The organism is Paenibacillus sp. 01T424, assembly GCF_056398745.1.
This window is the reverse complement of the sequence record NZ_JBFTPZ010000020.1, coordinates 1-57,671: the sequence shown is the minus strand read 5'-3', so window position 1 is coordinate 57,671 and position 57,671 is coordinate 1. Positions and strand designations below refer to the sequence as shown.

Below are 57,671 nucleotides of genomic sequence, written 5' to 3'. Positions count from 1 at the left end.
CGATGGATGGTCCATTTGTTGCGAAGCGGGCGATTAAGGAACGTAAGATGTCCATAGCGTTCACGAAACTTTTTGAGCTGGTCAAAGCGGTAGGTACGTTGGATTCGGCATCGATCATAAATCATATTTGGAAACGAGGTCCACCTTCGTGACCATGTTTGTGTGTCAAGATTGTAGAACTGCGCGTGAATTTTGTTGTTAATATAATTGACGTCCATTGGCGTAAACACGAAGACGCTTAGTCCCAGCTTTCGTCCAGCGGAAGTCATTTTCTGATAGATGGAACGTTCCTCCAGATGTCCGGCTTCATTGAGATATAGAGTCAGGATGCCTAGGACGGGCTGTTTCATTCGTGGTTCCCCTTTCAAAGCGAAGCGTCGGTTTGCCTGTTGGCCCTCTATGCATGGAAACGGCTGTCATGCCTAAACGAAAACATAAAGCCATGCTTGCCGTATTGTCCGTTGCCACATTGCAAGTGAGTTTCCCTAAACGTTGAATCATGGCTTGAACGAGTGAACTGCCAATCCCGAGGCTTCGAGCTTCGGGATGGACGACGACCATGCACGCAGCCTCGCCGCCGTCCTCTGCAAAACCGAAGCCGACGACGCGGTTGCCCTGCTTAGCAACAGCAGCAACCGCGCCGCATGGACGGCTCACTTCATCTTGTAGTAATGAAGGATCAAGCTTTCGGAGCGCATGAATAGTCGAAACTGCAAGCCGCTTATCTCCGAAGCGAATGGCAAAGCCAATGAGTCTTTTTTGTTCCGCTAACCATGCTTCCGGTGTAAGCAGCTCTAGATCCACGTTATGCGCCTCCTGCTTTTTCTAATTTTGTTCTAGCTAAATAAGCTCCATAATGAAATACGCGCTCTAACGATTTTTGACGAATATGAGGCTCGTCGAATTTCATAGGCTTAGAATTAGCTTCGAAAAACCACATATTCCCTACGCTGTCGACGCCTAAATCCAACGACATTTCGCCGAGCTGCTGGCCTGAGGCGCGTTCAATCTGCTTAGCGATAAGAACGGCTGCATTTTTCGCTTTTATAAGCAGTTTACGCGCCTGCTCTTCATTAAATGAATTAATGAGCAGCTTCTCTGGGTCTTCAATCATACCGCCGCGAGGAACATGGGTCGTAATGCTGGATGCGCCTGCAATTCGGGCGCCTATTCCAGTAATATCCCATTGCCCTCGTTGGTTTTTTTGAACAAGCGCACGAAGGTCAAATCTTCGGTCCTGGAAGGAGGCGAGCTTGATGCCTTGTTGAGCGATATAGGCCTCATTGCCGCTTTGTTTCTGAATACGACTCCAAAGTTTATGAAGGGTGGAGCAATTGTAAGTCGTACTCTTTTTGTTTTCTTGAATTCTTAGCCGATAAGGAAGCTGCTTCTCAGCGTGAACCTTGATCGTCATTATGCCTTTACCTGCTTTTCCGCTTTCTGGCTTTAAATAAAGATAGGAATGTTTTCGCATCATGCGTTCCAGGCTCGTAACCGAAACGAGTTTTCGTGTTAATGGGATATAAGGTTTGGTCAGTTTTGATAAACGAAGCCATTCGAATAAATCCCATTTGTTGAAAAAAGCCGGATTAAACAGCGTGACTCGCGGATGCTTGCGGCAGGCGTTGATCTTTTGCCTTACAGCCGGTTGGATCTCATCTTCGCGCAGCGGAATTCGGTTGTAAATCACGTCGGGAAAGGGCAGCAATCTCTGCTGCCAGCTGTCCTCAGCTTCATTGAAGACATATCCCTTTAAGCTGCTTCTGGTCAGAAGCAGGTTTTTTACGGTGAGGACATAAACGATGAAACCCATCGATTGACCCGTTCTAATCAAATCGACAAAATTGCTTCGATTGCCGCGAAAGAGCTGAACATCATCATCGATCGTCAAAATCGCCAATACGGTTCGGCCGGCACGCTGCTCTCTAACGTCTGCATCATCGGGAAGTAAGCTATCCATCAGCTGGTACCTCCCTCATCTTTGAAGCGGCTGAGATACAAGCAATGCTCTAAGATGTAAGATAGCGAAGCGCGGCCCTCAGAGCGAAGCGCCGGATGCTTGAAGATTGATCGTCCAGGCTTGGCGTTCGCTTCGAACATCCATACTTCTCCATCCTTATCAATGCCGAGATCCAGTCCCAACTCACCAAGTCTATGAGGGTAGTTGCGTTCGATCGCTTCTGATAGTTTAATCGCAGCCAGCTTTGCTTTCTCAAGAACGGCATCTGCTTGCGTGCCGAATGTTTTGCCAAGCGCTTGCTCAGGCGTCATGAGCGAGCCGCCGTTTTTCACATGCGTAGTTACACTTCCTCGGCCTGCTTTTTTGGCTCCGATTCCAGCAGGAACCCACTCGTTGCTGCCGTTCTTATGCATGTGAAAGCGAAAATCGAGCGGGCAGCTGTCGATCTCAACTAAGCGAATGCCTTGCTGAACGACATAATGATTCAAGCTGCTGCCATGCTTCGCCTGAAGCATCCGCATTAAGCTGCTGAATTGCGTGAATCGAAGCAGCACATTTTGGCTGCCCTTGCGATAGCGGGCGAAATACCCGCGCTTCGGGTGATAGGTCAATCGGTAGATTCCTACTCCAAGGCTGCCTGCCGTAGGTTTGTAATATAGAAATTGATGTTTCTCCAGCATTTCCTTAATTTTTTCGGAAGATGGACCAGAAACCGATTCAGGCAAATGAGTCAGCGCTTCAGGATCATTATCAAGCAGCTTGTAGACATCGGCCTTGTTGAAGAAGCTCCAATTAAAAAATGGGATTTTGCGGCGCACGAAGCGTTCGCGCAGTGAATTAATGGATGCAGATGTCTCCGCTTTGCGGCTCGGAAGACGATTGTACACGACGTCCGGGAGCGGAACGATTTTGCGGTACCAGCCGCCCTGCGGGTTAAGGAAATAGCCATTGACCGTTTCTTGCTGCCAGTTGATGTCGCTTGGTGTAAAGCCGAAAAGGTAAGCTTTATGTTCACCTGTTTTAATGACTTGCTTGATAAATCCGGTACGCGGACCAAAAGGATTGCTCTCAGAGCGTGTCGAATTGTCGCTCAGTATGCCGACCAGCGGTCCGAGCTGAACCTCATTATCGCCTGAATTAAGCACGTAAACGTTGCCTGACTTCGGCACTTTAATCGATTGACGGATGGCAGTTGATAAATACAGATGATTGCCCGGCCGCTTCAATGGCTTGATTTCAGCTACGATTACCTCTTTGCCCAGCTTGAGGTGAACCGATTTTTTGCCTGAGAGCTTGAGATGTTTGAGCAGTGGGCTGGATAAATAGACAATTTTATTCGATTGCTGAGAGAAATGTACGTTACAAGTTGTCAAACTCATCGATGAACCTCCTGAACGTTGAAAGGCCGTAATTGGTTGTCAGAACTTGAATGATGACGACGGCCATTTGCGAATTCATTGGCTACAAAGGACGGTGATAGTCGCCTAGACAGCATTCGTGCATATAGAAGCGGTCTTTCAATGGAAAGCCGCTCGGCCTCATGATCGCTTATGATTCCAAAGGAAGAGCGGCCAGGCTTCGAGTTCGCTTCGAGCAGCCATATTCGGCCGCTCTGATCAATGCCATAATCTAAACCGAGCTCGGCAAATCTGCCGAATTTGCTTTCCAGTCGTTCTGCCGTTTGCTTGCTTATTGTATGGATCATCTCTAGCAAACGTTCGGATTTTGACTCGCCAAATTTGGCTGACAGCAGCTTTGCCGCCGGGACGGCGCCGCCCCCGCCATGAAGATTGGATGTTAAGGAGTCCGCTTGCCCTGTGCGCACAGCGGCTCCAGAGATCGACCATCTGCTCTTCTCATCCTTTTGAATGAGCACTCGTAAATCAAATGGTTTGTTGTCATTGCCGCTAAGCTCCAGATAGGGCTGAATCAAATAGGAGGTTCCACTTATGAAACGATGAATCCATCGCTCAAAAGCTAAATCCTCCTTAAAGGAGACCGAGAAGGGATGGTTTCTTCGGTTTCGACCTTTTATGAGCAGTGATTGCTCAAACGGGCAGCGCTTCACAAGGATGATGCCTCTGCCCTGCATCCCTGAGGAAGGCTTAAGAATGATGCCTCCTCGGAAACGATCGGCGAGCTCAAGAAGCTGCTGTGTCGTTTGCATGGGAAGAGTAAGCGGCAAATGCCTGCTCAGCATATGGTCTTCTTTGAGTGCTTCATACACATCGAGCTTCCCAGGAAGTTTTCCGTTTAGAAGCTGGTAAGGCTTAACTTGAGCAAGGGAACTGAGAATGCGGCGGCAGTTTATTCGCTGATTGGCTTCAGTAAAGAAACAGCGGTCATAGATGATGTCAGGAAATGGGACGGTCTGTTTAGAAAAATGCTCGTTCTCCAATCGATAGCCTACGAGAGACTCCGTATGCTGCTGAAAGTCTTCTGCTGTAAATACATAGACGTCCATGCCAAGCTGCTCGCCGGCAATGCTGAGCGCACGATAGAAGGAAGGCTCTGGCATTACCGGAATAGATGCATGCTCTGAGGCATTATCGTTGATTGAGGCCACGAGAATGGCAAGTTTGACCTTTCGATTCTGCATAGAAGCCTCCGTTAAAAGCCCGCTAAAAAACGGGAGTAATGAATCATCATGCGGACGGATGGACGAATTTTATTGTCATTTAGCGGTGTGTTATCATTTTTTGACGGTTTGGAATTGACTTCCAGCAGCCATACGCGGCCTGCCGTATCCATTGCAAGATCGATGCCGAGCTCACCGAAATGTGCTGGTATTTGCGCATCAACGCCGCGCGCGATATTTAGCGCTGCCTGTTGGAGCCGCTGCGCTGCTTCCTGCCTGCTAACCCCTGCCTGCAGATTTGATTTTGCAACAGCTTCTCCAACCGTGCTGAGCGTGCCGCCGCGCGCTAAGTTTGAGACAAAATGATGAGTTCCGGCTGTACGGGCTACAATGGATGTGATCGTCCATTTACCGCTCGAATTTTTTTGGACGAGTGCGCGGAAGTCGACTGGCCGCTTTTGGATTTCAATGAGCTGCAATCCCTGTTGAATTTGGTATCTCACGGTTTTCATCTTCGCGGAAATCGTCGAGAAGAGCTTAACCAAGCTCGTAAACTGCTGTCTTCGAGTACCAGCCGAAGTCGCATACATCACTTGATAATTGCTCGAATCAAGATGAGTGATCCGAATGATTCCTTTTCCTAAGCTACCGCGAACAGGTTTGAGAAAAACGCTGCTGTACCGAGAGCACATTGATTTCAGCATCGTATAGTTGCGCAGCAGATGCGACTCAGGCAAATAGCGAACCAAGCTTTCATCTTTCTTAAGCGCATCGAAAACCTCGGTTTTATCCAAAAACTTTTCATTGAAAACGGTAGTCTGATGGTGCTGTTTTACTTCTTTCATGAAATGTTGTACGCTGGGTCTGTTCTCCAATTTTCGTGAGGTAAGACGGTTATTAACGACGTCAGGAACGGGCATCGAGAGCTTCCGCCAGCCGTCGGAATAGATCCAGCCATCAATGTTGTCGATACTTGTGCCGATCTGATTAGGTGTGAAAAAATAAACGTACGCGCCTTGCGCTGTACAGGCTTCAACAAGCTCCCTGCAAAACATAGTAATGGAACCAAAGGGTTTATCCGGCATATGCGGATAATCTCGGCTAATGAGAACGCCGATTAAAGGCCCAAAAACGAGTGTGGCAGTGCTGGCTTTGTATTGCAGTCGGATCGATGTGCCATTTGTTAATCCCATCTGTCTGGCTAAACTTTGACTGATCCTCATTCCGTCGTACTTTGCGACAGGAATAACCTTGACATGCTGCCGAAAAGCACCAAACTTTACGAGAATGTGCTGGCCTTGAGGGATTTTCCACTGCTTTACTTGTGCTTCGCCAAGCATGAGCGTATCCTCCGGAAGCATACCGGAGCTGATCACCTGTACGGCTACTTTCGATTTGAGCATCATAAATCTCCTTCCAAGCAGGAGGATGACGATAAGAGGTTAGCGGCCTATAGGTGTTTTACACGAATTACTTCAGCATATGAGGACATCTATTCCTTTGTGAATCAGAAACGGTTCTGAAGCTTGTGTTGTTTTAGCATGCTTTTCCATCAAGGATTTGGTTCATGTATAGAATAAGGGGTATGATTGGACGTATTGAATACCAAATGAGAGCGATAAGAATGGGAGAGAGACGAATGAACATTTATGACAAAGCTTATGAATTAGCGAAGGCGCTTAAGGAAAGCGAAGAGGCATTGCTATTAAAGGCTGCGAAGCTGGAAGCAGAAGCTGATGCAGATGCAAAGGCAATGCTGGATGATTTTCGCGAGCGGCAAAACTTTTTACAGCAAAAAATGATGGCTGGTGAAGAGCCTTCTGCCGAAGATATGGAGAAGATGAGCAAGCTCTATGAAGTGATTACGCTTAATCCGTTGATAGGCAAATTGATGGATGCGGAGCGCCGGTTTGCCGTCGTGTTTGAGGATGTTAACCGCATTATGTCCGATGTGCTGAAGTCCATTGTAGACTAATAGGAGACATATACCCTGTCCCTCCTTCATAGAATGATTATGCGGACAAGAATATAAGCCGCTTATGACCGTATGAAGGAGTTGAAGGGAATGTTAGCTGGAAAAGGCCGTCATGTATTGTATTTGCTTATTGCGCTGGCGATGCTTGTATATGCGATTCCGCGTCTCGAGCTGAATGCGCCTTGGAGCTTGATGAGTGTATTCGGATTAGTATGGATTTTGTTCTCTTTAATCATCATAACGTCACATGTCAATGCGCTGGTTATGAATGATGAGAGACGGAAGGAGCTCGCGCGCATTAAGCGAGCGAAGGCGCTGTTATGGGAACAGAAGCTTGTTCAGAAGGCGACAACTGCCCGCAGAGCCCGAGGTTAGCATACAACAAAAAAAAGATCCGTCGGTATTATACCGTCGGATCTTTTTCTTGTTAATAAGCATATTTGACGAAACCTTCTTATTGGATTTCTTTAAATTGAACAAGCTGCTTAACGAATTTATATACCGCTTCCTGCTCCTTTAAGCTTAAGCCGTTCATTTGGTGGGCAACCTTCGTGGCATATCCTTCATCGTCAGTATCATCTGCAGCATCGGGGTTTGGAACAACGTTCACGATTCTCTCGAGCGGCGTTTGAAGGGCAAACGCGATTTTGCTTAGCACATCAATCGTTGGATTTTTTTCTCCCCGCTCAACCTGTCCCATATAGGAAGCATTTATATCAGCGCGAAGAGCAAGCTGTTCTTGACTAAGCCCTCTTTTTTTGCGCAGCAGTCGAATGTTCTCTCCTACAAGTCCTGCAATCCCACTCATTGATTCACCTCAGCCTAACGATAAAACTTTACTAGTCTATCAACAACATTCTATAGAGCATATTAAAAAGAGTGACTATAGTCATTGACTAATAGATGGTCTCTTTACTATAATTGTGTAAAAAAGTATCATTCTAATAATATCATTGCCTTTAAAGGATCAATTTACCATTTTAAATAAAAGTGGTAGGATATATAAGGGCAAAATCAGTGGACACGAGGAGGATGCAAAGTGGTTGACGAATTCGAATTTTTCAGAAAAGTTCGCGCATATTATAACAATGTTCCATTCCTTGTTCAGTTCACATACCGCTTGTCTCACCGTGTCGATAAGGCTTTGGCTGCACGTGGCTCATTCAGCTGTCGTGTTAACCCGCATACCCAAATCGTTGAATATGTGCTTGACTTAAAATCTGATCCTATTTCTCGGCCGCACAGCGAGCAAAGCTCTTTTTTGTTCTCTAGCATATACGATGAAATTCCATCACAAGTGATAGAAATGAATCAATTCCTTATCCAATCACTGCGATATCCGATTCCGATTGAATATGATTGGCAAGCGTTTATCATGTCAGGCGCTGAAGATGCCATCAACGTTCAAACGGTACAGCAGCTGTTCAAGAAATGGCGGTTTAAAGGCTTGGAGGGCCAGCTGATCGATGGCAGGCTGCGTACGAATCAAGTTCTGCTTCAATGGCAGCTCTAGATTAGGCCCGAATTGAGGGTGAGCATGACTTGTTCCTCGCTTTCTCCTATAATAGGGAGAAACAAAGGCAAGTGGACGGAGGATATAAGGTGGCTTCAATCGGACCAGGCAACGAGACTAACACGAAGCATGAACAAATATTGATTTATATACAAAGCTTGAAGATTGGAACGAAAATATCCGTACGCGCGATTGCCAAGGAATTAGGCGTCAGCGAAGGAACGGCTTATAAAGCTTTTAAAGAAGCGGAAAGCTCTGGCCTTGTCAGCACGAAGGAACGTATCGGAACGGTGCGAATTGATCGGAAACGGCGTGAAGCGCTGGACCAGCTTACATTTGGCGAGGTTGCCGAAATCGTGGAAGGCAAGCTGTTCGGCGGAGCAGCCGGCCTTGATAAAACGCTGCATAAGTTTGTCATTGGTGCAATGGAGCTGGATGCGATGCTGCGCTACATTGACGAGGGCAGCTTGCTAATAGTCGGCAACCGTATCGGGGCGCATCGCTGCGCGCTTGAGGAGGGAGCAGGCGTATTGATTACAGGCGGATTTGAGCCGAGCGCGGAAGTAATCAAGCTTGCTGACGAGCGCGTTCTCCCAATCATCTCATCGCGGCATGATACGTTTACAGTCGCCTCCATGATCAATCGTGCGATGTACGACCGGCTTATTAAGCGGAAGATCATGCTGATCGAAGACATCGTAACCTTCAGCAGACCCGCTGATGTGATGCGAATCGGGCAAACGGTTTTGGACTTCCATAAAATATCGCGGGAAACGGGTTATTCCAGATTTCCAGTAGTCGATGTAAGGGGCAAGGTTGTTGGCATGATGACGGCTAAGGATGCTGTGGGATCGCCTGAGGATAGCGCGGTAGATAAAGTGATGACAAAAAATCCGATTACAGCGGCACCCAATATAACGGTCACTTCGGCTGCTCATACGATGGCTGCGGAAGGTATTGATTTGTTGCCTATCGTTGACAGGCATCGCAAGCTGTTAGGCGTTGTGACGAGGCAAGAAGTGCTTGATGCGATGCGATTTGCTGGAAAGCAGCCGGAATCGGGAGAGACTTTCGAAGACTTAATGTGGACGGGCTTTATGGCTACAACAAATGTTAATGTCATTGGTCAGGACGAGCTGGGCATTGCTTATAAGGGAATCATTACACCGCAAATGTCAGGTGCGCTTGGGATGGTGTCGGAAGGACTTCTCTCTACGCTAATGACGCAAGCGGCTCGCAGAATGATTCGAGAAACGGCGAAGCGTGACTATTTGCTGGAGAGTATGACGACTTTTTTTGTAAGGCCGGTTCAAATTGACAGTGAGGTTACGATCATACCTAAAGCGCTTGAGATGAGTCGGAAGTTTACGAAGCTTGAAATCGAAGTGAAGGACAAACAAGGCTTGGCCGCCAAAGCGATGCTGACGGCCCAAATGATTGATCCGTATTAATTGCACATTTAATTTCTTGTCGAGCTGTACGCGCTGAGATTGCGAAGACCAGCAAATACATTAAATACGCCGATCACAAGGAATATAGCGCCAATTACGATGCGAAGCGTAGATTCTCCGGACAAGAACAACTGAACGAGAGCGATAAAAAGCAGCATGGCTCCCATGCTAATATTCATTCTAGCTGTGAAGAGGCCCCGGGTTCTCGCATCAGTGGAGCGGCGTGATTTAAAGCTGAATACAGCCGAAAGCACGAGTGTAATTAGGATGCCCGGCACAAGCAGCCATTGCATCAGTTGATCCATGGAAAAGCAACTCCTTTTAAGTTACGTATGTACAGCTTCGATCTTGTGAATAGACAGGCTCTATTGTATCACGAATCGCAGCTGTATGCTTAAGAAGGAGGCTTTGCATAATCACGCACCTTGATCCAGACATGCAGCACATTATCAACGACAAGAATAGTCTTAACCTCAATGGTATAGTCCTTGCTGTTCACATCCATATAGACCTTCTTCTCAAGGAGGTTGCGTGCGAATTTTGCGTCAGAGTCAATTTCATAAATGCTTTGCCCAAGGAAGACGCTCAAATCCCCTTTTATCCGCTTAATAATCAACGCCTCGGTAACTTGATCAAGATGGGGCCTTCCCGTATTTTGGCCGGCTTCTTTCTCTACACGGGGCAGGATGCTTTTTATAACGGTATGCTGATTCTTGAATTCATTTAAATGTTTTAAATCCGTTTCGTATTGCTCCAGCTTAACCTCCAGCTCACTCTTCAATGTGATTAAAGCCTCAAATTGCGCCAAATAAAGCGAATTGTACACAATTGCGCCAATGATCATCCCGAGTGTCAATACTCCTACCATTTGCAGTCCTCTCGTGAAACGGCTAAACGGCGGCACGCGCATCGCTTAGGTGGCTCCCTTGCAAATAAGCCGCACTAGCTCTGTGCCTAAATGTGCACCCAGAAAAGCGATAATAATAAAGCAGATTTGCTGGGCTGCCGGCGATAACTGACCATCCATAATGTTGCTTTCAATGACTCGAACGGGATCAATCGACCCCCCGATTGCTGCGACGATCGCCCATATTTTCAGTTTTATGGCTGTATCGAGCATTGTATGGGCTGGCGGCATCAGCATAAACACCGATCCCACTGCTGCAAGCGTAGATCCACCTAAAACAACGCCAAATGCGATAAAGAAATCAAGTCCTGCTTTGGACAAAAAATAGCTCACCCGTATCCCTCCAAAAATATAGTCTTGTAGATTAACACCGCATGCTTGTATGCTCTGCTACCATTCTATGGGCGTGTCCATCGCTATTATGATAAAATAGAATTATCTTATTTTTGGACGAAGCGGAAAGGAACCGATGCGATGAGCGGCCATAATGAACAATCTTTCGTGCATTTGCACGTCCACAGCGAATATAGCCTGCTCGACGGCGCCGCCAGAATTAAAGATTTGACAGCTAAAGCTGCGGACCTCGGCATGAAGGCACTTGCGCTCACCGATCATGGAGTCATGTACGGAGCTATTCCTTTTTACCGGGCATGCCGTGCACAAGGAATAAAACCGATTATTGGGTGCGAGCTATATATGACGACTGGTTCTCGCTTTGAGAAAGGGTCGCGCAAGGAAAATCCAATCTATCATTTGATTGTGCTTGCCAAAAACGAAGCGGGCTATCGAAACTTAATGAAGCTCTCCTCCATAGCACATTTAGAAGGTTTTCACTATAAACCCCGCGTTGATTTGGAGATGCTGCGTGAGTACTCTGAAGGGCTGATTTGTTTAAGCTCTTGTTTGGGGAGCGAGATCTCTCAGCATCTGCTGCATGACCGCTTGGAGCAAGCACGAAGCAGCGCTTTGCGTTATAAAGATATTTTCGGAGATGACTTTTATTTAGAGCTGCAGGATCATGGTCTTCTGGATCAGAAAAAAGTAGCTGTTGATATGATAAAGCTTGCAGAGGAAACAGGTATTAAGCTGGTCGCTACAAATGATGTGCATTACTTGCAGGCTGAGGACGCTGCTATGCAGGATGTGCTTATTTGCATCGGTACGGGCAAAACGACAGAGGATACTGATCGATTGCGCATGCTGACGGATCAGATGTATCTGAAGAGTGCGGACGAAATGGCGCTGCTGTACAGACATGTGCCTGAAGCGATTGCGAATACAGTTGAGATCGCGGATAAATGTGAGCTTGAACTGACGCTTGGACGCGCTGCGCTTCCTATTTTTAGGCCGGTACCATCGGGTATGAGCTCAGCCGATTACTTAATTACTTTATGCCGCGACGGATTAGTTGCTAGATATGGCGGAAATCCAGAGTGGGTTCAAGATACTGATTATAGACAAAAGGCGGAGCAGCGGCTCGAATATGAGCTGTCTGTCATCGAGAAGATGGGATTCAGCGACTATTTTCTGATCGTTTGGGATTTTATTCGCTTCGCTCATGATTCAGGCATTAGAACGGGACCTGGACGGGGCTCGTCCGCGGGTAGCCTTGTTGCGTATACGCTTCGAATAACGGATGTTGATCCGCTGAAATATAAGCTTTTGTTCGAGCGTTTTCTTAATCCTGAGCGAATTTCCATGCCCGATATTGATATTGACTTCAATGATGAACGGCGTGACGAGGTCATTGCTTACGTGGCAGCCAAATACGGCGAAGAGCATGTTGCTCAAATCATTACATTCGGAACGATGGCGGCCAAGGCAGCAGTTCGGGATGTAGGCAGAGCTATGAACGTTCCGTTTCAAGAGGTGGATCGAGCAGCTAAGCTTATTCCAAACCAACTGGGCATTACGATTGAGGAAGCGCTCCGCATGAGCAACGAGCTTCGCGAAGCAAGCGAGCGTCAGCCGAAGACGGCTGCTATGCTGAAGATGGCCTTGAAGGTTGAGGGCATGCCAAGGCATGCCTCCACTCATGCTGCGGGTGTTGTGATTTCACAAGAGCCGCTTACACACTATACGCCAATACAGACTGGAAGCGAGAGAATTCCGCTCACCCAATATTCAATGGAGCATTTAGAAGCTATTGGACTTCTAAAAATGGATTTTCTCGGCTTGCGTACACTCTCCATTCTAGAGCGTGCACTGCACGCCGTTAAGGAGCAGCACGGCAGAGTGATCGATTTCCACACCATTAGCGATAGTGATCCGGCAACGTATGCCATGCTGAGCCGCGGCGACACGACCGGAATTTTTCAGCTCGAGTCTGCTGGTGTGCGGCGAGTGCTGAAGGAAATGAAGCCAACGGAATTCGAGGATATCGTCTCCGTCCTTGCACTCTACCGTCCCGGCCCGATGGAGTTTATTCCTAAATACATTCAAGGCAAACACGGGCTCGTAACGGTTGAATATCCGCATCCGTCGCTAGAGCCTATTCTCTCTGACACTTACGGCATTATTGTTTATCAAGAGCAGATCATGCAAATTGCCTCCTTGATGGCTGGCTTTTCTCTTGGCGAAGCGGATTTGCTGCGCCGAGCAGTATCCAAGAAGAAGCGTGAGGTGCTCGACGAAGAGCGGGCTCACTTTGTGAAAGGAAGTCTTGCAAAAGGGTATTCAGAAACGGATGCCAATCATGTCTACGACATGATTGTTCGATTTGCCGATTATGGGTTCCCTCGGGCGCATGCAGCAGCATATGGAGTACTCGCCTTTCAGACAGCATGGCTTAAAGCTAACTATCCTGTGCCGTTTATGGCATCGATGCTCGCTTCAGTTACAGGAAATCAGCGGAAGACCGCTGAATACGTGGATGAATGCCGGCGAATGGGCATTGCTGTGCTGCCGCCTGACGTTAATGAAAGCAGCGTATCGTTTACACCTGTTGAGAAAGCGGTTCGATTCGGGCTGGCAGCTATTAAAAATGTGGGCACACAAGCCATTGAAGCGATTTTAAAAGAGCGAGAGGATCGGCTCTTTGATAGTCTTCTAGATCTTTGCCAACGTGTAGACCTGCGGGTTGTGAACAAGCGGGTGCTGGAGTCGCTCATTCAGGCGGGAGCTCTTGATTCGTTGCCAGGACATCGTGCTCAGCTACTAGCTGCATTGGAGGAGACGGTAGAGACAGCAATCAAATGGCGCAAAGACCGTGAAGAGCTGCAAATTGAAATGTTTGGTTTAGATGAGGTGCAGAACTGGGATGTCGAGCTGCCCGAAATCCGTCCGTACACGACAGGGCAACAGCTTGATTTTGAAAGGGACCTGCTGGGGCTTTATTTATCCGGCCATCCGCTGGATGCTGCCGAGCAGCAGCTGTCAGCGCTAGGTCTTGATCGGTTTGTTGAGCTGTCTGATGCAAAGGACGGGGCGATTGCTATTGTAGGCATTATGGTCGTATCCATCAAACCTTTCACGAATAAGAAAGGTCTGTCCATGGGTTTCCTCGAGCTTGAAGATCGCATAATGCGTGTGGAAGCTGTCGTATTTCCAACGATCTGGAAGCGAATCGAAAGCAAGCTCAAAAAGGGCGGCTTAGCCATTATACAAGCAACGGTTCAGCAGCAGGATGATGACTATAAGCTCATCGTTGAAGATTGTGTACCGATTGAACATGCGGAGATGGAGCTTGCGGATCACGTAGGACGGCTGCAGAAGCAGGCGAAGGCTCGCGCGGCAAGAACGGGCGGGAGCAGCTATACTTCTCAGGGCAGTACTCAGAAAACGCAAGGCCAAGCTAACCGAACGACGTCACCTAGCAATCGGCCAGCTTTCCAGACTAAGGCTGCTGATAATAGTAGCGTTAAACCTGGCCCTCAGTCGGGAAATAACCGCACGACACCTGCATCCGATGAGCGCAAGCCGCAGCGCGTATATATAAAAATTTTGGCTGAAAATGAACAGCCTGCTGTCCTTGAACAGCTGAAAAGTGTTTTGGCTGGTCATTCCGGACAGCTCGCTACCGTGTTATTTTATGTACAAGGACAAAAATCGATTGCTCTCAGCGATAGTTATCGCGTTAAACCATCTGCTGAGCTTATCTCAGCCGTTGAGCAGCTCTTGGGTGAAGGCTCGATCATCGTAAAATGACAACGACATAAACAAGTTGATGCGAAACCATCTGAATTCTATTTCTCGCTTCGGGTAAATCAGAAATTAAATGCTGATCTTATGCTTGAAAATATGCATGGCGAGAATAGGTTTGAGCTGAGCAAACCGTGGTCTGAAGTTATTTCGATAGTGAGATTATGCAAAAAAATAAGAAGAAAAATTATTCTTTTGCCATGAATATTTGGTATTGATGCAATAGGATTTCTACCCTCCTGCTTTATCTTGCAAGCAACGGCATTTCGTATGCACATCAGAGCCTATCTGTGCATATGTTTAGAGATACATGTGAAGATGGCTATGGGGCTCGGAGAGTGCGAGCGCCGCCTGAGGACAATGTCATCTGCTCACGCCTATGTTTCCAAGATAAACGTACAAGCAGTTACGGGAGGAATGAGTCCTATGACAGGAATCGAGAAATGGCTCTTAAAACGAGGGGTATCCATCGATGATGTAACAGAAATCGTTTATACGCTGCAGCGTCCCTATAATGGTGATTTGACGATGGAAGAGTGTGAGGAAAGCGTAAGGGCGGTACTTGGCAAACGAGAGGTTCAATATGTCATGTATACGGGTATGGCCCTTGATGAGTTAGCTGAGCGGAAGTTATTGCCAGAGCCTTTGCAATCGATTATGGAAAATGATGAGTCGCTTTACGGTGTGGATGAGACGCTTGCGCTCGGCATTACGAATGTTTACGGCATGATTGGATTGACGAGCTTCGGATATTTAGATAAAGTAAAACCCGGTATTATTCGTCAACTAAATATAAAAGGTGAACGAATTCATGTTTTTTTAGATGACCTGGTTGCTGGATTAGCCGCTGCCGCGTCTGCTCGAATTGCACATCAGGACCCGAAAGCGATCCAATATGATTTGCCGGATTCGCCTTAACTATGGTATCATTGTGAGATCATATGGCCTGTTACCGGGATAGCTGTGCTTAGTAAGTGAGCTTTGTGGAAGCAAAGTTTTCAGGAGGTACCATGATGTGGACGGTCATTTATATCGCACCAACAGCAAAAATTGCAGATAACATCAAGAAGCGGCTAACGGATGAAGGGTTTCTGGTGAAAATCCGCTCCGTCAATCTGTCCAAACAGCAATACGAGATACTAGTTCCGTCAGGCGAGTTGGAGGAAGTTCAAGAAGTATTCAACTCCATTATGCGGCCATTATGATGGACTGCTCTATACTATTGCGCCTTGAGAGGTGTCACACGTGCAAATAAAAGATTTATTTACTAAGAAAAAATATGCAACAATACCTTCGGAACCACGCAAGCGTGAAGTTCCTGAGGGCTTGATGAATAAGTGCTCCAAATGCGGCACGATTCAGTATAGCAAAGAGTTGGAAAAGAATTTGAAGGTATGCTCATCCTGCGGTTATCATTACCGTCTAAGCGCGTTGGAGCGTATTGCATTAACGCTTGATGATGGGCATCTGGTAGAATACGATGCCAATATGGAATCCATCGATCCTCTAAACTTCCCAGGTTACGCGAGCAAGCTAGAGCAGCAGAAGAGCAAGTCGAGTCTTCGCGAAGCTGTCGTAACAGGAGAAGGTACGATTGGTGGTTTTCCTGTCGTCGTAGCAGTCATGAGCTTTGATTTTTTCACTGGCAGTATGGGATCCGTAGTTGGAGAGAAAATTACAAGAGCGATCGAAGCGGCTCATGAGAAGAAACTGCCGCTTCTTATTTTCTCAACATCGGGCGGCGCCCGGATGCAGGAAAGTATTCTTAGCTTAATGCAAATGGCCAAAACGAGCGCGGCACTTTCAAAGTTTCAAGGTGCCGGGGGTTTGTTTATTTCGATTTTTACCGATCCTACTACGGGCGGGGTTTCGGCAAGCTTTGCGAGCTTGGGCGATTACAATTTGGCCGAGCCTGGCGCGTTGATCGGTTTTGCCGGACGAATTGTTATCGAACAAACGATTCGCCAGAAGCTGCCTGACGACTTCCAGACGGCTGAGTTTAACTTGCAGCATGGCCAATTGGATAAAGTCGTACACCGCAAAGATATGAAACCTACGTTAGCAAAGCTGCTTGATATGCATTGCGTAAGGGAGGAAACATCCTATGGCGGGTGAGCTGCCTTTTGAAAAACCGTTGAACGACTTGCGGCAGAAGGTAACTGAGCTTAAGACCTTAAGCGTGGAGAAGGGTATCGACTTCACGGAAGAAATTCGAGGTCTTGAGCTTAAGTGCAAGCAGCTGGAAGAAGAATTGTATAGTGAGCTGACTCCGGCTCAAAAGATGCATATGGCGCGTCATCATCAGCGTCCGACATCGTTAGACTTCATTCAAACGGTATTTACCGATTATATGGAGCTTCATGGAGATCGTCTGTTTGCAGATGATCTTGCCATCGTTGGTGGCCTTGCTAAGATAAACGGTGTTCCAGTTACTGTTATTGGACACCAACGCGGCAAGGATACTCGTGAGAATATTGCTCGTTTCTTCGGCAGTCCTCATCCTGAGGGCTTCCGCAAGGCGCTTCGTCTCATGGAGCAAGCGAACAAATTCAAGCGGCCAATCATCACGTTTATTGATACGAAGGGTGCTTATCCGGGCAAAACCGCCGAGGAGCGAGGTCAATCGGAAGCGATTGCGCGCAACCTGCGGGAAATGGCCGGCTTCGGCGTGCCTATTATTTGTATCGTTATTGGTGAAGGCGGCAGCGGGGGAGCACTCGCTTTAGGCGTCGGAAACCGTGTATTAATGTTGGAAAATGCGATTTATAGTGCAATCTCGCCAAATGGAGCGGCATCCATCTTATGGAAAGATGCTTCCAGGGCAGATCAAGCAGCTGAAGCCATGAAGATTACAGCCAAAGACTTGTTAGAATTTGGTGTAATTGAGGATATTGTTCCAGAGCCGCAGGGCGGCGCACATAAGGACTTGGCATTTCAAGCGGAGCAAATTAAGGAAAAGCTGTGGCAGCATTTACAAGAACTTATGAAAATGAGTGCTGAGCAGCTTATCGAAGATCGGTATAATAAATTCCGTAAAGTCGGTCAATTCAAGATCGTTGAAGAGCCCGGAGATGTGGCGGACGGAGCAGTTGCTGATACAAATATCGGTATAAAAGCGGACGCGGTGAATGTATCTCAGGAACAGGCGCCGGAAGCAACTCCGACCGTTCAATAGTGAATAATATGTAAAAATGATTATTTCACTGTACAAGCAGTGGGTTGTCATGTCAGTATAGTAAAGAATATCAGGCAGTATACGGAGGAAACTTAACATGCGTAAAACGAAAATTGTTTGTACTATCGGTCCATCCAGCGAATCACTGGAAAACACAAAAAAGCTAATCAATGCAGGTATGAACGTTGCCCGTCTTAACTTCTCACACGGAGATTTTGAAGAGCACGGCAACCGTATTAAAAACATCCGCATTGCAAATGCAGAACTTGGTACTTCGGTAGCGGTTTTGCTTGATACGAAAGGCCCTGAAATTCGTCTTGGTAAGCTTAAAGAAGAGCCGATTGAGCTTAATCAAGGTGAAATCGTTACGCTTACTACAGAAGAAATTTTGGGTGACCGCAACCGTGTTCCTATTACTTACAACAACCTTCCAAACGATGTAACAATTGGTTCAACTATCCTCATTGATGATGGCTTGATCGGATTGACAGTTGAAGAGGTTAAAGGCACTGAGATCGTTTGCCGTATCGTAAACAGCGGTCCAATTAAAAGCAAAAAAGGCGTTAACGTTCCTGGCGTGAAAATTTCATTGCCTGGTATTACTGAAAAGGATGCTAACGATATCGTATTTGGTATCGAGCAAGGCGTAGACTTCATCGCAGCATCTTTTGTTCGTAAAGCGAGCGACGTGCTTGAAATTCGTGAATTGCTTGAGCGTCATAATGCAGGTCACATTCAAATCATCTCCAAAATTGAGAACCAAGAAGGCGTAGACAACCTTGATGAAATTCTTGAGGTTTCTGACGGTCTTATGGTAGCGCGTGGCGACCTCGGCGTTGAAATTCCAGCTGAAGAAGTGCCGCTCGTTCAAAAAAATATGATCAAAAAAGGTAACCGTGTAGGTAAACCTGTCATTACAGCAACACAAATGCTTGATTCCATGCAGCGCAACCCGCGTCCAACTCGCGCAGAAGCGAGTGACGTTGCAAATGCGATTTTTGACGGTACAGATGCGATCATGCTTTCCGGCGAAACAGCTGCGGGAAGATATCCAACTGAATCCGTACAAACAATGGCTCGTATTGCTGAGCGTGCGGAAGCCGCTTTGGAATACCGTGAAATTTTCACAAAACAAGCCAATGCACAACAAGTATCCGTTACAGAAGCAATCAGCCAAGCTGTTGCTAACTCGGCTCTTGACCTTGGTGCAAAAGCGATCATCACATCGACGCAAAGCGGCTTTACAGCTCGCATGGTATCGAAGTACAAGCCTAAAGCTCCAATCATTGCTGTAACGACTGATGAGAAGGTATTGCGTCGTCTATCTCTCATTTGGGGCGTATTTGCAGTGCTTGGTCCAGATGCGGATACAACGGATGAAATGTTCGAAAATGCTGTAAAAGGCGGAATGAGCACTGGATTCCTAAGCTTGGGAGATACAGTTGTTATTACAGCTGGCGTTCCAGTTGGCCGTGCTGGCACTACAAACCTTATCAAAATCCACCACATTGGTGAGCTTTTGGCACAAGGACAAGGTATCGGCAGCCAAACAGCTATCGGTAAAATTGTAGTAGCTCGTACACCTGAGGAAGCTATTGCAAAAACAACTCAAGGTTCAATCTTGGTAACGATCTCCACAGATAAAGAATATATGCCTGCATTTGAAAAAGCTGGCGCAGTTATTACAGAGCAAGGCGGAATTACTAGCCATGCCGCTGTAGTTGGCCTGAATCTTGGAATCCCGGTTATTCTTGGTATTCAAAATGCAACTGAATTGCTTCAAGATGGCATGGAAGTTACCATCTATGGCGAAACAGGCGTTATCTATCACGGCCAATCAAAAGTACTGTAATAAAACAGTGCCTTTGTTAACAACAATATAGTACAAAAACAAAAAGCGATGGTGATCTCACCGTCGCTTTTTGCTAATCAATTCGTCAAAGCATATTCGATTTGATAAAAAATGGGGGGACATTTATGCTGTCAGCTTCCACTTGGGTTCTGCACCCGCTGCGCGTTCGTTATCAGGAAACCGATCAAATGGGTGTCGTTTTTCACGGGAATTATGTAACTTGGTTCGAAATTGGACGTACTGAATGGATAAGAAATGCTGGTTATGACTATAAAACGATTGAAGAGCATGGATTGCTGCTGCCGGTTATAGATTTGCAATGCCGCTATGTGCAACCCGCTCGCTATGACGATACTGTAGTCGTTTGTACTCGAATTGCGGATTGCAGCCCTCTGCGCGTATCCTTTGAATCACAGGTTAGAAAGGTATCACTGGATGATTTCCATGCGTCAGTAGTATCAGAAAGCGAATCACTGCCTGGAGGACTGCTCGTGGAGGGTGGAACCAAGCATGTGTGGGTCAACGAGTCATGGCAACCAGCGCGCTTAAACAAAGTCATGCCTGAATTGTATGAACTGCTGCGTTCGAAGTAAGTTTGCTGCGCAAACCAAGCTTATGCTTACGAAGTAAGTTTGCCGTACAAATTGCGATGATATTATGCTGCTTAGCAAACCAAGCTTATGCTTACGAAGTAAGTTTACTGCGTAAACTTTGGAGGAGGTCCAATCATGTATAAATGGCTGTTGGCAGTTTTAATTGTTGTTCCATTGGTTGAGCTTTGGGGAATTTTTCAAGTTAGCGGCTGGATCGGGGGCTGGAACACTTTTTTTATACTGATCCTCATGGGTTTGGCAGGCGCTTATTTGGCTCGAATGGAAGGGCGAAAAGTATGGGGCGAGGCTCAGCGTCAAATGCAAGCTGGACAAATTCCTGGCCAGTCGCTATTAGATGGATTATGTGTGCTAGCAGGAGGCATTTTGCTGCTGCTGCCAGGGTTCCTGTCTGACATCATAGGCATTACGCTGCTTATTCCATTTACAAGAACCTTTTATAGACTAATCATGCTGCGTGAGTTAGAGAAAAGAATACGAAACGGCAATTTTAAGATCGGAAGATTCTAATATTTACGTGACATTTACAAAAGGTTAACATGGCAATAATAGTCATGCTTCATAATGAGATAGATACAAGTCGTTTCTTGTCGTTATATTAGCATTCTTGATATGAGTCAAGAAGCGTATGTTAGAAAAGCAGGTTTATTTCGCAAAATTACTCAGGAGGCGTGAGAAATGACCAAGCTTTTGTCCAACTATGTAAATCGTGACTTAAGTTGGATCGAATTCAACCGAAGAGTTCTTCAAGAGGCGCAGGATCTCAGCAATCCGCTGCTTGAGAGAGCAAAGTTTTTGGCAATTGTCTCAAGCAATTTGGATGAATTTATGAGCGTGCGAGTCGCTGGCATCCAGATGCAGATGAGAGCCGGCTTATCCAAAACTGATTTTACGGGTTATACGCCCTCTGGACTTTGGAAGCGGCTGATTAAGCGAGCAACCCAAATGGTCCATGATCAATATCGTACATACAGAGAAGTGTTCCGAAGCCTCAGTCGTGAGGGCATTTTTATTCGTTCGCTGGATGAGCTTAATATAACGCAAACGAAAGCAGTCTCGGATTATTTTCATGAAATCGTATTTCCAGTACTTACACCGATGGCTGTCGATCAGAGCAGACCGTTCCCGCTTGTTCATACGAAAGAGCTGTATTTAGCAGTACTTCTAAGACAAGAGAGTGATCCGTCTGAAGAGGAGCCGTTATTTGCGATTGTCCAGGTACCTTCTATTTTACCGAGATTTGTACCTGTTCCTGGACGAATTAACAGCAAGAAAACGGAGTTTGTGCTTCTTGAGGATTTAATTGAAAAGTTCATCGATACGTTATTCAACGGCTATATTCCATTCTCAGTAAACCCGTTCCGCTTAACAAGGGATGCGGATATTACATTGAATGAAGAGGATGCCGAGGATCTGCTTGAGGAGATCGAAAAAGAGCTGCGTCGCCGCCGCTGGGGAATTCCTGTAAGGCTGGAGGTTTCCAAGGGGATGCACCCTTATGCGCTCGAAATGCTTACCGAAGAGCTGGAAATCGAAGATAATTTATTTGAAATAGATGGACCGCTTGATTTAAGCTTTTTGATGAAGTTTGCAGGAGCAGTACCGGGCAATGATAATTTGCGGTATGAGAAGCTTGAGCCAATTTATCCAAGAGAATTTGATCACACTGACGATATGTTTGAGGTCATCCGCCAGCGCGATGTTTTGATGTACCATCCATATGAATCATTTGACGCAGTTAATGACTTTGTCATGCAGGCTGCTTATGATCCCGACGTGCTAGCGATAAAAATGACGTTATACCGCGTGAGCGGCCAGTCTGCGCTAGTTCAAGCGCTTGCTAAGGCAGGCGAAGCTGGTAAGCAGGTAACGGTCGTTGTAGAGCTAAAGGCGAGGTTTGACGAGGAAAGGAACATCGCTTGGGCGCGTCAGCTGGAGAAGGCTGGTTGCCATGTCGTTTACGGCCTAGTTGGTCTGAAGACACATGCGAAAATCTTGTTAGTTGTAAGACGAGAGCATGGCACGCTGCGCCGCTACGTTCATGTAGGGACAGGGAATTATAATGACAGTACGGCAACATTATATACGGATATTGGACTTTTTACGTCACATCCAATAATCGGGGGCGATGCTTCGGCTTTGTTCAACGAGGTTACGGGTTATTCATCACCTTATGAGTGGAAAGCTTTTGGCGTTGCGCCTTCTGATTTGAAGGAAAAGCTTTATCGGTTAATCGATAGGGAAAGATTGAATGCAGCAGCCGGCAAGCCAGCTCGCATTATTGCCAAAATGAATTCTTTATCGAATCAAGAGATGATTGATAAGCTTTATGAAGCCTCTCAAGCGGGAGTGAAAATCGTATTAATCGTTCGCGGCGTTTGCTGCTTGCGGCCGGGTGTTCCTGGGCGCAGTGAAAATATTCAGGTAATAAGTATCGTCGACCGTTTTCTGGAGCATGCACGGATTATGTACTTCCATAATGGCGGGGAAGAAGAGGTATATTTGTCGAGCGCGGATTGGATGACTCGTAATCTTACAAGAAGGATCGAGCTTATGTGTCCCGTATTTGATCCAATTTTGAGACAAATATTGATCAAGATGCTTCAGCTTAATATCGATGATAATGTAAAAGCCCGTGAATTGCAGCCGAACGGTACTTATGAGCATCTTACTAGTGCTGATAAAGAGCCGTTCCGCAGTCAATTCGAGGCAAAGGTTATAGCGTCTTGGAAGGGACGTGCGTAGACGAAAAGTCGAGGCTCGGCGTGAATCCCCAAATTTTCTTGAATTCGCTGGCGAGCTCTTCCACTTCTCGGCGCTCAACTGCAAGCGTTCCTCGCGGCTGAACCGGGCGAAGCAGCAGCTGATAACCAGATAATTGGACATTTAGTTGAGCAATGGCTTGTGTTTCTCCGCGATCAAGCGCTGTTGACAGCTGCAGCAGTGAACCAAGCTTATAAATGACTTCAAGGTCGGATTCGTTAAGCAGTTCCTTATATTCGGAAATGTGCTGGCGAGCCCGGCCTTTGCTTTTGTAAGATGCGATAGCTGCTGTCATAATCATTTCGCGATGCGTTAGCCCATTCAACTGGGAATTAACAATAAGGTAGAAGGAATGCCTTGCATATTCGTAATAATCAATGGATGCACCGATTCGGAACAACTGTGACGCTGTGTCCAGCAGCACTCTCGATTGAGGTGTCAATGGATGAACATAGTTCAGGACATCATAAATCTCTAGAGAGATTCGGTTGACCTGCAGCACATGCTGCTTTGGTGCTTCTGGGTGCAGGGCACTTAAATTTGTTAGGCTATATTTGAGCACATCATCTAGTTTTGGACGATTTGGGAATCTGGTTGCATGGAACAAGCCATCGCGCAGTCCAGCACCGCAAATTCGGTAATAAGTTGCTTTGGTTGCACGGAATAATACGCGTAAAATAGCGACACCGGGTACAACTACATCAGCACGATCCTTGGACAAGCCCGGAAGTTTACGTCTTTTATCAAGCGGAAGCTTGCGCATTTGATGAAAGAGCTCATCAACGTGCTCGCTCGTAATCGGATAATTATGTGTTTGCGGAAAAGGGTATTTGTATGCGGCTTGATGCATTTTTCCTAATGCACGCACCGTTCCTCCGACACCGACGAGAGGCAGTCCTGCTGTTTCTCCAATCCAKGTCTCGTTTCGAGCCGCTTCTGCAACGATGGCTTCAAGCGCCTTCAGGTCTTCATCTTGGAGCGTACCTTTTGTGCCGAAACGTTTGTTGAAGCTTACGCAACCAAACGGAAAGGATACAGAATGAACGAGAACGCGGTTGCGAAATAATGAAAGCTCGGTGCTTCCACCGCCGATATCAATGAGAAGGCCGTCACGAATATTTAGTGAGTTAATCATGCCGAGAAAGCCGTACGAGGCTTCATCCTCACCGGTGAGCAATTCGATGGATAAGCCTGTGGCCGAATGAATACGAGCAAGGATTTCTGAACGATTATTTGCATTTCGAATAGCAGCCGTTGCGACTGCTCGAATATGGCTTGTATGATTATGTGTGCAAATCATGGTAAAATGATTCAGTGTGTCGATCAGATCATCGATCGCTGCACTTGGCAGACATCCGTTTTCATCAATACGTTCGCTTAGTCTGGCAGGCCGTTTACTGCTATCCGCCACACGATGAGCACCATTTGCTGTCTTCTCGTAAACGACGAGACGGACGGAGTTGGAGCCTATGTCAATAATTCCGATGCGTTGTCCTGTCATGTTGCGCCTCCAATACGGCAAAATTTGCTCTGTAAGTTCTCTTTTTGACATTTTACCACTTTATCCGTTTCTGTAAAAATAGTTTATGCTGCGGCTAAAATTGGAGCGAATAGGGAAAAATGCAGTTTGAGCATACGAAGTGAAGCGGAGAAATAATAAGCGAAAAAAATATTGATGACGCTGATAAAGCATTTTTATGTCTGTATTTGTTCACATAATTGCCGAAATCATTTATGATTAAAGGCGATGGTACAAAAACGACCCCTTTTTATTGTTTACGATAACCATGTTAAAGGAGAGAGAACGATGACAGCAACTAAAGGTCTGGAAGGAATTGTCGCAGCGACGTCCTCCATCAGCTCCATTATTGATGGCGTATTGACATACCGCGGTATTGATATTGATGATCTAGCGGAAAACGCTACTTTTGAAGAGGTTGCCTACCTGCTATGGTACGGTAAACTACCGAATCGTTCTGAGCTTGATGGACTGCAAAAGCAATTGGATCAATTTGCAGCGCTTCCAGAAGGCGTAATTGATCAAATTAAGCTTTATCCAAAAAATACAAATTCTATGGCTGCGCTTCGTACGGCAGTATCCAGCTTAGCATTGTACGATGAATCTGCAAACGATATGTCTCCTGAAGCGAATCAATTGAAAGCAATTAAATTGCAGGCGCAGCTGCCAACAATTATTGCTGCTTTTTCACGCATCCGCCTAGGACAAGAGCCTGTAGCTCCAAAGAAAGGCGTATCCATCGCCTATAATTTCTTGTATATGCTTACTGGCAGCGAGCCGGCTGAAGTTGCTGTTAAAGCACTTGATCAAGCGCTCGTTCTTCATGCTGACCACGAGTTGAATGCGTCGACATTTGCTGCTCGTGTAACCGTAGCAACGTTGTCGGACATTTATTCGGGCGTAACGTCCGCGATTGGCGCTTTGAAAGGCCCTCTTCATGGCGGTGCAAACGAAGCTGTAATGGTTATGCTTGAAGAAATCGGTTCTACTGCTAACGTTGAAAGCTTTATTAACAACGCGCTTGCAAACAAAGTGAAAATTATGGGCTTTGGTCACCGCGTTTACAAAAACGGCGATCCTCGCGCGAAGCATTTGCAAAAAATGTCCCGCGAGCTTGGCAAGCTGACAGGCAACATGGAGCTTTACGAAATGTCTGTTAAAATTGAAGAGCTCGTAACTGGACAAAAAGGCTTGAAGCCTAACGTGGACTTCTACTCAGCGTCTGTATATACAACGCTTGAAATTCCACGTGACTTGTTCACGCCTATTTTTGCAATCAGCCGGGTATCTGGTTGGAGCGCGCATATTCTTGAGCAATACCAAGATAACCGCTTGATCCGTCCGCGTGCCGACTATGTTGGTCCGGTTAATGCAAAGTACATTCCGATTGAACAGCGTTAATTCGTGATTTAAGTTACAATAGAGAGAGCGGATAAGCTCTACGCTCTCTGTTCTTTAAAAAAAGACATCATATTTCATTTATACTTGCTATAAAGCAGGTACAATTCTAAGGAGGATTTTATTCATGGCTAAGTTCGAAAAATTCGCGCTTCCAACTGAAGGCGAACAAATTACAATTGACAACGGTGTTCTTCAAGTACCTAACAACCCAATTATTCCTTTTATCGAAGGCGACGGCACTGGCCGCGACATTTGGAAAGCTTCGAAACGCGCACTTGATGCAGCGGTAGAAAAAGCTTATAACGGCGAGAAAAAAATCGCTTGGTACGAAGTATTTGCCGGCGAAAAAGCTTTCAACACATACGGCGAGTGGCTGCCTGCTGATACATTGACAGCAATCCGTGAATATATCGTTGCAATTAAAGGACCATTGACTACGCCTATCGGCGGCGGCATTCGTTCATTGAACGTTGCACTTCGTCAAGAACTTGATCTTTACACTTGCTTGCGTCCTGTTCGTTACTTCACTGGTGTACCTTCCCCAGTAAAACGTCCTGAGCTTGTTGACATGGTTATTTTCCGTGAAAATACAGAAGATATCTATGCGGGCATCGAGTACCAAGAAGGTTCTGCAGAAGTGAAGAAAGTAATCGAGTTCTTGCAAAACGAAATGGGAGCTAACAAAATCCGCTTCCCAGAAACTTCCGGTATCGGCATTAAGCCAGTATCGAAAGAAGGTTCGAAACGTCTTGTTCGCGCAGCGATCGAGTACGCAATCAAACACAGCAAAAAATCAGTTACACTTGTACACAAAGGCAACATCATGAAATACACAGAAGGCGCGTTCAAAAACTGGGGCTACGAAGTGGCTGAAGAAGAATTCGCTAACGAGACTTTCACATGGGGTCAATACGACCGCATTAAAGAAGCAGAAGGCACTGACGCAGCTAACAAAGCACAAAAAGATGCAGAAGCAGCTGGCAAGCTAATCGTTAAAGACGCAATTGCGGATATCGCATTGCAACAAGTACTTACTCGTCCGACTGACTTTGATGTTATCGCTACATTGAACTTGAACGGCGACTACTTGTCCGATGCTCTTGCAGCACAAGTTGGCGGTATCGGTATTGCTCCGGGCGCGAACATCAACTACTTGACTGGACACGCAATCTTCGAAGCTACTCACGGTACAGCTCCGAAATATGCTGACCTTGACGTAGTTAACCCAGGTTCCGTAATCCTTTCCGGCGTAATGCTTCTTGAGCACCTAGGCTGGCAAGAAGCGGCTGACCTTATCTATAAAGGTATGGAAGCTTCGATCAACAACAAAACAGTAACTTATGACTTCGCTCGCTTGATGGAAGGCGCAACAGAAGTAAAATGTTCCGCATTCGCAGACGAAATCATCAAAAACATGTAGTTTTATAAAAAGTAGGGGGGCAGATGCCCCCCTCATCTTTTATTCTATTGCTTTTCGCACGGAGGAATGGCGTCCCGCAGGGGAAAATTCCTAGCAGTTCGCAAAGGGAATGGCGTCCCGCAGGGGACACATTCTCTTCGCGAATAAGCGTAAAGCGTGTCCCAAAGGGACGAAAGCGATCCATGCTCAACAGTCGCTCAAGAGCGCCGATATCCCTCCTACGTTAGTCCAATTGGCAGGTGTCCAGAGGGCGCAGCGCCCCTTAGGTCCTCCCTTGGAAGGGAGGATTTAGGTGGGTTCGACATCTCTTGGGAGGTTGCAAGTGAAAACAGGGGGTCAAAGGGGTCTCCCCTTTAACTAAAGTTACAGGAGGTTTACACCAGATGGCGATTAAGCGTAAAAAAATTACTGTAGTAGGAGCTGGTTTCACTGGCGCTACTACTGCACTTATGCTAGCTCAAAAAGAACTAGGCGATGTTGTTCTTGTTGATATCGCACCGCTTGAAAACCCAACTAAAGGTAAAGCACTTGATATGCTTGAAGCGACACCGGTGCTTGGAGTAGATGCAAACATTATCGGTACTGCCAACTACGAAGATACAAAAGATTCTGATGTTGTGATCATCACTGCAGGCATCGCTCGTAAACCAGGTATGAGCCGTGACGACCTTGTTAGCACGAACGCTGGAATCGTAAGATCCGTTTGCGAAAACATTAAAGAAACTAGCCCTAACGCTTATGTTATTATTTTAAGCAACCCGGTGGATGCGATGACTTATGCAGCATTCCAAACGCTTGGATTTCCTAAAAACCGTGTAATCGGTCAATCAGGCGTCCTTGATACAGCTCGTTATTGCACATTTATTGCGCAAGAACTTAATGTATCCGTTGAAGATGTTCGCGGCTTTGTGCTTGGCGGGCATGGCGACGATATGGTCCCACTCGTTCGCTACTCAAATGTTGGTGGCATCCCCATTGAGAAGCTTATATCAGCAGAACGAATTGAAGCAATCGTACAACGCGCTCGCGTTGGCGGCGGCGAAATCGTAAACCTGCTCGGCAACGGCAGCGCGTATTATGCGCCTGCAGCTTCGCTGGTTCAAATGACAGAAGCCATCCTTAAAGACAAAAAACGTATTATTCCAGTTATCGCTTTGCTTGAAGGCGAATACGGTTATAATAACTTGTTCATGGGTGTGCCAACAATCATTGGCGGTGACGGCATTGAAAAGGTGCTTGAGCTTGATTTGACTGCTGAAGAGAAGGCTGCACTTGATAAATCTGCTCAATCCGTACGCAACGTTATCCAAGTAGTAACAGGCTAGCAAGCAAGCTCAATTGCTGCTTTTATAAATGAATGCGTTTGGGAGGACCCTGACAGAATGCTGCCAGGGTCCTCTTGTTTATTTTCAAGGTACAAAAGAAAAGGTTTACTATGGGAGGGGTACAGGTTGATCGAACAAGCAAGACAAGCCTTAAAACAGGTATATGGCTATAACTTTTTCCGTAAAGGACAGGAAGACATTATATCGGGGATTATGAATGGACGCGATACACTAGCTATTTTGCCGACCGGCGGCGGAAAATCGATTTGTTATCAAATTCCATCCATGCTTTTGCCGGGAACGTCTCTTGTTATTTCGCCGCTCATCTCGCTCATGAAGGATCAGGTTGATGCGCTGAGGCGAGTCGGGGTATCTGCAGCGTTTCTTAACAGCTCGCTAGGAGCAGCTGAATATCGAGATGTGATGCGAAACGCGATGATGGGAGAATATAAGCTGCTGTATGTTGCGCCTGAACGACTTGATGCGCCGATGTTCCAATCGTTATCTGAGACGCTCACTATACCGCTCATTGCGATAGACGAGGCTCACTGCGTATCGCAGTGGGGGCATGACTTCCGTCCCAGCTATCGTCAGCTGGCAGGCTGGATTGCTCGAATGAAAGATCGGCCGCTCGTTGCGGCGTTTACAGCTACAGCTACAAACGAGGTAGCGCTTGATATTTCAGAAATGCTCAAGCTGCGTGAACCTAGCATTTTTGTAACGGGATTTGCGAGACCGAATTTGTCTCTATCCGTCGTTACAGGCGTGGATAAGAAAAAGTTTCTTGAGAGCTTCATATCAGGGCGTAAGGATCAATCAGGCATTATCTATGCAGCAACTAGAAAAGAAGTAGAGAATGTATATGAGCAATTAACACGCAGAGGCATTCAAGCAGGCAAATACCACGGTGGGTTGTCGGATGCTGAGCGCGCTGACACGCAGGAGAAGTTTCGATTCGATGAGATTCGTGTAATGGTTGCAACGAACGCTTTTGGAATGGGCATAGATAAACCAAACGTTCGTTATGTGCTGCATTGGCAAATGACTAGCGATATTGAATCCTATTACCAAGAAGCTGGCCGTGCCGGCCGTGATGGAGAGGAGAGCGAATGCATTCTCTTGTTTGAACCGGCTGATATGCAGGTGCAACGCTTTCTGATCGAACAGGGCACTGGGGATTCAGATCGTAAATCGATTCAGCTATCTAAGCTCCATACCATGATGAACTATAGTCGGACACAGCGTTGTTTGCAGCAGTTTATCGTTGATTATTTCGGAGAGACGGATGTTGTGGCATGCGGGAAATGCAGCAGCTGTCTCGATAAGAGCGAGCCGGTTAACCGGACGGAGGAAGCGAAGATGGCGCTCTCCTGCGTAGGTCGAATGAGAGGGCGTTTCGGTGTAACGATGGCAGCCAAAGTACTAAAGGGATCGCGTGATAAACGGCTGCTTGAATTTGGGCTCGATCGTTTGACTACTTACGGTTTAATGCGGCATTTGCCCGAGAAAGAGATAGCGGATTGGCTTTATTGGCTCGTGGCTGAAGGATACTTAAAGCTTAGTGAAGGGCAATATCCAGTCGTCTCGCTAACTGCGAGCGCACTGCCGGTACTGGAAGGCCGCGAACCAATTATGCAAAGAGTTAGAGCAACGGTTCGGCAAGCAGCCTCTTCCGATTCAGCAGCTGCTTCACCTCTATTCGATGCGCTCAAGCAATGGCGCAAAGAAAAGGCAGCTACAGAGGGTGTGCCTCCATTTATGTTGTTCTTTGATGCAACGCTGCGAGAAATCGCAATGGCTCGTCCGCAAAACGAGAATCAATTGCTTAGCGTGAAGGGGATTGGTGCTGCGAAGGCGGAGAAATATGGAGAAGATCTGCTCTCGATTATTCATTCATTCGGAGGCGAAGGTCAAGCCGAAGGAATGATAATAACTGCGGCTAGAGAGCCGTCAGTCGTCAAGAAGGCAGCAACGAATGATGAGCAGCCAAGTCACTATGCTACGCTCGAGCTATTTCAAAGTGGGCTGGAACCTGATGAAATAGCGAAGGAACGCGGATTAACGAAAGTAACCGTTGAAGGACATATCATACGGTGTGCAGATGAAGGTGAAGAAATCGATTGGAGCAGAATCATTCCAGCAGAATATGAGCAATTGATCGTCCATGCCATTGGCGAGCAAGGAATCGATAAGCTGCGTCCCATAAAGGATGCGTTGCCTGAGGAAGTTACTTATTTTGCAATTCATGGGGTTATGAGTAAATACGGCTTTAAAGCTTAAAGCCAACCGAAAATCGATTAAAATGAGCTTTCTAATTAAAGTGTGAAAATTTAGGGAACGATTTCGGAGCTAATTCAACAAAAAAGGGTATAAAACCTCGGTTCAGGAGCATAGTCATTTGAAAAAAATCTCGTTTCTGATAAACTATTTATAGAATTAATTTTGGCAATTGCGAATCAATGAATGGATGATTACGCTTCACCAAAACAGGAGGAGTTAAAATGTTTAAAGTAATGTTATTTTTGCACGTGATTGGTGCAGTAGGTATGGGCTTCTATATCGTTCTTCCAATCATGCTAGGTAGAGCTACTAAGCTTGCCGGAGTTGGACAAGGCGGATTAGCTGACGGCCTGCGTTCGGCAAACCGAATTGCGCAATATTTTCTAGTTTTGCAGCTGCTAACAGGTGGATATTTGATGTCGCAAGCGGATTACAAGGTGGCATGGATGGTCATTATTATTTTGCTGTTCCTGGCAATTGCGGCACTAGGCGGAATTATTTCCAAGCCGCTTAAGCTTGTAGTAGCTTCCATTCAAGAAGGCAAAAGCGCAACTGCACACATTAACAAAGCACGCGTGATGAGCATCATCGTATTGGTGCTATATATCGCTATTATCTACTTCATGAAGTTTCCGATGATMTAAAGCTAATATGGATAACGCCGATTATATAACGCTATAGGGGGATTTTTACGTGTTAGAATCATCGCCGCAAATTGTTACGTTTGGCGAATCAATGGCTTTGTTTATGCCAGAGGAGCATAAGTCAATCGAACGCGCCGCTACGCTGGAACAAAGCTTTGGCGGAGCGGAAAGCAATGTCGCAATAGGACTTGCACGTCTAGGCTCCTCTGTTGGATGGTTTGGCGCTCTCGGCGACGATCCGTTTGGCAAAATTATTTTGAAGACGCTGCGGGGCGAGGGTGTAGACGTATCTCGTGCGCAGCTTAGCTCGGAAGCTCCTACGGGCATGATGTTTCGTGAGCATGTAGCAGGTAGAACAGCCGTTCATTATTTCAGAAAGCATTCGGCAGCTAGTCGGATGCTGCCTGAGCATCTTGACGAGAATTATATTCGCGGTGCTAAACTGCTTCATGTAACCGGTATCACAGCTGCACTTAGCGAGGATTGCCGCAAGACGGTTCGTCGCGCTATCGATATTGCGAAGGAAGCTGGGGTGCTTGTCAGCTTTGACCCGAACCTGCGGCTTAAGCTGTGGTCAATCGAAGAAGCTCGTGCAGCACTGCTGCCGCTTGCAGCAGATGCGGATTACTTTTTGCCAGGATGGGACGAGCTTAAGCTATTGTACGAAACAGACGATTATGAGCATATTAAAGGCCAGCTAAATCAATTAAAAGCGGTGTCGATCATTAAAGGCAGAGGCGACACGACGATTGTTCTAAACAAAGGGCAGGAAGAAAGCTTGCCTTTTTATCCGGCTGAGCAGGTTGTTGATACTGTAGGCGCGGGTGACGGCTTTTGCGCTGGTTTCTTGGCAGGAATTATGAAGGGCTTATCCCCTGTAGAAGCAGTACGCCTTGCAAGTATTAATGGATCATTAGTCGTTCAAATGCGTGGCGACTGGGAAGCTTTGCCGGAATGGAGTGTCGTCCAACAGCGGATGTCCGCCAAGGCTTGGGTGGAGCGCTGACAATGGCTGAATTGATCGGTAACAAGGGTCAGCGTCGCCGTGAAGCTATTCTGCAGCTTTTGAAGCAGCAGGGCAGGGTGACGATTTTGGAAATGGTTGAGCGCTTCGGCTGCTCTGAGGCGACGGCTCGAAGAGATCTTGAGCAAATGGAAGCTGATTATCCGGTTATTCGGACAATTGGCGGTGCGATGTACGATGGAATGAATTCAGTTAGGGATTTGCCTTTTGCGGAGAAGGAAGGTTTGTCGATTCTAGAGAAAGAGCATATCGCGGAATTAGCTGCTTCTTTAATTTTGGAAGGCGATGTGATTGGTCTCTCTGGCGGTACAACAAATTTCCTTATTGCTAAGATGATCAAATCGAGGCGAGGCATCACGGTAGTAACCAATGCGGTTAATATCGCGATGGAGCTGGCAGGCAGCGATATTCAGGTTGTCGTTACCGGCGGCATTATGCGCCATAACAGCTTTGAGCTGTGCGGTCCTCTAGGTGAGGGAATGGTCGCTCATTTGCATATCGGAAAGATGTTTATCGGTGTTGATGGTATATCTGCTGCTGGCGGCATCACGACCTACTCCGAGCAAGAAGCGCAAATTGCTAAAGCACTCATTAAGCGTTCACAAGCGGCATATGCCGTATTCGATCATACGAAGACAGATCGCACCTCGTTATTTTCCATTGCATCCTTATCCGAGCTGAAAGGCGTCATTACGGATGTTCCGCTCACTGATGAGCTTGCAGCTGAAATGAAGCAGCACGGTATTTCCGTATACGTGACGGATTAACAAATATTAAAAAGAGGTTCCGTGTTCAAAGGTTATCTAACCTTTGAGCACGGAACCTCTTGCTTTTTTTACGCTTGTTYAGCCTCGTATATGGAACGGCCTTGCGCCCAAGTCTGTTGAACCTGCATTTGCGAGTCAATCCATACAAGATCAGCTTGTTTGCCGCTCGTAATTGTACCTGTACGGTCGCTGATGCCAAGCTGTTTTGCTGCATTGCCACTAGCCAACCGACTAATTTCAGAAAGCGATAGGTTGGTATGCTCATGGATAAAGCGTACGGCACCAATCATCGTTAAACAGCTGCCTGCTAGGGCGTTGCCATCTTTTAATCTTGCTTCGCCGTTTTTTACGATGACGGCTAAGCCTCCGAGACTATATTCGCCTTCCGGCATGCCTGCTGCTGCCATCGCATCTGTGATCAGTATAACCTTATCTAAAGGTTTAGCAGCGAGCACCAAACGAATTGCAGCAGGATGCACGTGAATACCATCGGCTATGAGCTCGGCCACAATTCGGTCATCGGTCAATACAGCTCCTAGCGTTCCGGGCTCACGGTGATGCAGACCACGCATTGCATTATAGGTATGAACAGCCTGCGTAAGGCCAGCATCAGCAGCAGCGATCACTTCATCATAGACAGCATCCGTATGCCCGCAGGCTGTGACGATCCCTTGCTCAGCAAGCCAAGCGATGGTCTCAATCGCACCGCTTTTCTCAGGAGCCAGTGTAAGCTGACGGAGAAGATCGGGCCACTTGGCATGCCATTGCTGCATCCATTCCAGCTGAGGTGTTTTAATATAAGCTGGGTTTTGAGCGCCTGGCCATGCCTCGCTTATGAACGGGCCTTCCAAATGTACGCCATACAAGGCTGCGTAAGGCATTTCACTGCTGCGGTAATCTGCAACGGCATGCAATACGTCTTCAATTGCTTCCTTAGGAGCAGTCATCGTTGTAGCAAGCATGCCTGTCGTACCTTGTGAGGCATGGAATTTAGTAATGGTGTCAAAGCTTTCACGGCTGGCATCCATAAAATCCGCACCAAATCCACCGTGAACATGCACATCAATAAAACCAGGAAGCAGCCAGCCTCCCTTTCCGTCTATAGACAACTGTGCATCTGAAGCCTCATTTGCTGCCTCGTTGTCATCTTGGGCAATAATTTTTGCAATTTTCCCATCTTGTACAAAAACACTGCCGTTAACTATCCCATCTTCAAGCACGATATTTACGTTGTGGATGAACCAGTTTGCAGAGTTTAGGGTCATTTAACTTAACATCCTTCCCGCCTCGCGGTCTAGTAGAACAATGACGCGCGCATGAGTTTGCAGCAATGAAGCCGGTACGTTAGTCGTAATTGGACCAGTCAATGCTTCTTTTACAATTTCTGCTTTGTCAGCACCACGAACAGCCAGCACGATCGTATTAGCTTTTAAAATAGAGCCAACACCCATCGTAATTGCATACTCAGGTACTTCATCCATAGAATCGAAGAAACGAGCATTTGCTTCACGCGTTTCCTCTTTTAATTTAACAACGTGAGTGCCGCCAGAAAGATTAACATCAGGCTCATTGAATCCAATATGACCGTTGTGGCCTAGACCAAGCAATTGAATATCTACTGGTCTTGCTTCTAGCATTGCATCGTAAGCATTCGATTCCAGCTCAACATCCGAAGCCATGCCATTTGGCAAATGGATTTGGTTCTCGGGAATATCGATGTGCGAGAACAGATGCTGCTTCATGTAGTAGGCGTAGCTTTGGTCGTTATCAGGCTTGATTCCGACATATTCATCCAAATTGAACGTTGTCACATCTTTAAAGCTAACGTTGTTTTGTTTATGCAGTTCTACTATTTTGTCATAAATTCCGATGGGTGTCGATCCTGTTGCAAGGCCTAGTACTGCATCTGGTTTCTCTTTAACGATACCTACAAATAATTCCGCAGCATAAGCATCTAATTCCTGTTGTGTATCAAATATAATCATTTCCATGTTTAGTCCCCCTATAAGGCTTTTGTTAGTTATATTTTATATGAATTTCGACGGTTTAACAAGATAAAATGATTGTAAAATTCAAATAAATGATTGTAAAAATCATTTATCTACTGAGCTAGCCGTCGCTTCTAACTCATCGGTCAGGCTCATATTTTTAGGATTGGGGTTAGTCTCTTTATAATGCCACATTTATTAGAAGAACTATTCTAGACGCCAGAGCGCATGCATCAGAATGGACGGATCAGCTTATGTGTCAATGTCGTGGAGTTGAGAGCGTGAATCAAAAAAATGTGCTAAACTAGTACATAGTTACTACGCTGAAAAGGTTATGAAGTGTAAAGTGCAAGCAGGCCTAATGGATACATATATGTTCAGCTTATTGATGAGGAAATTCACAAGTTGAATACGCAGGAATAGAAGATAGAGAAGCGAAACGTGAGCGGCGCTGCTATAAAAGGCGTTGGCCGTTTAAGCTTGGGAGGAACAAGCATGTCAGTAGATCAGCAAGCAGCAACTGCAAAGCGTAAAGGAGAACATATACGTATTTGCTTGCAGGAGCAAGTAAACAGCGTTGGCATTGAAACGGGCTTGGGGCGGTACCGCTTTAAGCATAATGCACTGCCTGAGCTTTCCTTCGCTGAAGTAAGCCTAAATACAGATTGGTTCGGCAAAAAGCTTGGAGCCCCACTGCTCGTTAGCTCCATGACTGGAGGAACGGATGAAGCAGGGGCTATTAATCGTCGATTGGCGGTTGTGGCAGAAACGAGGGGCTGGGCGATTGGGCTAGGCTCCATGCGCGCCGCAATAGAAAACGAACAGCTCGCAGCTTCGTTCTCCATACGGAAAGATGCGCCTACCGTACCGGTTATTGCTAACATTGGTGCGGTTCAGTTGAATTATGGTTTTGGTGTAGAATCATGCCGCAGAGCTGTAGACATTGCTGAAGCGGATGCGTTAGTCCTGCATCTCAACAGCATGCAAGAGGTGTTTCAACCCGAAGGAGATACCGATTTCCGCAATTTATTGGTTTCGATTGAGCAGGTTTGCAGGTCGCTTAATGTACCGGTTGGAGTAAAAGAAGTGGGCTGGGGCATTGATGCGGAAACAGCAGCAGCGCTTGTGGGTGCAGGCGTTTCCTTTATTGACGCTGCTGGAGCGGGTGGAACTTCATGGAGCCAAGTCGAGAAGTTTCGCTCCACCGATGATCTAAGAAGGCAAGCTGCTGAAGCATTCGCGGATTGGGGCATACCGACTGCTGAGAGTGTGACAGAAATTCGCGCTGCGCTTCCCGAGGCTAATATTATTGCAAGCGGAGGTTTGCGTACGGGTGTTGATGCTGCGAAAGCAATTGCGCTAGGCGCAAATCTTGCTGGCTTTGGACGCGTATTGCTGCCGCAAGCGGCTAGCAGCAGCAAGGAAATTTCGCAGGAGCAATTGCTGCAGCAATTCGAACGCATTGAGTTTGAAATGCGTACGGCGATGTTTGGCATTGGCGTTGGTACGGTTAATGAGCTGCGTCAAACAAACCGATTGATCCTAAAATAATAGTTAAATATCATTCGAGGTGAGCCAGAAGCAACAAGCTTCTGGCTCACCTCTTTTGTTTTTGGTGCTAACCCTATTTGATAATGCCTGTTCCTTCAATTTTTATATTGGCATTTACGATAAATTTAACGTTAGGGTAGATGGACTGCCACTGCTGCCAAGCCTCCTTACCAGGATGGGTAGCTCGATAGCGCAGTCCGAAACCTATGGGATCTACATTTGCTTTTTGGATTTTTTTGAGAAGCGCGAGGCAAGATTCAGCATATTCCTTATTTAAATTTTGCTCAATGGGCTGCCACTGATCTTCATATATGCCTTTTGGCGCTTCCTCAAATACGACCCTGATCTTCACATCAAGCGTGATCGTGTCTTGGCCGTTTTGCTTACCGAGTCGGAAATTTGAGTGCATATCCGTAATCGCAACGACTAAATCCAAGCCTTCAAACATGCCATGCATCGAAGATTTGGTGAAATCTTCCGCGAGCTGATTGTAAAGCTGCGATTCAGCTGGAGACAATATAAGCTTGACCTTTGTTTTGTCCAGCAGCGCTGTTCGGTTGATGACGAAGCTCTTTTTACCATCCTTTGTAATAACAGGCATCAGCGGATCGAGTCCTTCCTCGGAAGCACGCCTAGCGAAGTCTGATAACGTTTCTACGTAAGTATAGGATGACTCGGTTCCGTCAGCTCCAAAGCTTAAAAAAAGCGTGTTGCCCGGATAACGCTCGGACACAGGCTTTATTTTCAGCAGTGATTCCGCGTCCGGTTTCCCGATAGCAATATCGGCGACACTTTGGATATCTCTTCTCCGCGACATCCATTGCAATATTTCCGTATAGTTTTGGCGGGCAATCTTCTCACCAATGAGAAACACTTTGCAATGCCCGAAATCCAGCTCCTTGTCGACGTAGGATTTCAACATTCGAATGCCTTCTGCGACGGTTTCTGTATCAATGGTCTCGATCTGCGTTTTCGATGCGCCAGGCTCGATCTTTGGAGACGGAACAGCAAGCAGCAGGGAAAGACGAAACGGTTTTTTCTCATTATCTGAAGCATCTATGCCAAGAGCGACCACGAAGAATCGTTTGTCGATATCCTTGAACCCGCAGCCGCCAAGCAAACCAAGAGAGAGGATTAACAAAAAGACTCGAAAGGTGATGCTCATACGGCTTTGGACCTCCTTTTGCTAAGCACGAACACCCAAACGACGATTAATATTTCCACGAAAAATCGGACAATGAGCCAATAGGTAGTAATGATCATGTTCATCTTTTCGTTCGTCAGCATGAGATATAGGATGGAGAGCAATGCAAAAATGCCGACGATGACATAGTTGGACATCGGTGTTTTGAGACTATCAAACTCCGGCCTATAGCTTGGAAAACAAGATTTCACAAACTCCATCGCCTGATGCCAGCCGGACATCGTATAAACGAGAGTTAGGTTCAAAAAAACGATTAGAAAAAGAAACAACACACGTTCAATAAAGCCGTATTGCATAAGCAGGGAATCAGCGGTCTGGCTCCATATGTAAATGTATTGGTTTACGCCTTCCGTTCCATGAAAACCAATGGGCACAAAAAATGTAATCAATAAAATAACAGCGCCGGCTATCGGATAGATAAAGCGGAATTTAAAACGGAAATTTGGTGGAAATAGCCGATTGAACAATGAAAGATTAATATAACCGGTAAAAATGAACGTAGAGGCTGCAATGCAGGTCAATGTAGGCATTTCCGTTATGTAGTTGGCTACGACATGAATCGCATCCCAATTAAGCTGATTGCTTCGTACGGCTTTAAACAATATAAAGATGATGATTGGAGCATTTACGATCATGCCGATTTCAACGATGAACATTACTGAGAGGGTTGAACGTGTGGCAGCATAACCGCAGGCAATGACGAGCATGGCTAGAATAATATTCGCATCCGCGTCTGGATTGAAAAAACGATTAATAAGAATGGCGTAGGCAACAACAACGATAGTCGTTGCAAACCACCACATAACTGAAAAAAATAACATGGAGACCGTAACGAGCCATTGCGGAGAATGTAGCTTTAATATCTCAGGCAATCCTTTTCCCGGATAACGAGCCATTGCACTTGTATACATATAGACGAGTATCGTACCAATAACAATCCCGACCACAATAGAAGATACGGCACCGGTATAGCGATATTGAATAAGGATATGTGGGACATACAGCAATAGATTAATGAAACTCACGAGTATAAAGTTGTAATAGAAATAACGGTTCATTTAATCTTCACCTGCCCCACATCGCCTTCTAACGGCCTTAGTTTTCCGAAAATACGCATATATGGCTTGCCAAAGCTTCTTAGGCTGCATAAATAAGTGATATAGATAAACAAACCAACGGCTACTCCAGTGATGCCAAAGAAAATAGAGATTCCGATTAGCGGATACTTTAAAAAACGGACAGCAAATGACAGCGAATTGACAGGAATAACGAAATTCGAAATAGCTACGACTGACGTTACGATAATCATAATGCTGCTTACGAGACCAGCTTGCTGAGCGGCTTGTCCTAGAATAAGTCCTCCAACGGTTGTAGCCGTGGAGCCGATGTACCTGGGCAAGCGAATGCTTGCCTCGATTAGTGTTTCGATCATAAAGAGCATAATAAATACTTCTATGAACGATGGATAAGGAACAGCAGAACGGCTGCCTGCAATGGAGAAAGCAAGCTGCACGCGAAACAGCTCTGGATTATAGGAGACAACGGAAATATAGAGAGCAGGCAAAGTGATTGTGAGCAAAGTTGAAGTGTAACGAAGGAAGATAAGAAAACGAGTCATCCAATAGGAGTCGTAATCATCCTCTACTGCGTGCATGAAATCAAAAAAAGTGGACGGCAAAATAAGAGCGAACATGTTTCCCTTTACGAGAATGATTATTTTCCCTTTGGAAATCGCACTGGTAATGCGGTCAGGACGTTCTGTAATAAGAATAGTTGGAAACAAATGCTTGCGATTGCCGACTAACAGCTTCTCAAGCTCACCAGCGGATTGAAGCATTTCCACGTTAATCGTTGTTAACTTTGTACGTACATTATCAAGTACGGTAGGATCTACACGTCTCTGATCAAATAAGGCGAACACGGGTGTTTGGGACAATGTTCCAATTGTATGCTCTTCTACCGAAAGATCGGGGGAAGGGTACATGCCGCGGATCAGATTGAGTGATATATTTATATTTTCGCTTAATGCGATCTGAGGGCCCTGAATAGCACTTTCCACTTGTGTTTGTGAATTCTCAATACAGATGACACGTTCAGCTTTGAATGAATAGACGACTTCATTTGCTTGAATCAGGACATGCCCGCGCAGAAGAAGACTTTGCCACATAGCGACATCTTCCAGTATTYCATAATCGGGATTTGTATCCAGCTGAGCTTGAAACGAATATTCCTCTTTTATAAAAGGGACGATAATGAAATCGCTTATTTTTTTCTCTTCGCATAACGGTTCGATATAGGCGACTTCGATACTCATTTCGCTATTTTTCAAATTTTCCAATTTGATATCGATGGCTTCTGCAAATAATAAACGAATACGTTCATTCATGCCGGTTCCTCCCTTCAAATGATGCTGAGTTGCAAAAAGATCTGGATAAGCTTCCATAGTTTGCACGTATAATTTGAAAACTATCCTTATTTGATTCGATTTTGCCAGTAAGTTGGAATTCAAGTACAATAAAGTGATCATCATTCGCAAGCAATTCGCATGACCATGATGAAGGAGAGCATTAATATGAAACCATGGTACGAACAGAGCTTCGGCTCCGATTATATGCTTGTCTACAAACATCGCGATTGGGAAAATGCAAATAAAGAAGCTTCCAAAATGATCGCTTGGCTAGAGCTGGCGGAAGGTTCTCATGTACTTGATATAGGCTGTGGAATGGGAAGGCATTCACTCGCTTTAGCAAATCTTGGCTACACCGTTACAGGTATGGATTTATCGACTGCATTGCTTGATGAAGCTCATCGTCATGATGAAGATGGACTTGTTGAATGGGTTAAAGGGGATATGCGGGAGCTGCCGTTTGAGGCGGAGCGTTTTGACGCGACTGTCAATTTATTTACCTCATTTGGCTATTTCACAGCAGAGGAAGATAATGTGAGCGTGCTTCGGCATATTCGGAGAGTGCTGCGTACAGACGGTTGTTTTTTAATCGATTTCCTTAATCCTATTTATGTGGCTCAAACCTTGGTGCCCCGATCGGAACGTATCGATGAGGAGACAGGTCTGCTTATACAAGAGGCAAGATCCATTGCAAATGGTTGGGTGCAGAAGGGCATTTCAATCTTCAATCCGGAAAAAGAAGAGAAGCCAAGACAGTATTTAGAACAGGTAAGGCTGTACAACCTAGACTGGTTCGAAAACAATCTAGATGCTTGCAGTCTTAGGATAGACAAGCTGTACGGCAATTACGATGGTTCGAAATACGATCCAGAGGCTTCTCCGCGAATGATTATGACAGGGAGAGCTAAAAGATGATATTTGAAAACAAGGATTCAAGCAGCATGCCGTCTTCAAATGAACAGGAGTCTTTACATACGGTTTCGTGGCAGGAAGGATGGCTGCAGGTAAAGGTCCCGGTTCCCTTTTCCCTCAAGTGGGTTAATAGCTATCTTATACCCGAAGAACAGGGATATACGCTCATTGATCCGGGACTGCGAACGGACGAAGCCATTCAGGTATGGGATAAAGTCTTGCAGCATCATAACCTGGAGTGGAGCAATGTTACAAGAATCATTTTGACGCATCAGCATCCCGATCATTATGGCCTCGCTGGTTATGTGCAAGAGAGAAGCGGGGCGCCTGTATTTATTTCACGCAGGGCACATGACTATGCGATTAGGCTGTGGGGAGAAAAAAGTGAGTTCGGCGAGCAGCTGCAGGCTCTATATGCGAAGCATGGTATGCCGATTCAGCATAGAGAGGCTATTGCGCAAAATCTTGAAACCTTTGTGGAGATGGTATCCCCTCAACCAGAGGTAACCTATATCGAAGCGGGAGATCAAATCATAATTGGCGGAATGAGCTGGCTTCTAATTGACGCGCCTGGTCATGCAAATGGTCAGCTATGTTTCTATCAGAAAGAACGCAAATGGATGGTATGCGGAGATCAGGTGATGCCTCATATTACCCCGAATGTGAGCATAGTGCCCGGTGAGGATGGCGATCCATTGGAAGCATTTCTGGGCAGCTTGCAGGAGCTTGCTCATTATGAGGTTCAATTGGCTTTTCCAGGACATCGGGATCCTTTTACCGATTTCCATGGCAGGATATTGGAGCTGCAGCAGCATCATATACGGAGGTTAGACAAAATGGTTCGGATGCTCGAAGAAGAGCCCCGCACTGCCTATGGCATGTGCGAGGCTCTATTCGGCAATCGTCTGAACGGGAATGCGCATCAGCTGAGATTTGCAATGTCGGAGACACTTGCGCATTTGGTATATTTGGAGCGTCAAGCTCGAATCTTTTTTACTGAAAAAGATGGCTTTTATAATTATTTTGCGATCACCGCTTAACGATCACGGAATTCCTGCGGGGTAATGCCGTATCGATCTTTGAACACCTTTATGAAATAACTCGTTTTCAAATAACCGACTTTAGCTGCTATCTCGTAAATTTTGTCTGTTGTCGTGCGAAGCATATGCGCTGCCGTCTCCATTTTCAATCTGGATAAGTAGTCGCTTATGCCTTCGCCGGTTTCCAGCTTATATATTTTTGACAAGTAGGACGGATTCAGAAATACATGGGAAGCAATCGATTGCAGTGAAGCGTCTTCTAAATGGCTTGAAACATATTCTTGAACCTTCTGAATCGTACTGGAACGAGAATGCTGTACTTTGCTAGTCATATGGCTTCTATAGTTATCAAGTATGCCAGACGTCCAAGTGCGAAGCTGCTTAATCGTATGAAAGTGGGGACCGCTAAGCAGTTGATTGAACTCAGATCCCATAATGTCGGACATCCACAGCTTGTTTTTATGAATGGAGAAACTTAACGAGCTTGCAATCATGAAATAGGTTTCCAAAATATGCTCATGCGACTCGCCCCATTTAAGCTCCAGCTCCTCAAACGCAAGATTTAGTTTCTCCTCGATCGCGTCCCATTGTCCTGCCTCAAGCAAATGAATAAGCAGCGGCGGATTGTATAAATGAGAGAGGGAATTCGCTTCTCCTTGCTGTGATTCCTCTGTCAGTGTGAGGAGAAATCCGCGTTCACTGCCAATGCGCTGTCTAAAGTTGATAAGAGAGAAATCATAGGTTTCACGAAGCTCAAGCGGAAATACATCCTGCTTCGTAATGACTAACGATACGGTCCCCTTTAAATACAATTTCACATAATGCTGAAGCTGTGCTGCTTTTTGCTCAATGAGATGCAGCATGGAAGCTTGCTCTTGGCGTTGATTTTCTTTGCCCATAATGAGAAATACAAAGTAGCCATGCTCGTCCTTCGTATGCCATAACCTATATTCCTCTGTAAATATTTCCTCCGCGATGTTGCACACGGCGTATTCAAGCAGCGAGCTGTCACGTTCGCTTTGCTCATAGAAGTAGTCCTCCATCCGCATTAGCATCATACAATATGGCTCTTTTGGATGAAAAGCGAGGTTCAGAATGTCGAGCTTTTCTTTTAATTTTTCGTCGCTGTAGGCCTGTCCCTTCAGAAGTGAGAGCAGAAGATGATTTCGTAAAATAGGGACATTTTCTTTCAAAGAGGTTAGCGCGCTTTGATGCGAGCTGACCTCCTTCCAATGCTCTTCCAGCTGGGAAGCTGCTTTCCGAACGGCTTGCAGCAGCTCTTCGTCTTCAGCAGGCTTGAGCAAATAGTCGCTTGCTTGGAACTGAAGTGCTTTTTGGGCATACTCAAAATCATTATAGCCGGACAATAAAATACATTTCACATTGCTCCATGATGCTTTGATTTGCTCGATTAAATCAAGGCCGGAGAGGCCGGGCATATGAATATCTGTAATGACGATATCAATAGGCGTAGCCTGCATAATTTCAAGTGCTTCCCGCCCAGAGTGTGCCTGATAGACGGAATCAATGCCAACTGAGCTCCATGGTAAATTACTGGCTAAATCCTCTACGAGATCAGGCTGGTCATCGACAATTAAAAGTTGATACATGGTGAACAGCTCCTATTCATTCATCTAGTTGGCATAGTTTTCATGCGGCCAAGACAGGTACACAGCAACGCCGCCTTCTTCGCGAATTCGGAAGCTGATTGATGCCTCAGAACCAAATTGGAACAGCATCCGCTGCCTAATATTCCACAGCGCGCAGCCGCTCGTATCATCAGGCGGATTGATAATTTTTTTCTCCAGCTTTCGAAGGGCTTCGTCCGTCATCCCCATCCCGTTATCTTCTACAATAATCGTGTGATAGCGATCATTGCTTTCACCGGAAATGGTGATGAGCCCATCACCGTCAAATCGTTCAATCCCGTGCAGCACCGCGTTTTCAACGACAGGCTGCAGGAGCAGACGCGGAATCTGAGCACCAAGCATCGAATCAGGCACCTCGATGCGATAGGACAGGTGCTGGATATGAAATTGTTGAATTTCCAAATAGCTCTCAACAAGCTGCAGCTCTTCCCTCAGCGTTGCGGTCAGCTTCTCGACCCTTGTCGTATAGCGATAATAGGTAGACAAGTGCATGGCAAGCCGCATGACAGATTCCTTTTTATCCAGCCTAGCGAGGCTGCGTATGAGCGCGAAACAATTGTATAAAAAATGCGGATTAATCTGGGATTGCAGCTGCTTTACATTGGCTTCACGCCTGCGAAGCTCCTCCACATAAACCTTCTGAATAAGCTGTTCCGTATTCGCAGCCATATCGTTAAATCTTTGAAATAAATAAGTAAATTCATTTTTGGGGTTTACCGTTATTCTTGCGGAATAGTTGCCTTCCTGCAGCCGTTTCACACTCCGAATAAGCAAACCGATTGGGCGCTGTACATTTCGATAAAGCAAATAACCTGCGAGCAAGCTCATAATGAGCAGCAAACCGACGGAGCCGTAAAATAAATTTTGGCTTTTGACGATAGGTTTCAAAACATTTGCAAGCGGTACGTAGTCAATCAAATACCAATCCAACGTTTTTACATGCGCAGAGGTGACGAGAAAATCATCCCCATTTATCGTCATAATTTGATTGGACGCTTCTGGGACGGTCATTTTTTTGAGCAGCGCTTGAATGCTCTTGGTCATTTCTTTATCGGCCGTTTTATTTTTTATCATGCGCCCATCGGAATGGACAAGAAACGGATCGCCTTTGCCTGCCAGCTTGAACGTATCCAAATCTTTAATGAGATGCTCCTCTGGAAAAGAAATCTCAACGATGATACCGGCTTTCTCTATATCTGTGATTTTGCTTTTTGGCTTGACGATATGGCGTACGAAACGATTTTGCTTTATGTTTTGAATCGTCATTTCCTCGTACTTCCAGGTCGGGGTCAATATTTTTTTGATCGATTCGAGATCATACGAGAGATACGTATTTGTTGAGACGAGCTGCTTGCTTGCCGGCGCTGTAATGCTGTATTGCGTATCCCAGCGCTGTGCGACATTGAGCAGGCGAAGCCTCTCGAGAATGCGCAGCTTCTCATCGTTTCGCTGGTATGTGCTTTCAATTAAATGTAAATTTTGCAGCTGCTGGATATGGATATCTTCGCTGAGCAGAAAGCCAAGCGTCGAAAGCGTTGTTACGCTTTTATCAACCTCGCTCGCTAGAAATGTAATGTCCTTCTGCTTCAACGATTTCATTTCTTCCGTGATAACTCCGATGCTTGTCCGTATAGAAAGCGTATACAAAATAATGATCGGGATAAGCAAAAGGACGATCAATGTAATCATTTTGGCAAATGTGTTTTCTCTTAAACGCATGCTGGAGTCCTCTCTTTTTATGAAAATAATGATACATAAGTAAACAAAATGGCATGCTTCCAAAGATCGTGGTCTATAGAACAGGAGAGACTGCTGGTAAAATTAATCATACAGGAGAGATGAAAAAACTCAAATCAAATTTTGTTTGGAAAGGGGCAGAACAGTGGAAAGTGCGCTAAACAAACCGCTGCAGCAAGAACCAGAACAAAGACAACAAAAGGATAAAAGAGCGAGAGAACTATTTAGCCGTACTTGGCCCTTGCATCTCATGCTGCTTCCGGCGGCTATTGTTACCTTTATATTTGCTTATGTACCAATGAGCGGGTTAATTATGGCCTTTCAGGATTTTAAACCTTATAACGGCATGTTTCATTCGAAGCTTGTTGGACTGGAGCACTTCCGCTTTATGTTTGAGTATCCAGACAGCAAACAGGTCATTTGGAACACGTTAATCATTTCGGGCTTAAAGATCGTTTTTGGCTTAATCGTGCCGTTCACGTTCGCGATTCTGCTTAATGAGGTTCGAAAAATGCTGTTCAAGCGAGTGGTACAAACTTTGGTGTACTTGCCGCATTTTATATCATGGGTAATTTTAGGTGCGATCCTTACTGACATGCTGGGCAGTAAAGGAATCGTGAATCAGATGCTCAACAGTCTCGGCATAGATTCCGTATTTTGGCTTGGGAACGGGGATTGGTTCCGTTTTACCGTTATCGTAAGCGATATTTGGCAAAACTTCGGTTTTAACACCATCGTGTTTCTTGCGGCATTGGCGGGTGTAAATCCTTCATTGTACGAAGCGGCTGAGGTGGATGGCGCCACGCGCTGGAAGCAGACGCTGCACATCACGGTTCCGTCGATGATTCCAATCGCAGTTGTCGTAGGCACGTTGTCCCTCGGCAATATTTTGAACGGGGGCTTCGATCAAATTTTCAATCTATACAATTCGCTTGTATACGATAAGGGAGACATTATCGATACGTTCGTCTATCGGACAGCGATATTGAATGGTCAATACAGCTTTGGAACAGCTGTTGGTTTGTTTAAATCACTAATCGGTTTGATCATGATCGTCTTCTCTTACCGAATGGCATACAAATACGCAGGTTATCGAATTTTCTAGGAAAGAGAGGGGCGAGAAAAAGCATGTATCACAAAACAACAGGTTATAAAGCTTTTTCAGTATTTAACTATATTTTGCTCGCGATCATTTGTATTTCTTGTATTATTCCGCTCGTTCATATTCTAGCTGTAAGCTTAAGCGCCAGCTCGCCAGCCAACGCGAATCTGGTCAAGCTATGGCCGATCGGCTTCAACTTTGAAGCCTATTCCAAAACGCTGAATAACGATAATTTTCACAATGCTCTTTTTGTAGGTTTTAAGCGTACGGCGCTCGGCACGCTCGTCGGCATGACTTTGATGATTCTAGCGGGTTATGCATTATCCAAAGATGGACGGACATTTAAGAGCCGTTCGGTCTATACGTGGTATTTTCTCTTTACGATGTTGTTCAGTGGTGGTATTGTTCCTTCGTACATGCTTATTCGCAACTTGGATTTAATGAACTCGATTTGGGCGCTTATTCTGCCAGGGGCGATCAACGTATTTAATATGGTGCTTCTAATGAACTTTTTCCGGGCAGTACCGAAGGAGCTGGAGGAAGCTTCGCTCATGGATGGAGCAGGACAGTTCCGAACGCTTTGGAGTATATTTTTACCCATTTCAATGCCGGCTTTAGCTACGATTTCATTGTTTACCATGGTTACACATTGGAATTCATGGTTTGATGGATTGTTATATATTACAGATTATAGAAAATATCCATTAGCAACCTTTTTGCAAACGATCATTGTACAGCAGGATTTTAATAAAATAAATCCCGATGTCAACGAGCTTAAGCATATCTCGCAGCGTACCGTTAAATCCGCGCAAATCTTCATTGGTACGTTGCCGATACTGCTTGTATACCCCTTTTTACAGCGATATTTCGTGAAAGGCATCATCATGGGGGCTGTCAAAGAATAGTGCAAGAAAAAGGCATCAATAACAAAATTATGGTCTTTCGGAGCTGTAAAGCGAGCTGTATATTGGTAACAAGCGATATTACAAATATCGTTAATAATAACAAAAATTAACTTACGGGGGTAAAGGCATGAAGAAGTCGCTTTCGGTCTTATTGGTACTATCATTTATGCTCGCAATCGCAGCTTGTTCTGGAAACAACACGAACAAGGGGACTAACAGTCCGTCAGCAACAAACAAAGCGAGCAACGAACCAGCCAAGGTTGAAGAAGGAAGCACTGAAGGCTTTGCGGATGGCAAGTATACGACACCAATTACGTTAACGACAGTTTGGGGTCTTAACCAAAATGGTTCAATCTTCAAAGAAGGCGAGTCCATTGAGGATAATGTTCATACTCGTCTTATCAAAGAAAGACTTGGCATTGACATTAAATACAACTGGGTTGTAACGAATACGAATGATGCATACAAAACAAAGCTTCGCCTTATGCTGTCATCAGGTGAGGAAATGCCGGATGTTGTCACTTACCGCGGAGATATGGAAACGGTTAATATGTTGATCGACTCCGGTCAATTTATGCCGGTAGGCGATTTGGTCGACAAATACGCGAACGATACTTACAAAGCAGGCCTTGATCTTGATCCAACCATCTGGCTGCCAATTAGCCGGGGCGCTGACAAAATGGCCTTGCCTATTCTAGATTATGCCTACAACGCTGATCATGTCATGTGGATTCGTGAGGATTGGCTGACAAAGCTTAACCTTAAGGCTCCAACAACGCTTGCAGAAATGGAAACGGTTATGGAAGCATTCGTTAAGAATGATCCAGATGGAGACAGCAAAGCAGATACAATTGGCCTTGCAACGGGCTTCAAAAATGGCTTCGCTAACTGGATGACTGATATCGGCTTCGTGTTTGGTGCTTATGGCACAATGCCTGGTCAATGGAATCAAGCAGCGGATGGATCTTTGGCACATGGTTCGATCAATCCAGCAGCTAAAGATGCATTAACAAAATTAAAAGAATGGTTAGACAAAGGCTACATTTCACAAGATTCAGCATTGCTTGATGAATCAACGGGCTCGGAATTGTTTACTAAAGGCGAAGCGGGAATTATTTTTGGACCAAACTGGCTTCCAGCATGGCCTTTCCCAGATCTTCTGAACAACGTTCCTGGCGCAAAATATAAAGCGTATCCAATTCCTGCTGGTCCAGACGGCAAAATTGGTTCCGCAGGCGGCAACCCGCCAGCAAACGGTTATGTATTCGTAAACAAAAAAGCTAAAAATCCTGAAGCTATTTTACACTACTATAACTGGTTCTTCGATAATATGGCTAACCCGCAGCCGGGCAGCGAATTCGAGAAGGGCTTCGCAGAAGGTTATGATTATGCAACACTTCCAGACGGCTCTATTACTGCGGATATTGCAAAATACCCAGACCTATTCCCTGGTTTGAAGGATCAAACAGCACCACCGCTCTACTACACGCTCACTTTTGAAGGCGCTCGTATTCCTACTCTTTATGCAGAAACGCATGTTAAGCTTGCTGGCGGCGCAGAGCCGGTAACGCCATACGAGAAACAAGAGTTTAATACACGTCTAAAAGAGAATACAGATGCGATGAAAGTGGTTATGGACCAAAATTCGATCCGCATGAAAAACTACTACATGGGTCCTTTGACGGAAACGATGCAAAGTAAAAACGAGCTTCTGAACAAGCTGCTTAATGAAACGTTCAGCAAAATCGTATATGGGCAACAACCGGTAGATTCGTTCGACACGATGGTTGAAAACTGGAAAAAATCAGGCGGCGAACAAATTACAAAAGAAGTTAACGATTGGTACAACAGCGTAAAATAAGGAGTTATTTTCAGCTGAGGCATCATGTAAAAGTTTAATAGATAGAGAAAACAGTCTGTCACGTTGCAGTTTATCATTTAGCTGTAAGGGGCAGGCTGTTTCCTTGACAAGACAAGTAAGCGTTATCATTTTATTTCATAATCCGGAAAGGATGTAGGAGAAGCATGAATAAACGGTTTATCTCCATAATATTGGTGTTCATGATGCTCACAAGCAGCTTGCCAGCTGTCAGTGCGGCGACAGCCACAGATGAGAAGGGAACGGCGCATTGGGGCGAGAAAGTGCTGGAAAAATGGATTTCTAAGGGGATGCTTAGCGGATATCCGGATGGGAGCTTGCAGCCTGATCGTCAAGTGACGAGAGCTGAATTTACAAAGCTGGTTCATACGATCTTTCAGTTTGAAGCTAAAGGCTCGAATACCTTTACAGATGTAGCCGCTGACGCTTGGTACAGCAAGCAGGTTGCTGCTGCGTTGGAAGCTGGAGTGATTACCGGTTACCCGGATGGCAGCTTTAAGCCTGACGCGCCACTTACGAGGCAGGAGGCTGCGAAAATAACAGCTGAACTGTTTAAGCAGGCTGCGGTAGATGGGAATCAGCTATCTAGCTTTACGGATTATAATCAAGTACAAGCTTATGCAAAAGCACCGTTAGAGCAACTGCTGGCAGGAGGATACATAACGGGTTATCCGGATCAAACCATTCGGCCGAAAAAACCGATTACTCGTGCAGAGGCCATCACATTGCTTGACCGAATTGCTGGTGAAATCATTAATGCAGCTGGCACCTATGAAAATTTGAAAATAGCCGGAAATGCTGTCGTAAATACAGCGGGAGTAAAGATCAACAAAACTGCTATCGATAAGGATTTGTTCTTAACGCAGGGAATTGGCGAAGGCGATGTCTATTTAACGGATGTGGATGTGAAAGGAACGGTCTACATCAATGGGGGCGGAATCAACAGCATTCATTTTATAAATTCGAAGCTGAATAAGCTTATTGTGAATAAACCTGCTGGAAAAGTACGCGTCGAACTCACAGGCTCTTCGCAGGTGCAGCAGCTTATTGTGGAAACGGGATCTGATATACAAATTGATGCTGGAGCAAGCAGTCAATTACTTACGATTTCGGATACAGCTGAAGGAACGACAATTCAGGTAAATGGTACTGTAAATCAAATGGTTAATACAGGTTCAAGCACGACATTAAATGGAAATAGCTTAGGCAAAAGCAGTGATGTCACTGTTCAGAACGGAATTGTAAAAACAGGACAACCGTCTGGCTCAGGTCAAAGCGGTGGTGGCGGTCAAACGACTCCGCAACCAACTCCAACAGCAGCACCGACAAACTCACCGACACCTTCACCTACGACAGAACCGACGGCGACACCAACAACAGCACCTGTGGATGAATGGGAGCTTGTATGGAATGATGAATTTGATGGAAGTGGCGACAACGTTGATACAAATGGCGTTAACCTCGACAAATGGGCTTATCAGTTAGGCACGGGCTCTCAATATGGCCTTGATGGCTGGGGGAACAATGAAGAACAGTATTATCGCTCCGAAAATATTAAGGTGGCGGACGGGAAATTAACGATCACCGCTGACGATGATGGTTTTGGCGGAAAGAAATATACATCAGGCAGACTATATACAGAGCCTACCTTTAATAAAACGTATGGAAAATTTGAAGCTCGCATGAAGCTGCCGGTAGGTAACGGCATTTGGCCTGCCTTCTGGATGATGCCGAAGGATAGCGAGTATGGGGTTTGGGCTTCATCTGGAGAACTCGATATTATGGAAGCGCGCGGCCGCTTACCGGAAAAAGTCGGCGGAGCCATTCATTACGGTAAAAACTGGCCGGCAAACAAGTCAAAAAGTGCAGATTACATTTTTGGAGAAGAAACGGATATTACCGACTATCACACTTACGGTGTAGAGTGGGAGCCTGGTGAAATTCGTTGGTATGTTGACGGACAATTATTCCAGAAGCTTAATAATTGGGATAGCTGGGGAGCAGATCAACCTGCAAAATATGCGTTTCCCGCTCCGTTTGATAAGCCGTTTTACATGATTTTGAACTTGGCCGTTGGCGGTAATTTTGACGGTGGGATAACACCCGACTCATCACTGCTGCCAGTGAAAATGGAAGTCGACTATGTTCGTGTCTATGAGCTAACTGGCAGACCGTATAAGACGCCTGTAGAGCCTAGCGTCGACTCAGAGCCATATCCAGATCAATATAAAGAACCGATTGCAGGTAATTTTATTCATGATAATAGCTACAGCAAGCCGTTCACAACCATTGCTGAGGCGAATCAAGCTTTAGATACGAATTATTGGAATTTTGTACATGTAAGCACATTCCAAGGTAACGGCTCGATTTCTGTTGAAGCTTTAAATGGTGTAAATTATGCCAAGGCGGATATTACGAGCAGCGGGAATGCCATACATGCGGTTCAACTCATTCAGAATGTAACGCTTGGTAAAGGCAGATGGTATAAGCTTACTTTTGACGCTAAATCGAATGCAAATCGAAATGCGACCGTCAAATTTGGCGGCGGGGAAACACGCGGCTGGACGACTTACTCCGATATTATGGATGTAAAGCTGACAAACAATATCCAATCCTATGAAATGATATTCCAAATGGGTGCCGAGACGGATACGCTGGCTAGACTCGAATTCAACCTTGGACTAAGCACGAATCCGGTCTGGATCGGCAATGTGAAGGTTGAAGAAACCGCCTCCCCAGATCCGTTTCATGATAACGACCCTAAAGAGCCGTTGAACGGCAATCATGTGTATAACGGCAGCTTCGACCTAGGTCGAATCGATCGTCTGACTTATTGGAATTTCAATAAGGCTGGAGGCAACGCTGCAGCATCGGTGAATGCTGAAACTAGAGAACTTAAAATATCGAATCTTGATGGCGAAACAGAGCCTAAGTCGATCTCGCTTACGCAGTCGGGTATCAATCTACTGAAAGAAAACGATTATAAGGTAACATTTAAGGCTAGAGCAGCTACTGCACGCACCATTCAGATTGGTGTGTACAAATCAGATGGTACGGCCTATGCCGCTCCAGAGACGATCTCGCTTGCATCCGAGATGAAGGAGTATACATTTCAGTTTGCGATGGAGCAGTCCAACGATAGTAATGGACAGTTGGTATTTTTATTAGGCGGCCATCAGGCTGACATTTATTTAGACGATATTAAGATGATTCGATTGACTAACAACAACACGGGCGAATTGGCGCTGGCAGATCAATTTCCGGTGAAAAATGGCGACTTCTCGAGTGGCAAGGTGAGTTGGAGCGAGCATGTGCAGGGACGTTATGACGGATGGGGCTCAAGCGCGGACTTTAACGCTCAGAACGAAGAGATGAAGATTGCGATTGCGAGCGAAGGTGTTAATCCTTGGGACGTCATGCTGATGCAAAATAATATTAATCTATTTAAAGGCAAAACGTATATGGTAACGTTAGATGCAAGTTCATCCAAAAACCGTGAAATGGAAATTGTTATTGAAGTAGGCAGCACGCGTTATTTGTCCAAAAAGGTGCAATTGACGCAGACGAAACAAACGTTCAGCTACGAGCTGCTTGTTCAGAGCGACATTACGCCGACGTTTAAGCTGCTGCTAGGTAAACTGGACGGTGCAACTGTGATAGGCGAGCATGATGTATTTGTTGACAACATACATGTGGAGCAGCAGGATGCACGAAGTAAAGCCTTCTTGGTCAAAAATGGATATTTTGATGCAGGAATGCAGGATTGGAGCACACATATTCAGGGCATTTATGATGGCCCCTCGAGAGCAGCCATTACAGATGACAATGGTGCGGTGAAAGTCGCGATAGCGAACGCTGGCTTGAATGCGTGGGATATTGTTTTGCAGCAGGGCTCATTGGCGCTAGTTAAAGGCAAAACGTATGTCGTTACCTTTTTGGCCAGAGCAACTTCGCCGCGAACCATTGAAGCGGTTGTTGAGAACAGCGCATATAATCGTTTCTTAAATGAAAAGCTGCAGCTTGATACGGTTACTAAAAAGTACAGCTACGAGTTCACTATGGCAAAGGATGACAACGCAACCTATAAACTGCTTTTTGGAGTGCAGCCTGATGCTCCTTCTGCGGCACATGACGTATTTATCGACAATGTGCATCTTGAACTGAAAGGAGCTAAGGAAGCAGCAGGCGAGAAGGCTCGCAGCTCAAATGATATTATGCTGCTGCTTCCTCCAGTAATTTCAAAAGATGTATCCGATAATGAATTGGGTCAAAATATCGACATTACCTTTAATGATAATGAGGCTTGGAGAAATGCGATAACTGATGTATTTGTCGATGAATCTAAGCTTCCTAAAGAAGCGTATCAGCTTGCCTCAGGAAAGCTAACAATCGATAAGAACCAATTCAGTGCAGTTAAATCATACACCATCATGATTAGGTCAACTGGTTATGAGCTTACTCAAGTGATCCAAAGTATTCAAGAGAAAAACATATGGAGTCTCGTATGGAATGATGAGTTTGACAGCGTAGGAGATAATCTGGATACAAACGGTGTCGATCTTGACAAGTGGGCGTATCAGCTTGGCAACGGCAGTGAGTATGGCGTAGGCGACTGGGGCAATAACGAGCTGCAGTTTTATAAGAAAGAAAATATAAAGATCGAGAATGGCCAAATGATTATCAAAGCCAAAAAAGAGAATTTTGGCGGTAAACAATATACGTCAGGCCGGCTTTGGACCAGTCCAACCTTCAGCAAAGCTTATGGCAAATTCGAAGCGCGGATTAAGCTCCCTGCGGGTCAAGGCTTATGGCCGGCGTTTTGGATGATGCCGAAGGACAGTGAATACGGCGGATGGGCTTCCTCAGGTGAAATTGACATTATGGAAGCTAGAGGACGAGTGCCAGGTGAAGTTGATGGTACCATTCATTTTGGCAAAAATGCTCCTAATAACAAAATTACCGGTGCGCAGTATGAATTTCCCCAAGGTGAGGACATCACGGGTTACCATACTTATTCTTTAGAGTGGGAACCAGGTGAGCTGCGCTGGTATGTGGATGGGAATTTGTTTCAAACGCTTAATGATTGGAATAGCTGGGGAGCAGATCAACCCGAAAAATATGCTTTTCCAGCACCATTTGATAAGGAGTTTTACATTATTCTCAATCTAGCTGTAGGAGGCAATTATGACGGCGGGTTGAAGCCTGATCCTTCCTTGTTGTCAGCTCAGATGGAGATTGACTATGTGCGTGCTTATGAGCTTACTGGCAGACCTTACTGGCAGACCTTACAAGGTGCCTGTTGAACCGATGCTTGTAAAGGATTCGTTCCCGCAAAATGGGAAAGCGGCTGTAGATGGCAATTTCATTTATGATCCTGCTTATACTCATGGCGTTAAGAACATCACAGTAGAAAATCCGGTAATAGATATGAATTACTGGAATTTCCTTCATGGGGCTGAATTTGGCGGAGCGGGTGAGGTTTCGGTTGATCCGATTGACGGGTCACCATTTGCCAAAGTAGACATTTCGAATGGCGGGAATGTGCCATATTCCTTGCAGCTTGTCCAGTATGTAACGCTTGTTAAAGGCCAGGCCTACAAAATTAGCTTTGATGCAAAGGCATCAGCGCCGCGCAGCATGAGCTTGAAGTTTGGCGGCGATGCGAACAGCGGCTGGGGAATTTATTCCGACAACTTTGAAGCATCCTTGAAGGATCAGGTCGGGAATTATGAGTATCGCTTCCTCATGTCAGACAAAACAAATGCTGCTGCGAGGTTGGAATTCAATTTAGGTCAAAACGTAAATGATGTGTGGATCGGAAATGTTCATTTAGAGGAAATCGATGAGTTAATTGAACCAAGTGCTGCAAAAGCTCCACTGAATAACGGCAATCACATTTACAATGGAGGTTTTGATCTAGGGACGATGGATCGTCTGCTCTATTGGAACACAAAAATAACGGATTCGGCTGCTGCTGACATCAGTGTAGATCCATTATTGCGCAGGTTAAACGTTAATATTTCTGATGGTGGTACTAATGCTTCGTCTATAAAACTAACCCAACAGGGCATTAATCTGCTGCAAAAGGATTCGTATGAGCTGACTTTTGATGCAGAAGCTTCGGCCGCTCGGACCATTACCGTACAGCTTAAGAGAAAAGACGGATCAACGATTTATTCAGGTCCACACGCGATTCAGCTAGATACATCGAATAGTTCGCATAAGCTCTCATTTACGATGCCTCCTAACGTAACAGACGAGGAAGCGCAGCTTGAGTTTTTGTTAGGCGGCAGCAACGCTGGGGTTCAGCTGGATAACATTAAGCTTATTCGCACAACAAATTTGAATGTTGATTTTACAGGCGTCGATTTGTTTCCGCTTAAGAATGGAGATTTCTCCAATGGGCTAAGCGGCTGGGAGCCGTTTACGCAAGGAGGTACAGCAGCATTCACGGAATCGAATGGAGCTGCAAAAATAGCGGTAACAAACGTAGGAGGGGAAGCCTGGAACGTGATGTTTAACCAGTCGAACCTTAAGCTTTCCAAGGGGATGACGTATTTGCTCTCTTTTGATGCGAGTTCGACGGTAGCACGGGACATTGAAGCGGCTCTCGAAAATGCTGGTTATACACGGCGTTTTTATACGGGACCTTTGATGCTGACGCCTTCGATGCAGCATTTTGAATTTACATTTAAGATGATGACCGATGATAATGTCGCTCTTAAATTTTTACTTGGCAAAACTCCAAAAAGTGCAGCTGCACCGCATGACATTTTCTTTGATAATGTTGTGCTGGAGRTGAAGGATGCGCCAATGCTGCGCCCGCCAACCTTAATACCAGATAAAACGGATAACCTAGTAGGGAGCGCGGTAGAAATCCGTTTTGTAGATAACGAAGCCTGGAGAACGGCGATTAGTGCAATTGAAGTGAATGGAGCTGTATTTGCTGGTGCAAATTATACCCTTCAGCCTGGCAGCATCATGATTGATCCATCTGTTTTTGCAAGCGATCAATTATATACGATTAATGTCAAATCGACGGGCTTTGCGGATACAAGTGTTAATCAATTAATGCTTGCAGCAGATGGAAACCTTGTACTAAACGGTGGAATGACGAATGGGTCAGCTAACTGGGTGCATTGGTTTGGTGATGGGGGAGATTCGAAATATACACCTAAAGATGGTGTTGCCCAAATCGACATCTATTACCATGGGGGCATGCACCCAGAATGGAATGTTCCTGTAGGCTGGTCCACACAGTTTAACCAAAGCGGAATCAAGCTAGAGGCAGGCAAATCCTATGAGCTTTCCTTTAACGCATGGTCAACGGTAAATCGTCCGATAGCAGTGGAGCTGGGTGGATACAACAACACTGAAAGCGTACATTTTAATCTGACTAGTGATTCAGCTGCCGCTTATAAGAAAAGTTTGCGACCAAATAGCAACGTGGATATGACTCTTAAGTTTTTGCTTGGCAACGTCGTAAATGGTGCTTTTGTTACGCCTGATGGCGAGCATACGATTTACATTGATAATGTCGCTATTCGTGAAGTAGCAGCACCACCGGTATTAGTGGCCGATTCGACTGAAAACAAAGTCGGACAGACAATTGAGCTGACATTTGCAGACTCTCCTGCTTGGCGTGCCGCAATTACGCAGCTTACGATTGACGGTGCAGCTGTCCAGAGCAGCAGCTATACGGTTGAGGCAGGAAAAATCAAGCTTAATGCAGATTTATTTACAAGTGTCAAAACGTATCTCATCACCGTTGCCGCAGCAGGATACGGCATCAGCGAGGTGCAGCAGCAGGTGAAGACGGCTGCCGCAAACATTGCTCTTCATAAAGCTGCTGCTGCATCATCAGGCAATCAACCAGCAGCTAACGCTGTAGATGGAGCGGGCAATACGAGATGGGAGTCGGAGTCATCAGATCCTCAGTGGATTTCTATTGATTTTGGCGCAGTCTATAAGCTGGAAAGTGCTGTCCTGAGC

Annotated in this window: 46 protein-coding genes (1 of these 46 running past the window's edge); 28 read left to right on the top strand and 18 right to left on the bottom strand. The window is 45.7% G+C overall.

Annotated elements, in window-relative coordinates; translation table 11 throughout:
* The 6 genes in view from AC1DPK_RS16580 to AC1DPK_RS16555 are tightly spaced (at most 11 nt apart) and all read right to left on the bottom strand, a layout consistent with a single transcriptional unit that may run on beyond the window.
* A protein-coding gene (locus AC1DPK_RS16580; protein WP_441875601.1) for a YheC/YheD family endospore coat-associated protein crosses the window boundary here: on the bottom strand, positions 1–350 show its 5' end (the start). 826 nt of this gene lie to the left of the window's left edge; 350 of the gene's 1,176 nt are visible here — the first part of the coding sequence; the start codon lies at positions 348–350; its stop codon lies beyond the left edge, outside the window.
* Complete coding sequence (locus tag AC1DPK_RS16575; protein ID WP_477511013.1) at positions 307–804, bottom strand: GNAT family N-acetyltransferase; 498 nt, start codon at positions 802–804, stop codon at positions 307–309. The genes AC1DPK_RS16580 and AC1DPK_RS16575 overlap by 44 nt, the downstream gene beginning before the upstream one ends.
* 1 nt (position 805) lies before the next feature.
* Positions 806–1,960, bottom strand: a complete 1,155-nt coding sequence (locus AC1DPK_RS16570; RefSeq protein WP_441875607.1) for a YheC/YheD family endospore coat-associated protein — start codon at positions 1,958–1,960, stop codon at positions 806–808.
* Positions 1,960–3,339: a YheC/YheD family endospore coat-associated protein gene (locus AC1DPK_RS16565; RefSeq protein ID WP_441875610.1), complete on the bottom strand. Its 1,380-nt coding sequence runs from the start codon at positions 3,337–3,339 to the stop codon at positions 1,960–1,962. The genes AC1DPK_RS16570 and AC1DPK_RS16565 overlap by 1 nt, the downstream gene beginning before the upstream one ends.
* Positions 3,336–4,559 carry a YheC/YheD family endospore coat-associated protein gene (locus tag AC1DPK_RS16560; RefSeq protein WP_477511012.1) on the bottom strand — a complete coding sequence of 408 codons (1,224 nt, stop codon included), beginning with the start codon at positions 4,557–4,559 and terminating at the stop codon, positions 3,336–3,338. Before AC1DPK_RS16560 ends, AC1DPK_RS16565 begins: the two co-directional genes overlap by 4 nt.
* An 11-nt stretch (positions 4,560–4,570) precedes the next feature.
* Positions 4,571–5,941, bottom strand: coding sequence for a YheC/YheD family endospore coat-associated protein (locus tag AC1DPK_RS16555; RefSeq protein WP_477511053.1), 1,371 nt, complete (start codon positions 5,939–5,941; stop codon positions 4,571–4,573).
* A 236-nt stretch (positions 5,942–6,177) separates the two neighbouring features.
* Between AC1DPK_RS16555 and AC1DPK_RS16550 the strand changes: the two genes are divergently transcribed.
* Both AC1DPK_RS16550 and AC1DPK_RS16545 read left to right on the top strand, forming a co-directional pair.
* On the top strand, positions 6,178–6,513 hold the full coding sequence (locus AC1DPK_RS16550; protein ID WP_441909043.1) for a YlbF family regulator: 336 nt from the start codon (positions 6,178–6,180) through the stop codon (positions 6,511–6,513).
* 90 nt (positions 6,514–6,603) lie between these two features.
* Positions 6,604–6,888 (top strand): hypothetical protein, encoded by a 285-nt coding sequence (locus AC1DPK_RS16545; protein WP_339207799.1) that lies wholly within the window; start codon positions 6,604–6,606, stop codon positions 6,886–6,888.
* A gap of 79 nt (positions 6,889–6,967) precedes the next feature.
* Here AC1DPK_RS16545 and AC1DPK_RS16540 read toward each other — a convergent pair whose 3' ends face one another.
* Entirely contained in the window at positions 6,968–7,321 is a 354-nt protein-coding gene (locus AC1DPK_RS16540; RefSeq protein ID WP_441875623.1) for a helix-turn-helix domain-containing protein, read from the bottom strand.
* A gap of 231 nt (positions 7,322–7,552) precedes the next feature.
* Between AC1DPK_RS16540 and AC1DPK_RS16535 the strand changes: the two genes are divergently transcribed.
* Positions 7,553–8,026, top strand: a complete 474-nt coding sequence (locus AC1DPK_RS16535; protein WP_076267806.1) for a hypothetical protein — start codon at positions 7,553–7,555, stop codon at positions 8,024–8,026.
* 71 nt (positions 8,027–8,097) lie between these two features.
* The gene (locus AC1DPK_RS16530) at positions 8,098–9,477 is read left to right on the top strand and encodes a DRTGG domain-containing protein (RefSeq protein WP_477511011.1); all 1,380 of its coding nucleotides are present in this window, start codon (positions 8,098–8,100) and stop codon (positions 9,475–9,477) included.
* Between the two features lie 8 nt (positions 9,478–9,485).
* On the opposite strand, the gene AC1DPK_RS16525 is transcribed toward AC1DPK_RS16530, so the two are convergent.
* From AC1DPK_RS16525 to AC1DPK_RS16515, 3 genes are all read right to left on the bottom strand, one after another.
* Positions 9,486–9,782, bottom strand: a complete 297-nt coding sequence (locus AC1DPK_RS16525) for a YtpI family protein (protein ID WP_076267805.1) — start codon at positions 9,780–9,782, stop codon at positions 9,486–9,488.
* An 89-nt stretch (positions 9,783–9,871) separates the two neighbouring features.
* Positions 9,872–10,345, bottom strand: a complete 474-nt coding sequence (locus AC1DPK_RS16520) for a sporulation membrane protein YtrI (RefSeq protein WP_441875626.1) — start codon at positions 10,343–10,345, stop codon at positions 9,872–9,874.
* A gap of 45 nt (positions 10,346–10,390) precedes the next feature.
* Positions 10,391–10,717 carry a YtrH family sporulation protein gene (locus AC1DPK_RS16515; protein ID WP_076267803.1) on the bottom strand — a complete coding sequence of 109 codons (327 nt, stop codon included), beginning with the start codon at positions 10,715–10,717 and terminating at the stop codon, positions 10,391–10,393.
* Between the two features lie 141 nt (positions 10,718–10,858).
* Here AC1DPK_RS16515 and AC1DPK_RS16510 point away from each other — a divergent pair, with 141 nt between their 5' ends.
* The 9 genes from AC1DPK_RS16510 to ppk1 all read left to right on the top strand — a co-directional run bounded on the left by AC1DPK_RS16510 (position 10,859) and on the right by ppk1 (position 22,907).
* Positions 10,859–14,530: a DNA polymerase III subunit alpha gene (locus AC1DPK_RS16510; RefSeq protein WP_477511010.1), complete on the top strand. Its 3,672-nt coding sequence runs from the start codon at positions 10,859–10,861 to the stop codon at positions 14,528–14,530.
* Between the two features lie 420 nt (positions 14,531–14,950).
* Entirely contained in the window at positions 14,951–15,442 is a 492-nt protein-coding gene (locus AC1DPK_RS16505) for a phosphatidylglycerophosphatase A family protein (RefSeq protein WP_076267801.1), read from the top strand.
* Positions 15,443–15,537: 95 nt separating this feature from the next.
* Positions 15,538–15,729, top strand: a complete 192-nt coding sequence (locus tag AC1DPK_RS16500; protein WP_076267800.1) for a glutamate decarboxylase — start codon at positions 15,538–15,540, stop codon at positions 15,727–15,729.
* Positions 15,730–15,769: 40 nt separating this feature from the next.
* Positions 15,770–16,639: an acetyl-CoA carboxylase, carboxyltransferase subunit beta gene (gene accD, locus AC1DPK_RS16495; RefSeq protein WP_076267799.1), complete on the top strand. Its 870-nt coding sequence runs from the start codon at positions 15,770–15,772 to the stop codon at positions 16,637–16,639.
* Positions 16,629–17,699 (top strand): acetyl-CoA carboxylase carboxyltransferase subunit alpha, encoded by a 1,071-nt coding sequence (locus AC1DPK_RS16490; protein WP_076267798.1) that lies wholly within the window; start codon positions 16,629–16,631, stop codon positions 17,697–17,699. Before accD ends, AC1DPK_RS16490 begins: the two co-directional genes overlap by 11 nt.
* Before the next feature lie 97 nt (positions 17,700–17,796).
* Positions 17,797–19,551 (top strand): pyruvate kinase, encoded by a 1,755-nt coding sequence (gene pyk / locus AC1DPK_RS16485; protein ID WP_076267797.1) that lies wholly within the window; start codon positions 17,797–17,799, stop codon positions 19,549–19,551.
* A 125-nt stretch (positions 19,552–19,676) separates the two neighbouring features.
* The gene (locus tag AC1DPK_RS16480; RefSeq protein ID WP_477511009.1) at positions 19,677–20,144 is read left to right on the top strand and encodes an acyl-CoA thioesterase; all 468 of its coding nucleotides are present in this window, start codon (positions 19,677–19,679) and stop codon (positions 20,142–20,144) included.
* Positions 20,145–20,279: 135 nt separating this feature from the next.
* Positions 20,280–20,672: an FxsA family protein gene (locus AC1DPK_RS16475; protein WP_076267795.1), complete on the top strand. Its 393-nt coding sequence runs from the start codon at positions 20,280–20,282 to the stop codon at positions 20,670–20,672.
* Between the two features lie 168 nt (positions 20,673–20,840).
* Complete coding sequence (ppk1, locus tag AC1DPK_RS16470) at positions 20,841–22,907, top strand: polyphosphate kinase 1 (protein ID WP_477511008.1); 2,067 nt, start codon at positions 20,841–20,843, stop codon at positions 22,905–22,907.
* On the opposite strand, the gene AC1DPK_RS16465 is transcribed toward ppk1, so the two are convergent.
* A complete protein-coding gene (locus tag AC1DPK_RS16465; protein ID WP_477511007.1) occupies positions 22,879–24,426 on the bottom strand; it encodes a Ppx/GppA phosphatase family protein in 1,548 nt (515 codons plus the stop codon). The genes ppk1 and AC1DPK_RS16465 overlap by 29 nt on opposite strands.
* 306 nt (positions 24,427–24,732) lie before the next feature.
* Between AC1DPK_RS16465 and citZ the strand changes: the two genes are divergently transcribed.
* The 7 genes from citZ (at position 24,733) to AC1DPK_RS16430 (ending at position 33,305) form a co-directional block, all read left to right on the top strand.
* The gene (gene citZ, locus AC1DPK_RS16460) at positions 24,733–25,845 is read left to right on the top strand and encodes a citrate synthase (RefSeq protein WP_076267792.1); all 1,113 of its coding nucleotides are present in this window, start codon (positions 24,733–24,735) and stop codon (positions 25,843–25,845) included.
* A 124-nt stretch (positions 25,846–25,969) separates the two neighbouring features.
* The gene (gene icd / locus AC1DPK_RS16455) at positions 25,970–27,265 is read left to right on the top strand and encodes an NADP-dependent isocitrate dehydrogenase (protein WP_076267791.1); all 1,296 of its coding nucleotides are present in this window, start codon (positions 25,970–25,972) and stop codon (positions 27,263–27,265) included.
* A 383-nt stretch (positions 27,266–27,648) separates the two neighbouring features.
* Positions 27,649–28,590: a malate dehydrogenase gene (gene mdh, locus AC1DPK_RS16450; RefSeq protein WP_076267790.1), complete on the top strand. Its 942-nt coding sequence runs from the start codon at positions 27,649–27,651 to the stop codon at positions 28,588–28,590.
* A 126-nt stretch (positions 28,591–28,716) separates the two neighbouring features.
* Positions 28,717–30,870: a DNA helicase RecQ gene (gene recQ, locus AC1DPK_RS16445; RefSeq protein WP_477511006.1), complete on the top strand. Its 2,154-nt coding sequence runs from the start codon at positions 28,717–28,719 to the stop codon at positions 30,868–30,870.
* A gap of 221 nt (positions 30,871–31,091) precedes the next feature.
* Positions 31,092–31,514, top strand: coding sequence for a hypothetical protein (locus AC1DPK_RS16440; protein WP_076267788.1), 423 nt, complete (start codon positions 31,092–31,094; stop codon positions 31,512–31,514).
* Between the two features lie 49 nt (positions 31,515–31,563).
* Entirely contained in the window at positions 31,564–32,520 is a 957-nt protein-coding gene (locus tag AC1DPK_RS16435; protein WP_076267787.1) for a sugar kinase, read from the top strand.
* A 2-nt stretch (positions 32,521–32,522) separates the two neighbouring features.
* Complete coding sequence (locus AC1DPK_RS16430; protein WP_441875652.1) at positions 32,523–33,305, top strand: DeoR/GlpR family DNA-binding transcription regulator; 783 nt, start codon at positions 32,523–32,525, stop codon at positions 33,303–33,305.
* 68 nt (positions 33,306–33,373) lie between these two features.
* Here the strand turns inward: AC1DPK_RS16430 and nagA are convergent, their stop codons facing one another.
* Both nagA and nagB read right to left on the bottom strand, forming a co-directional pair.
* A complete protein-coding gene (nagA, locus tag AC1DPK_RS16425; protein ID WP_477511005.1) occupies positions 33,374–34,570 on the bottom strand; it encodes an N-acetylglucosamine-6-phosphate deacetylase in 1,197 nt (398 codons plus the stop codon).
* Positions 34,571–35,296: a glucosamine-6-phosphate deaminase gene (gene nagB / locus AC1DPK_RS16420; RefSeq protein ID WP_076267784.1), complete on the bottom strand. Its 726-nt coding sequence runs from the start codon at positions 35,294–35,296 to the stop codon at positions 34,571–34,573.
* Positions 35,297–35,788: 492 nt separating this feature from the next.
* Here nagB and fni point away from each other — a divergent pair, with 492 nt between their 5' ends.
* Positions 35,789–36,844: a type 2 isopentenyl-diphosphate Delta-isomerase gene (gene fni, locus AC1DPK_RS16415; RefSeq protein ID WP_477511004.1), complete on the top strand. Its 1,056-nt coding sequence runs from the start codon at positions 35,789–35,791 to the stop codon at positions 36,842–36,844.
* A gap of 73 nt (positions 36,845–36,917) precedes the next feature.
* Here the strand turns inward: fni and AC1DPK_RS16410 are convergent, their stop codons facing one another.
* From AC1DPK_RS16410 to AC1DPK_RS16400, 3 genes are read right to left on the bottom strand one after another with little or no spacing between them, the layout of a single operon-like run.
* Positions 36,918–38,009 carry a Ger(x)C family spore germination protein gene (locus tag AC1DPK_RS16410; RefSeq protein ID WP_477511003.1) on the bottom strand — a complete coding sequence of 364 codons (1,092 nt, stop codon included), beginning with the start codon at positions 38,007–38,009 and terminating at the stop codon, positions 36,918–36,920.
* The gene (locus tag AC1DPK_RS16405; RefSeq protein ID WP_477511002.1) at positions 38,006–39,106 is read right to left on the bottom strand and encodes a GerAB/ArcD/ProY family transporter; all 1,101 of its coding nucleotides are present in this window, start codon (positions 39,104–39,106) and stop codon (positions 38,006–38,008) included. The genes AC1DPK_RS16410 and AC1DPK_RS16405 overlap by 4 nt, the downstream gene beginning before the upstream one ends.
* A complete protein-coding gene (locus AC1DPK_RS16400) occupies positions 39,103–40,434 on the bottom strand; it encodes a spore germination protein (RefSeq protein ID WP_477511001.1) in 1,332 nt (443 codons plus the stop codon). Before AC1DPK_RS16400 ends, AC1DPK_RS16405 begins: the two co-directional genes overlap by 4 nt.
* A gap of 186 nt (positions 40,435–40,620) precedes the next feature.
* On the opposite strand from AC1DPK_RS16400, the gene AC1DPK_RS16395 reads away from it, so the two are divergent.
* Entirely contained in the window at positions 40,621–41,370 is a 750-nt protein-coding gene (locus AC1DPK_RS16395) for a class I SAM-dependent methyltransferase (RefSeq protein ID WP_441875673.1), read from the top strand.
* Entirely contained in the window at positions 41,367–42,407 is a 1,041-nt protein-coding gene (locus tag AC1DPK_RS16390; RefSeq protein ID WP_477511000.1) for an MBL fold metallo-hydrolase, read from the top strand. Before AC1DPK_RS16395 ends, AC1DPK_RS16390 begins: the two co-directional genes overlap by 4 nt.
* Here the strand turns inward: AC1DPK_RS16390 and AC1DPK_RS16385 are convergent.
* Both AC1DPK_RS16385 and AC1DPK_RS16380 read right to left on the bottom strand, forming a co-directional pair.
* The gene (locus AC1DPK_RS16385; RefSeq protein WP_477510999.1) at positions 42,404–44,017 is read right to left on the bottom strand and encodes a response regulator; all 1,614 of its coding nucleotides are present in this window, start codon (positions 44,015–44,017) and stop codon (positions 42,404–42,406) included. The genes AC1DPK_RS16390 and AC1DPK_RS16385 overlap by 4 nt on opposite strands.
* Before the next feature lie 24 nt (positions 44,018–44,041).
* A complete protein-coding gene (locus tag AC1DPK_RS16380; RefSeq protein WP_441875682.1) occupies positions 44,042–45,775 on the bottom strand; it encodes a sensor histidine kinase in 1,734 nt (577 codons plus the stop codon).
* Between the two features lie 268 nt (positions 45,776–46,043).
* Here AC1DPK_RS16380 and AC1DPK_RS16375 point away from each other — a divergent pair, with 268 nt between their 5' ends.
* From AC1DPK_RS16375 to AC1DPK_RS16355, 5 genes are all read left to right on the top strand, one after another.
* On the top strand, positions 46,044–46,898 hold the full coding sequence (locus AC1DPK_RS16375; protein WP_477511052.1) for an ABC transporter permease: 855 nt from the start codon (positions 46,044–46,046) through the stop codon (positions 46,896–46,898).
* 23 nt (positions 46,899–46,921) lie between these two features.
* Positions 46,922–47,800 (top strand): carbohydrate ABC transporter permease, encoded by an 879-nt coding sequence (locus tag AC1DPK_RS16370; RefSeq protein ID WP_441962930.1) that lies wholly within the window; start codon positions 46,922–46,924, stop codon positions 47,798–47,800.
* 127 nt (positions 47,801–47,927) lie between these two features.
* Complete coding sequence (locus tag AC1DPK_RS16365; protein ID WP_477510998.1) at positions 47,928–49,661, top strand: extracellular solute-binding protein; 1,734 nt, start codon at positions 47,928–47,930, stop codon at positions 49,659–49,661.
* A gap of 164 nt (positions 49,662–49,825) precedes the next feature.
* Positions 49,826–54,982 carry a family 16 glycosylhydrolase gene (locus tag AC1DPK_RS16360; protein ID WP_477510997.1) on the top strand — a complete coding sequence of 1,719 codons (5,157 nt, stop codon included), beginning with the start codon at positions 49,826–49,828 and terminating at the stop codon, positions 54,980–54,982.
* Positions 54,933–57,671 (top strand): carbohydrate binding domain-containing protein (locus AC1DPK_RS16355; protein ID WP_477511051.1); only part of this gene is annotated, 2,739 nt, incomplete at its 3' end. The genes AC1DPK_RS16360 and AC1DPK_RS16355, both read left to right, overlap by 50 nt.

What these genes read in the sequence shown, in the direction of transcription:
- AC1DPK_RS16570 (WP_441875607.1), bottom strand. Translation starts at nt 1,960, where the DNA reads ATGGATAGCTTACTTCCCGATGATGCAGACGTTAGAGAGCAGCGTGCC.
- AC1DPK_RS16565 (WP_441875610.1), bottom strand. Translation starts at nt 3,339, where the DNA reads ATGAGTTTGACAACTTGTAACGTACATTTCTCTCAGCAATCGAATAAA.
- AC1DPK_RS16560 (WP_477511012.1), bottom strand. Translation starts at nt 4,559, where the DNA reads ATGCAGAATCGAAAGGTCAAACTTGCCATTCTCGTGGCCTCAATCAAC.
- AC1DPK_RS16555 (WP_477511053.1), bottom strand. Translation starts at nt 5,941, where the DNA reads ATGCTCAAATCGAAAGTAGCCGTACAGGTGATCAGCTCCGGTATGCTT.
- AC1DPK_RS16550 (WP_441909043.1), top strand. Translation starts at nt 6,178, where the DNA reads ATGAACATTTATGACAAAGCTTATGAATTAGCGAAGGCGCTTAAGGAA.
- AC1DPK_RS16545 (WP_339207799.1), top strand. Translation starts at nt 6,604, where the DNA reads ATGTTAGCTGGAAAAGGCCGTCATGTATTGTATTTGCTTATTGCGCTG.
- AC1DPK_RS16540 (WP_441875623.1), bottom strand. Translation starts at nt 7,321, where the DNA reads ATGAGTGGGATTGCAGGACTTGTAGGAGAGAACATTCGACTGCTGCGC.
- AC1DPK_RS16525 (WP_076267805.1), bottom strand. Translation starts at nt 9,782, where the DNA reads ATGGATCAACTGATGCAATGGCTGCTTGTGCCGGGCATCCTAATTACA.
- AC1DPK_RS16520 (WP_441875626.1), bottom strand. Translation starts at nt 10,345, where the DNA reads ATGGTAGGAGTATTGACACTCGGGATGATCATTGGCGCAATTGTGTAC.
- AC1DPK_RS16510 (WP_477511010.1), top strand. Translation starts at nt 10,859, where the DNA reads ATGAGCGGCCATAATGAACAATCTTTCGTGCATTTGCACGTCCACAGC.
- AC1DPK_RS16505 (WP_076267801.1), top strand. Translation starts at nt 14,951, where the DNA reads ATGACAGGAATCGAGAAATGGCTCTTAAAACGAGGGGTATCCATCGAT.
- AC1DPK_RS16500 (WP_076267800.1), top strand. Translation starts at nt 15,538, where the DNA reads ATGTGGACGGTCATTTATATCGCACCAACAGCAAAAATTGCAGATAAC.
- AC1DPK_RS16490 (WP_076267798.1), top strand. Translation starts at nt 16,629, where the DNA reads ATGGCGGGTGAGCTGCCTTTTGAAAAACCGTTGAACGACTTGCGGCAG.
- pyk (WP_076267797.1), top strand. Translation starts at nt 17,797, where the DNA reads ATGCGTAAAACGAAAATTGTTTGTACTATCGGTCCATCCAGCGAATCA.
- AC1DPK_RS16480 (WP_477511009.1), top strand. Translation starts at nt 19,677, where the DNA reads ATGCTGTCAGCTTCCACTTGGGTTCTGCACCCGCTGCGCGTTCGTTAT.
- AC1DPK_RS16475 (WP_076267795.1), top strand. Translation starts at nt 20,280, where the DNA reads ATGTATAAATGGCTGTTGGCAGTTTTAATTGTTGTTCCATTGGTTGAG.
- ppk1 (WP_477511008.1), top strand. Translation starts at nt 20,841, where the DNA reads ATGACCAAGCTTTTGTCCAACTATGTAAATCGTGACTTAAGTTGGATC.
- citZ (WP_076267792.1), top strand. Translation starts at nt 24,733, where the DNA reads ATGACAGCAACTAAAGGTCTGGAAGGAATTGTCGCAGCGACGTCCTCC.
- icd (WP_076267791.1), top strand. Translation starts at nt 25,970, where the DNA reads ATGGCTAAGTTCGAAAAATTCGCGCTTCCAACTGAAGGCGAACAAATT.
- mdh (WP_076267790.1), top strand. Translation starts at nt 27,649, where the DNA reads ATGGCGATTAAGCGTAAAAAAATTACTGTAGTAGGAGCTGGTTTCACT.
- AC1DPK_RS16430 (WP_441875652.1), top strand. Translation starts at nt 32,523, where the DNA reads ATGGCTGAATTGATCGGTAACAAGGGTCAGCGTCGCCGTGAAGCTATT.
- nagB (WP_076267784.1), bottom strand. Translation starts at nt 35,296, where the DNA reads ATGGAAATGATTATATTTGATACACAACAGGAATTAGATGCTTATGCT.
- fni (WP_477511004.1), top strand. Translation starts at nt 35,789, where the DNA reads ATGTCAGTAGATCAGCAAGCAGCAACTGCAAAGCGTAAAGGAGAACAT.
- AC1DPK_RS16410 (WP_477511003.1), bottom strand. Translation starts at nt 38,009, where the DNA reads ATGAGCATCACCTTTCGAGTCTTTTTGTTAATCCTCTCTCTTGGTTTG.
- AC1DPK_RS16405 (WP_477511002.1), bottom strand. Translation starts at nt 39,106, where the DNA reads ATGAACCGTTATTTCTATTACAACTTTATACTCGTGAGTTTCATTAAT.
- AC1DPK_RS16395 (WP_441875673.1), top strand. Translation starts at nt 40,621, where the DNA reads ATGAAACCATGGTACGAACAGAGCTTCGGCTCCGATTATATGCTTGTC.
- AC1DPK_RS16390 (WP_477511000.1), top strand. Translation starts at nt 41,367, where the DNA reads ATGATATTTGAAAACAAGGATTCAAGCAGCATGCCGTCTTCAAATGAA.
- AC1DPK_RS16385 (WP_477510999.1), bottom strand. Translation starts at nt 44,017, where the DNA reads ATGTATCAACTTTTAATTGTCGATGACCAGCCTGATCTCGTAGAGGAT.
- AC1DPK_RS16380 (WP_441875682.1), bottom strand. Translation starts at nt 45,775, where the DNA reads ATGCGTTTAAGAGAAAACACATTTGCCAAAATGATTACATTGATCGTC.
- AC1DPK_RS16375 (WP_477511052.1), top strand. Translation starts at nt 46,044, where the DNA reads ATGCTGCTTCCGGCGGCTATTGTTACCTTTATATTTGCTTATGTACCA.
- AC1DPK_RS16370 (WP_441962930.1), top strand. Translation starts at nt 46,922, where the DNA reads ATGTATCACAAAACAACAGGTTATAAAGCTTTTTCAGTATTTAACTAT.
- AC1DPK_RS16365 (WP_477510998.1), top strand. Translation starts at nt 47,928, where the DNA reads ATGAAGAAGTCGCTTTCGGTCTTATTGGTACTATCATTTATGCTCGCA.
- AC1DPK_RS16360 (WP_477510997.1), top strand. Translation starts at nt 49,826, where the DNA reads ATGAATAAACGGTTTATCTCCATAATATTGGTGTTCATGATGCTCACA.